Annotated in this window: 47 protein-coding genes (2 of these 47 cut by a window edge); 20 read left to right on the top strand and 27 right to left on the bottom strand. The window is 72.7% G+C overall.

Annotation, left to right across the window (positions count from 1 at the left end):
- The 3 genes in view from AQJ64_RS32290 to AQJ64_RS32280 are tightly spaced (at most 40 nt apart) and all read left to right on the top strand, a layout consistent with a single transcriptional unit that may run on beyond the window.
- On the top strand, positions 1–598 hold the 3' end of the coding sequence (locus AQJ64_RS32290; RefSeq protein ID WP_420876539.1) for a vWA domain-containing protein. Its footprint begins 3107 nt before the window's first position; only the last 598 of its 3705 coding nucleotides appear in the window; its start codon lies beyond the left edge, outside the window; the stop codon is at positions 596–598.
- On the top strand, positions 595–2394 hold the full coding sequence (locus AQJ64_RS32285) for a hypothetical protein (protein WP_055634964.1): 1800 nt from the start codon (positions 595–597) through the stop codon (positions 2392–2394). Before AQJ64_RS32290 ends, AQJ64_RS32285 begins: the two co-directional genes overlap by 4 nt.
- A gap of 40 nt (positions 2395–2434) precedes the next feature.
- A complete protein-coding gene (locus AQJ64_RS32280) occupies positions 2435–2977 on the top strand; it encodes a DinB family protein (protein WP_055634983.1) in 543 nt (180 codons plus the stop codon).
- Here AQJ64_RS32280 and AQJ64_RS32275 read toward each other — a convergent pair.
- Complete coding sequence (locus AQJ64_RS32275; protein WP_055634963.1) at positions 2937–4418, bottom strand: alpha-amylase family protein; 1482 nt, start codon at positions 4416–4418, stop codon at positions 2937–2939. The two genes, AQJ64_RS32280 and AQJ64_RS32275, sit on opposite strands and share 41 nt — an antisense overlap.
- Positions 4415–7111 (bottom strand): MGH1-like glycoside hydrolase domain-containing protein, encoded by a 2697-nt coding sequence (locus tag AQJ64_RS32270; protein WP_055634962.1) that lies wholly within the window; start codon positions 7109–7111, stop codon positions 4415–4417. Before AQJ64_RS32270 ends, AQJ64_RS32275 begins: the two co-directional genes overlap by 4 nt.
- A gap of 220 nt (positions 7112–7331) precedes the next feature.
- On the opposite strand from AQJ64_RS32270, the gene AQJ64_RS32265 reads away from it, so the two are divergent.
- The 4 genes from AQJ64_RS32265 to AQJ64_RS32250 all read left to right on the top strand — a co-directional run bounded on the left by AQJ64_RS32265 (position 7332) and on the right by AQJ64_RS32250 (position 11645).
- Entirely contained in the window at positions 7332–8720 is a 1389-nt protein-coding gene (locus AQJ64_RS32265; protein ID WP_055634961.1) for a hypothetical protein, read from the top strand.
- Between the two features lie 107 nt (positions 8721–8827).
- Positions 8828–10078, top strand: a complete 1251-nt coding sequence (locus AQJ64_RS32260) for an AAA family ATPase (protein WP_055634960.1) — start codon at positions 8828–8830, stop codon at positions 10076–10078.
- A gap of 14 nt (positions 10079–10092) precedes the next feature.
- Positions 10093–11358 carry a vWA domain-containing protein gene (locus AQJ64_RS32255; RefSeq protein ID WP_055634959.1) on the top strand — a complete coding sequence of 422 codons (1266 nt, stop codon included), beginning with the start codon at positions 10093–10095 and terminating at the stop codon, positions 11356–11358.
- 65 nt (positions 11359–11423) lie between these two features.
- Complete coding sequence (locus AQJ64_RS32250; protein ID WP_055634982.1) at positions 11424–11645, top strand: hypothetical protein; 222 nt, start codon at positions 11424–11426, stop codon at positions 11643–11645.
- A gap of 16 nt (positions 11646–11661) precedes the next feature.
- Here AQJ64_RS32250 and AQJ64_RS32245 read toward each other — a convergent pair whose 3' ends face one another.
- Together AQJ64_RS32245 and AQJ64_RS32240 are read right to left on the bottom strand one after the other, a co-directional pair.
- Entirely contained in the window at positions 11662–13299 is a 1638-nt protein-coding gene (locus tag AQJ64_RS32245; RefSeq protein ID WP_055634958.1) for a thiamine pyrophosphate-binding protein, read from the bottom strand.
- On the bottom strand, positions 13296–14081 hold the full coding sequence (locus AQJ64_RS32240; protein ID WP_055634957.1) for a cyclase family protein: 786 nt from the start codon (positions 14079–14081) through the stop codon (positions 13296–13298). The genes AQJ64_RS32245 and AQJ64_RS32240 overlap by 4 nt, the downstream gene beginning before the upstream one ends.
- Positions 14082–14483: 402 nt before the next feature.
- On the opposite strand from AQJ64_RS32240, the gene AQJ64_RS32235 reads away from it, so the two are divergent.
- On the top strand, positions 14484–16292 hold the full coding sequence (locus tag AQJ64_RS32235; protein ID WP_055636699.1) for a glycoside hydrolase family 15 protein: 1809 nt from the start codon (positions 14484–14486) through the stop codon (positions 16290–16292).
- Between the two features lie 54 nt (positions 16293–16346).
- On the opposite strand, the gene AQJ64_RS32230 is transcribed toward AQJ64_RS32235, so the two are convergent.
- From AQJ64_RS32230 to AQJ64_RS32210, 5 genes are all read right to left on the bottom strand, one after another.
- Entirely contained in the window at positions 16347–17510 is a 1164-nt protein-coding gene (locus AQJ64_RS32230; protein ID WP_059203220.1) for a substrate-binding domain-containing protein, read from the bottom strand.
- Positions 17511–17545: 35 nt separating this feature from the next.
- Complete coding sequence (locus tag AQJ64_RS32225; protein WP_059203219.1) at positions 17546–18583, bottom strand: ABC transporter permease; 1038 nt, start codon at positions 18581–18583, stop codon at positions 17546–17548.
- Positions 18580–20241 (bottom strand): sugar ABC transporter ATP-binding protein, encoded by a 1662-nt coding sequence (locus AQJ64_RS32220; RefSeq protein WP_059203218.1) that lies wholly within the window; start codon positions 20239–20241, stop codon positions 18580–18582. The genes AQJ64_RS32225 and AQJ64_RS32220 overlap by 4 nt, the downstream gene beginning before the upstream one ends.
- A 59-nt stretch (positions 20242–20300) precedes the next feature.
- Complete coding sequence (locus AQJ64_RS32215) at positions 20301–23285, bottom strand: SpoIIE family protein phosphatase (RefSeq protein WP_055638054.1); 2985 nt, start codon at positions 23283–23285, stop codon at positions 20301–20303.
- Positions 23286–23460: 175 nt separating this feature from the next.
- Positions 23461–24390, bottom strand: a complete 930-nt coding sequence (locus AQJ64_RS32210) for a cyclase family protein (protein ID WP_055638053.1) — start codon at positions 24388–24390, stop codon at positions 23461–23463.
- A 664-nt stretch (positions 24391–25054) separates the two neighbouring features.
- Between AQJ64_RS32210 and AQJ64_RS32205 the strand changes: the two genes are divergently transcribed.
- Positions 25055–27589, top strand: a complete 2535-nt coding sequence (locus AQJ64_RS32205) for a SpoIIE family protein phosphatase (protein WP_055638052.1) — start codon at positions 25055–25057, stop codon at positions 27587–27589.
- 623 nt (positions 27590–28212) lie between these two features.
- Here AQJ64_RS32205 and AQJ64_RS32200 read toward each other — a convergent pair.
- Positions 28213–28635, bottom strand: a complete 423-nt coding sequence (locus tag AQJ64_RS32200) for a secondary thiamine-phosphate synthase enzyme YjbQ (protein WP_055638051.1) — start codon at positions 28633–28635, stop codon at positions 28213–28215.
- A 65-nt stretch (positions 28636–28700) separates the two neighbouring features.
- Between AQJ64_RS32200 and AQJ64_RS32195 the strand changes: the two genes are divergently transcribed.
- Positions 28701–29798, top strand: coding sequence for an NAD(P)-binding domain-containing protein (locus AQJ64_RS32195; RefSeq protein WP_055638050.1), 1098 nt, complete (start codon positions 28701–28703; stop codon positions 29796–29798).
- Positions 29799–29810: 12 nt separating this feature from the next.
- On the opposite strand, the gene mltG is transcribed toward AQJ64_RS32195, so the two are convergent.
- Both mltG and AQJ64_RS32185 read right to left on the bottom strand, forming a co-directional pair.
- Positions 29811–30665, bottom strand: a complete 855-nt coding sequence (gene mltG, locus AQJ64_RS32190) for an endolytic transglycosylase MltG (protein ID WP_055638049.1) — start codon at positions 30663–30665, stop codon at positions 29811–29813.
- Positions 30666–30728: 63 nt separating this feature from the next.
- Positions 30729–32531, bottom strand: coding sequence for an ABC transporter ATP-binding protein (locus AQJ64_RS32185; RefSeq protein ID WP_055638048.1), 1803 nt, complete (start codon positions 32529–32531; stop codon positions 30729–30731).
- A 93-nt stretch (positions 32532–32624) separates the two neighbouring features.
- Here AQJ64_RS32185 and AQJ64_RS32180 point away from each other — a divergent pair, with 93 nt between their 5' ends.
- Positions 32625–33077 (top strand): MarR family winged helix-turn-helix transcriptional regulator, encoded by a 453-nt coding sequence (locus AQJ64_RS32180; RefSeq protein WP_055638047.1) that lies wholly within the window; start codon positions 32625–32627, stop codon positions 33075–33077.
- An 89-nt stretch (positions 33078–33166) separates the two neighbouring features.
- Here AQJ64_RS32180 and AQJ64_RS32175 read toward each other — a convergent pair whose 3' ends face one another.
- The 3 genes from AQJ64_RS32175 to AQJ64_RS32165 form a co-directional block, all read right to left on the bottom strand.
- The gene (locus AQJ64_RS32175) at positions 33167–34516 is read right to left on the bottom strand and encodes a cation:dicarboxylate symporter family transporter (protein ID WP_055638046.1); all 1350 of its coding nucleotides are present in this window, start codon (positions 34514–34516) and stop codon (positions 33167–33169) included.
- Positions 34517–34693: 177 nt separating this feature from the next.
- The gene (locus AQJ64_RS32170) at positions 34694–36289 is read right to left on the bottom strand and encodes a peptide-N4-asparagine amidase (protein WP_055638045.1); all 1596 of its coding nucleotides are present in this window, start codon (positions 36287–36289) and stop codon (positions 34694–34696) included.
- A 57-nt stretch (positions 36290–36346) separates the two neighbouring features.
- Positions 36347–37120 (bottom strand): L,D-transpeptidase family protein, encoded by a 774-nt coding sequence (locus AQJ64_RS32165; protein WP_055638044.1) that lies wholly within the window; start codon positions 37118–37120, stop codon positions 36347–36349.
- 273 nt (positions 37121–37393) lie between these two features.
- Between AQJ64_RS32165 and AQJ64_RS32160 the strand changes: the two genes are divergently transcribed.
- From AQJ64_RS32160 to AQJ64_RS32145, 4 genes are all read left to right on the top strand, one after another.
- Positions 37394–39229, top strand: a complete 1836-nt coding sequence (locus tag AQJ64_RS32160; protein ID WP_055635077.1) for an ABC transporter ATP-binding protein — start codon at positions 37394–37396, stop codon at positions 39227–39229.
- Positions 39226–41007, top strand: coding sequence for an ABC transporter ATP-binding protein (locus AQJ64_RS32155; RefSeq protein ID WP_055635076.1), 1782 nt, complete (start codon positions 39226–39228; stop codon positions 41005–41007). The genes AQJ64_RS32160 and AQJ64_RS32155 overlap by 4 nt, the downstream gene beginning before the upstream one ends.
- A gap of 336 nt (positions 41008–41343) precedes the next feature.
- Entirely contained in the window at positions 41344–41814 is a 471-nt protein-coding gene (locus AQJ64_RS32150; RefSeq protein ID WP_055635075.1) for a DUF5709 domain-containing protein, read from the top strand.
- 84 nt (positions 41815–41898) lie between these two features.
- A complete protein-coding gene (locus AQJ64_RS32145; protein ID WP_055635074.1) occupies positions 41899–42153 on the top strand; it encodes a type B 50S ribosomal protein L31 in 255 nt (84 codons plus the stop codon).
- 26 nt (positions 42154–42179) lie between these two features.
- Here the strand turns inward: AQJ64_RS32145 and AQJ64_RS32140 are convergent, their stop codons facing one another.
- Entirely contained in the window at positions 42180–42974 is a 795-nt protein-coding gene (locus AQJ64_RS32140) for a metal-dependent hydrolase (RefSeq protein ID WP_055635073.1), read from the bottom strand.
- A 145-nt stretch (positions 42975–43119) separates the two neighbouring features.
- Here AQJ64_RS32140 and AQJ64_RS32135 point away from each other — a divergent pair, with 145 nt between their 5' ends.
- Positions 43120–45633: a DEAD/DEAH box helicase gene (locus AQJ64_RS32135; RefSeq protein ID WP_055635072.1), complete on the top strand. Its 2514-nt coding sequence runs from the start codon at positions 43120–43122 to the stop codon at positions 45631–45633.
- Between the two features lie 31 nt (positions 45634–45664).
- Positions 45665–46531, top strand: coding sequence for an acyl-CoA thioesterase (locus tag AQJ64_RS32130; protein WP_055635071.1), 867 nt, complete (start codon positions 45665–45667; stop codon positions 46529–46531).
- A 10-nt stretch (positions 46532–46541) separates the two neighbouring features.
- Here the strand turns inward: AQJ64_RS32130 and AQJ64_RS32125 are convergent, their stop codons facing one another.
- Both AQJ64_RS32125 and AQJ64_RS32120 read right to left on the bottom strand, forming a co-directional pair.
- A complete protein-coding gene (locus AQJ64_RS32125; protein ID WP_055635070.1) occupies positions 46542–47411 on the bottom strand; it encodes a DUF6397 family protein in 870 nt (289 codons plus the stop codon).
- A gap of 129 nt (positions 47412–47540) precedes the next feature.
- Complete coding sequence (locus AQJ64_RS32120) at positions 47541–47954, bottom strand: roadblock/LC7 domain-containing protein (protein WP_055635069.1); 414 nt, start codon at positions 47952–47954, stop codon at positions 47541–47543.
- Positions 47955–48073: 119 nt separating this feature from the next.
- Here AQJ64_RS32120 and AQJ64_RS32115 point away from each other — a divergent pair, with 119 nt between their 5' ends.
- Complete coding sequence (locus tag AQJ64_RS32115; protein WP_055635068.1) at positions 48074–48502, top strand: PPOX class F420-dependent oxidoreductase; 429 nt, start codon at positions 48074–48076, stop codon at positions 48500–48502.
- Positions 48503–48513: 11 nt separating this feature from the next.
- Here AQJ64_RS32115 and AQJ64_RS32110 read toward each other — a convergent pair whose 3' ends face one another.
- The 5 genes from AQJ64_RS32110 to AQJ64_RS32090 form a co-directional block, all read right to left on the bottom strand.
- Complete coding sequence (locus AQJ64_RS32110) at positions 48514–49119, bottom strand: GTP-binding protein (protein ID WP_055635067.1); 606 nt, start codon at positions 49117–49119, stop codon at positions 48514–48516.
- A 220-nt stretch (positions 49120–49339) separates the two neighbouring features.
- A complete protein-coding gene (locus tag AQJ64_RS32105; RefSeq protein WP_055635066.1) occupies positions 49340–49750 on the bottom strand; it encodes a DUF742 domain-containing protein in 411 nt (136 codons plus the stop codon).
- A 22-nt stretch (positions 49751–49772) separates the two neighbouring features.
- A complete protein-coding gene (locus tag AQJ64_RS32100) occupies positions 49773–50210 on the bottom strand; it encodes a roadblock/LC7 domain-containing protein (protein WP_055635065.1) in 438 nt (145 codons plus the stop codon).
- The gene (locus AQJ64_RS32095) at positions 50207–52732 is read right to left on the bottom strand and encodes a nitrate- and nitrite sensing domain-containing protein (RefSeq protein WP_059203217.1); all 2526 of its coding nucleotides are present in this window, start codon (positions 52730–52732) and stop codon (positions 50207–50209) included. Before AQJ64_RS32095 ends, AQJ64_RS32100 begins: the two co-directional genes overlap by 4 nt.
- Before the next feature lie 71 nt (positions 52733–52803).
- The gene (locus AQJ64_RS32090; protein WP_055633634.1) at positions 52804–53598 is read right to left on the bottom strand and encodes an MHYT domain-containing protein; all 795 of its coding nucleotides are present in this window, start codon (positions 53596–53598) and stop codon (positions 52804–52806) included.
- A gap of 152 nt (positions 53599–53750) precedes the next feature.
- On the opposite strand from AQJ64_RS32090, the gene AQJ64_RS32085 reads away from it, so the two are divergent.
- The gene (locus AQJ64_RS32085; RefSeq protein WP_055633641.1) at positions 53751–54350 is read left to right on the top strand and encodes a class I SAM-dependent methyltransferase; all 600 of its coding nucleotides are present in this window, start codon (positions 53751–53753) and stop codon (positions 54348–54350) included.
- Positions 54351–54354: 4 nt separating this feature from the next.
- Here the strand turns inward: AQJ64_RS32085 and AQJ64_RS32080 are convergent, their stop codons facing one another.
- A complete protein-coding gene (locus AQJ64_RS32080) occupies positions 54355–55113 on the bottom strand; it encodes an alpha/beta fold hydrolase (RefSeq protein WP_055633635.1) in 759 nt (252 codons plus the stop codon).
- Positions 55114–55203: 90 nt separating this feature from the next.
- Here AQJ64_RS32080 and AQJ64_RS32075 point away from each other — a divergent pair, with 90 nt between their 5' ends.
- Positions 55204–55728 carry a PadR family transcriptional regulator gene (locus AQJ64_RS32075; RefSeq protein ID WP_055633636.1) on the top strand — a complete coding sequence of 175 codons (525 nt, stop codon included), beginning with the start codon at positions 55204–55206 and terminating at the stop codon, positions 55726–55728.
- On the opposite strand, the gene AQJ64_RS32070 is transcribed toward AQJ64_RS32075, so the two are convergent.
- The 3 genes from AQJ64_RS32070 to AQJ64_RS32060 form a co-directional block, all read right to left on the bottom strand.
- A complete protein-coding gene (locus tag AQJ64_RS32070) occupies positions 55714–56613 on the bottom strand; it encodes an oxygenase MpaB family protein (protein WP_055633637.1) in 900 nt (299 codons plus the stop codon). The genes AQJ64_RS32075 and AQJ64_RS32070 overlap by 15 nt on opposite strands.
- Before the next feature lie 68 nt (positions 56614–56681).
- The gene (locus AQJ64_RS32065) at positions 56682–57437 is read right to left on the bottom strand and encodes an alpha/beta fold hydrolase (protein WP_079062075.1); all 756 of its coding nucleotides are present in this window, start codon (positions 57435–57437) and stop codon (positions 56682–56684) included.
- Positions 57434–57511 carry the 3' portion of a citryl-CoA lyase gene (locus AQJ64_RS32060; protein WP_055633638.1) on the bottom strand. 738 nt of this gene lie beyond the right edge of the window, so 78 of the gene's 816 nt are visible here — the last part of the coding sequence; its start codon lies off the right edge, out of view — the gene reads right to left on this strand; it ends in the stop codon at positions 57434–57436. Before AQJ64_RS32060 ends, AQJ64_RS32065 begins: the two co-directional genes overlap by 4 nt.

The raw sequence follows: 57511 nt of genomic DNA, 5'->3' as shown, positions 1-57511 counted from the left end.
CACGCTGCGGGCCAACCTGGCGACCGCCCGGCGCGGCCCGGACGGCACGGTCCGGGTCATCCCCGAGCACCCGGTGTTCCGCACCCGGGCGCGCCGGGCCGCCGACTGGCGGCTGATCCTGGTCACGGACGTGTCGGGGTCCATGGAGGCCTCCACGGTGTGGGCCGCGCTCACGGCGTCGGTGCTGGCGGGGGTGCCGACCCTGTCCACGCACTTCCTGGCCTTCTCCACGCAGGTCATGGATCTCACCGGGCATGTCGAGGACCCGCTGTCGCTGCTGCTGGAGGTGAGCGTCGGCGGTGGCACGCACATCGCGGCGGGGCTGCGGCACGCGCGCGAGCTGGTGACCGTGCCCTCGCGCACCCTCGTCGTGGTGATCAGCGACTTCGAGGAGGGCTATCCGCTCGGCGGGCTGCTCGCCGAGGTCCGCGCCCTGGTCGGGGCCGGCTGTCATGTGCTGGGCTGCGCGAGCCTCGACGACACCGGCCGGCCGCGCTACTCCACGGGGGTGGCGGGTCAGCTCGTCTCGGCGGGCATGCCCGTGGCCGCCCTCAGTCCGCTCGAACTCGCCCGCTGGGTAGGGGAGAAGATCGCATGAGCACGAGTCCGCAGCTGCCCGCGGTCGCCCCGTCCGTGACCGCCGAACTCGTCGAGGCGCTGTCGCCCCGGCTGCGCAAGCGGCTGGACGCGGGCGTCGCCAAGCTGGCGGGGCGTCCCGTCGTCCGCGACGGCGACACCGTACGGATCGCGATCGACGACGACACCGACCTCGAACTGCACGCCCCCGGCTCCGTGGTGACCAGCGCGGACGCCGTCCGCTGCGGTTGTCTGCTCGCCCCGGACTGTCTGCACCGCGCGGCGGCGGCCTCGGCGGCGCCGGTCGCGGAGGACGTCCAGGCGGCTCCGGCGGGGGCGGCCGAGGACGCCCGGGCACAGTCGTCGGCGGGCCCGGCGGCGGCCGGGGAGGCCGCGCAACCGCCGTCGCCACCGGCGTCGGAGCCCCGGCCCGACAGCCCCTCCCCCGGGCAACTCGGCGCCGCCCGCGCCGTCTTCGAGGCGGCGGCCGCCGTGCTCGAGGCGGGTACCGACGGGGCCGGGGCCGTGCTCCAGGCGGAGCTGCTGCGGGCCGCGCACACCGCGCGGCTCGCCGGGCTTCCCCGGGCCGCCTCGGCGGCGGTCACGGTGGTGACCGGGGTGCGCGCGGCGCGCTCCGCGGACCCGGCCTACCGGCTGCCCGACCTGGTGGCGGCGCTGCGGACGGTTCTGGGCGTGGCGCACCGGTTGCCGGGGGCGGCCGGAGCCGAGCTGGTGGAGCTGCGCGGGACGGTACGGCAGCCGTACACGCCGGACGCTTCGCTGCGGCTGTACGGGCTGTTCTCGGAACCCGTGCTGACGGCGACCGGGTACGCGGGGGCGGTCACCTGGACGGCGGACGCGGAGGGCCGCCTGTACACCGTCTCCGACGTGGCGCCGGGCGGTGCCGGCCGGGCCATCGGCGCCGCCGACCGGACCGTGCGGATCGGCGACACGGCCCTGACCCATCGGGAGCTGTCGCGCGCGGGGCTGGCCGTGTCCGGCGCGACGGTGTCGCCGACCGGACGCCTCGGCGCCGGGGCGGGGGTACGGGCGGTCCGCGCGTCCGGCGTGGACTGGCGCGGGGAACCGCTGGACCGGCTGTGGGCGGTGCCCGTGGCCGAGCAGGTGCGCCGTGCCCTCGGTGACGGCCCGCATGACCTGCTCTTCCTCGACGTCACGCTCACCGGCACGGTCCGGGAGGCCACGGGTGACTGTCTGCTGGCGGACTGCGAGGGGCTGGCGCTCCGGCTGGCCGCGGCGCACGACGATCCGGCGCTCCCCCATCGGCAGAATCTCCGGCTGCTGGCGGCGGCCCGCGGCAGCCGGCTGCGCGTGATCGCCCGGCTGGCCCCGGGGCCGCTCCCCCGTGCCCTGCTGCTGGCCGCCGAGCACCCGTCCCAGCCGGGCGTGCGGGTCGATCTCGGTCTGGACCGCCTCCAGCGCGCCGACCTGCCGGCGTCGGCCGTGCCGCCCGCCGCCGTACCCGTGCCGGACGAGGCTCCGCTCCACCTCCTTCGGCGTCGGGTGCACCATGCGGTGTCCGGGGGCCGCCGGGTGCTGGCCTTCCCGGGCGGTGCGGCGGGCGATCCGGCCCGGTTGCGCCGTACCGGGTTCACCACCGGGGCGGCCGTGCTCGACGAGCTGCACACCACGGCGGCGGACCGCACCCGGGACGCGTTCGGCCGGCTCCTCCCGGCCGACACCCCCCGCTTCGCCCGGGCCTGGCTGGCGGCGGCCTGCTACACGGGAGAGGTGGAGCGCGACCTGTGCGCGACGGCGTGGGGTTTTAGGTCAGGATCTGACCTCGATGGCTCCTAACGTGGTACTCGACCGCGGAACCACACGGGAGAAGAGGACCATGACCGACTCCACCGCCACCCCCGCCCAGCCCGTCACCGGCGAGCGCGCCGACCTGCTGAAGGAGCTGGCCCAGGCGCGGCACTTCCTTCGTTTCACCACCCGCGAGCTCACCGACGAGCAGGCCGGGCAGCGGCCCACGGCCAGCGAACTCTGTCTGGGCGGGCTGATCAAGCACGTGACCTCGACCGAGCGCGGCTGGGCGGACTTCATCGTCGAGGGTCCGTCCGCGCTGGGCGACTTCGACGCGATGACCGAGGCGGACTTCGCCCGGCGGGCCGACGAGTTCCGGATGCTGCCGGGCGAGACGCTGGCGGGCGTGCTGAAGGAGTACGAGGAGGTGGCCCGCCGTACGGACGAGCTGGTCGTCTCCCTGCCCAGCCTGGACGCGGACCACCCGCTGCCGAAGGCGCCGTGGTTCGAGCCGGGCGCGCGCCGGTCCGCCCGTCGAGTCCTGATCCACATCATCGCCGAGACCGCCCAGCACGCCGGTCACGCCGACATCATCCGGGAGTCCCTGGACGGGGCGAAGAGCATGGGCTGACCTCGAAGAGGTGGGCCTGCCAGGGCTCCAGGGCGACGAAGAGGCCCGGGTCGGTCAGTTCGTCGCCTTCGCGGTCGTACGACTGCCCGGTGAGCAGGTCGGTCAGGCGGTGGGCGTGTCCGCGCATCCCGTCCCAGGACAGGGGGATCCTCGCCTGGGACGGGCGGTCGCAGTGGTTGACGACGACGAGGTGGCGGGCGTCCGGGGCCGTCCAGGTCCAGGCGAGCAGCCGGGTGTGGGTGTCGTTGTCGGGCCAGCCGGTCGGGGTGAGCTGGCGCCACTCGCCCCGGCGGACGCCGGCCGCGGCCGGGAGCAGTCGGCCGTAGAAGTCCCGTAGCGAGGCGTCGGCCGGTTCCTCCGGGGCGCGGCGCAGGAACACCGGGAGCCGGACCCCGCGGGCCTCGAACTGGCCCTCGTACCAGAGGGTGGCGCCGGGCAGGGTCGCGACGGTCACGGCCGCCGCGCGTTGCCGGTCGCCGGGCAGGGCGGTGGCGGCGCGGGGCTCGTCGTGGTTCTCCAGGAAGCGGACGAGGCCCCGCTGGTAGGTGAGGTCAGCGCCCAGATGGGCGCGCACGGCACCGACGTCCTCGTGGACGAGGCGGTCGTAGAGGCGTTTGTCGTAGCAGTGGTCGAAGCCCTGCTGCTGGAGGGACCATTCGAGGTCCCAGTAGGCCTCCGCGACAAGAAGGAGGTCGGGGTGGCGGGCGCGTACGCGCGGCAGGACGTACGACCAGAAGTCCTCGGCGGGCGCGGGTCCCGCCTTCTCCCCCCAGGTCTTGGCGAACACGTCGTTCGTCATCAGCATCGCCATGTCGCAGCGCACGCCGTCCGCCTGGTCCCCGACGGACACCAGGGTGTCGACCGTCGCATCGCGCAACTCCTCGCTGAACGCGTTGAGTTGGACGACGTCAGGCCAGGGCGGGAAGTACGGGTCGCGGCCCCGGGCGAAGACGCGGCCCGCCGCCTCCAGATATCCGCCGGGGTCACGGGCGAGGTCGTCGGCGGTGCCCCGGATCAGGCGTTCGGGGTGCGTGCTGAGCCAGGGGTGGTCGGGGGCCACATGGTTGGGGACGTGGTCGAGGATCAACCGCAGTCCCCGGGCGGCAAGTTGGGCGCGGGCGGCGGCCAGACCGCCGGGGCCCCCGAGGGACGGGTCGACGACGTAGTCGCGGACGCAGTACGGGGATCCGGCGATGTCCGCCTCGGTGAGGTCGGGCAGGGCCTCGCGGAACGACCTCAGCAGGTTCTCGTCGCGCAGCGCGATCCGCAGTCCGGCCGGGCTGCGTTCCCAGACGCCCATCAGCCAGACCGTGTCGACGCCGGGCCGGGCGACCTCGTCCCAGATCTCGCCGGGCACCTCGCCCAGCGTGACCCGGCGGCCGAGACGACGGCTCAGACCCTCCAGCCAGACAAGGGTGTTGATCTCGTGGATCACGGTCACGACAGGGGCTCCTCACGATCGCCCGGCGAGGGTTCGAGCGCCTCCCGGCCGCCCCGCTGCCAGTCGTCGGCGTCGAGGGTGTGGAACAGGGTGGCGAGCGCGGCGACGAGTCCGGTCCAGCCCGTCTGGTGGGAGGCGCCGAGGCCGGCGCCGTCGTCGCCGTGGAAGTACTCGTGGAACAGGATCAGGTCCTTCCAGTGCGGGTCCTTGGCGAACTTGGCCTGGGCGCCGTGCACGGGGCGCCGGCCGTCTGCGTCGCGCAGGAAGGTGGCGGTGAGCCGGTCGGAGATCTCGCGGGCGACCTCGTAGAGGTTCAGCCGCCGGCCGGATCCGGTCGGGCACTCCACGGTGAAGGCGGGGCCGTGGCAGACGTGCAGGTTCAGCAGGGCGCGGATGATCAGGACGTTGATCGGGAACCACACCGGGCCGCGCCAGTTGGAGTTGCCGCCGAACATGCCGGAGTCGGACTCGGCGGGCAGATAGCCGACGCCGTATGTCTGCCCGTGCACCTCGAAGGTGTAGGGGTGCTCGGCGTGGTGGCGGGAGAGGGAGCGGATGCCGTACGGGCCGAGGAACTCGTCCTCGTCGAGCATCCGGGCCAGGACGCGGCGCAGCCGGTCCTCGCCGAACAGCGCGAACAGGTAGCGGCCGTCGGTTCCGGCCCCGAGGTCGTGCCGCTCGACGACGGCCTCCACGGCCGGGTGCCGTCGGATGAACTCCTTGGCGCCTTCGACGAGTTCGGGGAAGGCGCGATCGGCCCGGCCGCCGATGACGCTGGTCGCCGCCAGCGGTATCAAGCCGACCAGGGACCGCACCTTCAACGGGGTGGCGCTGCCGTCGGGCAGGCGCAGGACGTCGTAGAAGAAGCCGTCCTCCTCGTCCCAGAGGCTGGCGTTGTCCCGGCCCATGCGGTTCATGGCGACGGCGATCCACGCGAAGTGCTCGAAGAGCATCTGCGCCTGTTCGACGTAGACCGGGTTGTCGACGGCGAGTTCGATGGCGATGTCGAGGAGGTTCTGGCAGTAGAGCGCCATCCAGGCGGTGCCGTCGGCCTGGTCGAGGTGGCCGCCGGTGGGCAGGGGCGCGCTGCGGTCGAAGACACCGATGTTGTCGAGGCCGAGGAAGCCGCCCTGGAAGACGTTGTTGCCGTCGGTGTCCTTGCGGTTGAGCCACCAGGTGAAGTTCTTCATCAGCTTCTGGAAGGCGTTCTCCAGGAAGGCGCGGTCGCCGCGGCCGGTGCGGTGCTTCTCCAGCTCGTAAACGAAGAGGACGGCCCAGGCGTGCACAGGCGGGTTGACGTCCCCGAAGTTCCATTCGTACGCCGGGATCTGGCCGTTGGGGTGCAGACAGAGGCGGCGCAGCAGCACTTCCAGCTGGTCCTTGGCGAAGGAGATGTCGACCATGGCGAGGGCGAGGGTGTGGAAGGCGAGGTCCCAGGCCGCGAACCACGGGTACTCCCAGGTGTCCGGCATCGACATGATCTCGTCGTTGACCATGTGGTACCAGCCGCTGTTGCGGATCCGGGGGTCGGCGGCGAGGGGATCGACACCGTGCTCGGCGAGCCAGCGCTCGACATCCAGGTGGTAGTACTGCTTGGACCACAGCATCCCGGCGAGCGCCTGGCGGACCATACGGCGTTCGTCGTCGCCCATGCCCTCGGGGGTCAGGGCATCGTAGAAGGCGTCGGCCTCGGTGCGGCGAAGGTCCATGACCTGGGTGAAGTCCGCCCAGGGAGCGGACAGTTCGGTGTCGGTCAGACGCAGGCGGATGGTGGTGCTCTCGCCGCCGGGGACGGTCAGGACGTGGTGGACGGCGGCCTTGGTGCCGGTGCGGGCCGGGTTGACGGCGGTGGTCTCGCCGTGGACGACGCGGCGGCCGATGCCGTCCTTGACGTACGGGGTGGTGTTCGGGCTGCCGAAGATCCGCTCGTTGTCGGTCTCGTTGTCGGTGAAGAGCGGTTCGCCGCCCTGGTGGTGGAGCCAGCGCGGGCCCAGTTCCCCGTGGTCGGCGCGGACGGCGCCGTCGGTGGCGCGCAGCGCGGGGACGGCGGTGCCGCCGGCCCAGGACCAGGTGTGCCGGAACCAGAGGGTCGGCAGCAGATGCAGGGGGGCCTCGTCGGGGCCCCGGTTGTGCGCGGTGATCTCGACGAGCAGATCCTCCGGGCCCGCCTTGGCGTACTCGACGACGACGTCGAAGTAGCGGTCCTCGTCGAAGACGCCGGTGTCGAGGAGCTCGTACTCGGCGTCGCGGCGGCCGCGTGCCCGGTTGGTGTCGACGAGGTCGGCGTAGGGGAAGGCGTTCTGCGGATACTTGTAGAGGTACTTCATGTACGAGTGGGTGGGCGTGTTGTCGAGGTGGAACCAGTACTCCTTGACGTCCTCGCCGTGGTTGCCCTCGGCGTTGGTCAGGCCGAACATCCGTTCCTTGAGGATGGGGTCGCGGCCGTTCCACAGGGCCAGGGCGAAGCACAGCCGCTGCTTGTCGTCGCTGACGCCCGCGATGCCGTCCTCGCCCCAGCGGTAGGCGCGGGAGCGGGCCTGGTCATGGGTGAAGTACGACCACGCGTCGCCGTCCGTGCTGTAGTCCTCGCGGACCGTCCCCCACTGCCGCTCGCTCAGGTACGGGCCCCAGCGCCGCCAGGGGGCCGCACCGGCGTCGGCCTCCGCGAGCCGCTGCCGCTCGGCGTCGGTCATCGTCCGTCCTCCTCACGAACCGGCACAGGTCTCCACAGTCGGGCGTATCGGACCGGTCCGCAATGACATGGAGCGCCCGGGGTGCGTGCCGTGCGCCGAACGGCTGACGCGGGCCGCGGAAAACCGTGTGACAGACAGCGGCGGGCATTCCTATGATCACCGCGATGACTACTCCTTCTGTTCGCAGATGGGGGGACCCGTCCGCGCAAGGTGAGTGCTGATGCTCACTCAGACCGCGAACGGGGATTCCCGGCTTTCCTTCTGGCGGCGCGTGCGCGAGTTCGCCGTCCCGCCCTCCATGATCGAGACGGCGACCGCCCGCCGGCTGACCGGTGACTGGGCGGGGGCCTGTGCCGCCGCGGGCATCGACGTCGACCTCTCCCTGCGTTCCGTGGCACGGGCCCATGGCCGTCCGCTGGCCGCCCGGGTCCGGGCGGACCTGCGCCGGCTGGCTCCCGACCTGCTGCGCTGGCACATGCCGAGGATCGCGCCGGACGGACTGCTCCGCCCGGCGCTGACCCTCTCGCTGGCCCGGTACGCCCCCGAGGGACCCGGCGGTGGGCGCCCGGTGCATCTCGTGGTGCGGACGGCACCCGCCTGGGCGGACGCCGGGCAGCGGATGAGCCTCGCCCTGTGGGACGGTTCCCGTCCGGGGGACCGTGCCTGGCACCATCCGCATCCCTGCCCCGACCGGCGCTTCCGGCTGGACCTGCACCGGCACCTGTGGGATGCGGAGCGGGCCGGTGAGCTGTTGGCTCGCGTGCTGGGCGAGGGACCGGAGCCCGGTGTGGACCCCGCGCTGGTACCGCCCGAGTTCGGCTGTGCCGTGGGCCGTTGGGCCGACGAGGCACGGCTGCTGCTCGCCGCCGAGGGACGGCCGGGCGGGACCGGCACGGTGCTCGTACGGCTCGGCGGGCGGCGTCGGCTGGCCCTGGAACCGGCTGCCCGCGGGGACGGCGACGGGCCGGCCGCGCTGCGGATCACCGCGGCGCCCACCGGCGGCGGGGTCTGCGCGCTGCCGGTCCTGCCCGACGCGGCCACCTGGACCCTCCCCGACCTGGAGCTGCTGCGCACCGGTGCGATCGACGCCGGGATGCTGCATCCCCTGGTCGCCGCAGCGCTCGTACCGGGCCGTTCACCGGGGTGTCCGCCGAGGAGCGACGATCCGGCGGGGCGGGCGCGGCTCGTGGAGTGCCGGGGCGCCCGGCATCGCATCGGGCTCGTCGACGGCGTGCTGGCCGCGCTCGACCACGACCCGGACGAGATCCGGCGGGAGGAGCTGCTGGCCGCGCTGACCGGCACGCCCCTGCCCTGTCTCCAGGCCATCGACCGGGCGCACCGGCACCCCGACTGTCTCGACGGCGTCCGCGAGCGCCTGGTCCACGGTGACATCGCCGGTGCGCTGGCCGTGGTGGAGGGCCTGCTGGGCCCCGCGGCGCTGCTGCGGGACGGCGCGTTGCGGGACGCCCTGGAGGAGGCCGCGCACCGGCGGATCACCTACGGGCTGTTCCGGGCGGGTCTCACGGGCCCCGGGCCCACCCGGGTCCGCCCGCAGGACCGGCGTCCCCGTCACCTGCGTTCACATCCGCGCCACACCACCGCTCGCTGACCGAAGACCTCCGCTGCCCTTCGCCGCCCCCGAGACACCCCTGTCGTCTCTCACTCGGCTCACCCCGATCTCACTCGGCTCACCCCGACCAAAAGGTGATCACACTCATGCCCCTCAGCACCCCCTTCGCCGTAGCCTCCGCCGACCCGGCCGACGGCTCCCGACTCGACGTGGCCGGAGACCTGCTGGCCCTGTTGCGCGCCGCCGGCACCGAACCGCGCCCCGACATCCAGCTGGAGGCCCTGACGCTCGCCGTGGCGGCCGATCTGCCCGTGCTGCTGTGGGGCGAGCCGGGGATCGGCAAGACCGCCGCCCTGACCCAGCTCGCCGCATCCCTGGACCTGCCGCTGACCACGGTCATCGCGAGCGTGCACGAACCCTCCGACTTCTCCGGGCTGCCCGTCGTCGGGGACGACCCCGCCGAGCAGGGCGTCCCGCTGGCCCCGCCGGACTGGGCGGTGCGGCTGGTGCGGGCCGGCCGGGGCCTGCTGTTCCTCGACGAGCTGTCCACCGCCCCGCCGGCCGTCCAGGCCGCACTGCTCCGTCTGGTGCTGGAGCGGCGGATCGGCGCCCTGCGACTGCCGCCCGGCGTGCGGATCGTGGCCGCCGCCAACCCCCGGTCCTCCGCGGCCGACGGCTGGGAGCTGAGCCCTCCGCTGGCCAACCGGTTCGTCCACCTCCCGTGGCAGCACGACCACGAGGTCGTCGTACGGGGCCTCGGCGGGACCTGGCCACGGGCCACCCTGCCCCGACTCGATCCGGAGAAGCTGCCGCAGGCCGTGGCGTACGCGCGCCGGGCGGTGTGCGCGTTCCTCACCGCGCGCCCGCCGCTGGTGCACCGGCTGCCCAGTGGCGAGACGCGCCGGGGCGGACCGTGGCCGTCGCCCCGGAGCTGGGAGATGACCCTGTGTCTGCTCGCCTTCGTGACGGCGGCCGGTTCCTCGCGGGACGTGCTCTCCCTGCTGGTCCGGGGCACGGTGGGGGACGGTCCGGGGCTGGAGCTGCTGGCGAGCCTGGACCGGCTGGACCTCCCGGACCCCGAGACGCTGCTCGCCGACCCGGCGGGCGCCGAACTGCCCGAGCGCGGGGATCTGCGGCAGGCCGTGCTCGACGGGGTGGTGGCCGCCGTCCGGGAACGCCCGGACAAGTCCCGCTGGGACGCGGCCTGGGCCCTGCTCGTGCGGGCGGTGGAGACGGGCGCGCCGGATCTGGTGGTGGTCCCCGCGACGAGCCTCGCCGCCCTGCGCTGCCAGGAGTGGCAGGTGCCGGCCTCGATCGAACAGCTCGCCGGGGTCGTCTCGCTGGCGCAGCGGGCGGACCGGGCGGCGGCGCGGGCGGCAGCCTCGGCGAAGGCATGAGGGAGGCGCGGCCGATGAAGGACGTGGACACAGACGTGGACACCTGTGCGGACACACCGACGCCCCTGGACCGCGACAAGCTCTTCACCGCCCGGCTGCACGCCGCACGGGCCCGTCCCTACCTGGCGACGGCGCTGTTCGCCCTGCACGTCGTCGAGTCCCGGCGGGTGCCGACGATGGGCGTCGACAAGCACTGGCGGTGCTATGTGTCGCCCGCGTTCGTGGCGCGGATGCCGGTGGAGGAGCTGGCGGCGGTCTGGGTGCACGAGGTGTCGCACCTGCTGCGCGACCACCACGGGCGCAGCGACCGGGTGGCCCGGGAACGCGGTCTGAGCGGCCCCGGGGACCGGCTGCGGATGAACATCGCGGCGGACTGCGAGATCAACGACGACGCCTACGGCGACGGCCTGGTCCGGCCCGCGGGCGCTGTCGGCCCGCAGTTCCTGGGGTTGCCCGAGGGCAAGCTGATGGAGGACTACCTGCGCTGCTTCACCCTGGGGGCCCGCACTCAGGACCTGGCCTGGCTGGACTGCGGCAGCGGCGCCGACGGGCTGGCGCGGGAGTGGGACCTCGGCCCCGACGGCGCGCACGGGCTGAGCGAGCAGGAACGCGACGCCGTCCGGTTCCGGGTGGCGCAGGGCATCAGGGGCCGTCCGGGGAACGCGCCCGAGCAGTGGCGGCGGTGGGCCGAGGAGGCGTTCCATCCGCCGCAGCCCTGGCGGGAGTTGCTGGGTGCGGCGGTCCGCTCGGCCGCATCGGGCGCGGGCGGGGGCGAGGACTACTCGTACGGGCGGCCGTCGCGGCGCTCGGCCGGGGTGCCCGGTGTCGTCCTGCCGAGCCTGCGGCGGCGGCCGCCCCAGGTGTCCGTGATCATCGACACCTCCGGGTCGGTCAGCGACGCCGAACTGGGCAGTGCGCTGCTGGAGGTCGCCGCGATCTGCCGTGCCGTGGGCGGGCGGCGGGACCTGGTCACCGTGCTGCCCTGCGACGCGGACGCCCCGTTCGCGCACTCGCTGTGCCGGGGCGAGGGGATTGCGCTGATGGGCGGCGGGGGTACGGATCTGCGCACGGGCTTCGCGAGGGCGCTGCGGACGCCGCCCCGGCCCGATGTCGTCGTGGTGCTGACGGACGGTCAGACGCCGTGGCCACGGGCGCGCCCGGCGTGCCGTACGGTCGTGGGTCTCTTCTCCCGGCCCGGGGGCGGTTCCTGGCGGGAGAACAACCCCGACCACGTGCCGGACACACCGCCCGACTGGGCGAGGGTGGTGGACATCGGATGAACAGCGACGGGCCGTTGACGCGGGAGGCTCACCGGTTCGCACCGGCCGCTTCTACAGTGCGGGGCATGGAGATCAGATGCTCGCAGTGCCAGGGGTTCGAGCTGGAGCCGGGGTTCGTCGAGGACTCCGGTGACCACTCCCGGGGCTACGCACGGTGGATTCCCGGGCCGCTCCAGCGCGGGATCTTCGGCGGGGCCAAGCGCCTCGGCCGGCCCCGCTTCCAGATAGACGCCTACCGCTGCCGTGCCTGCGGTCATCTGGAGTTGTTCGCTCCGCACCAGGTGTGACGCGGAGCACGAGCGCTCAGTGCCCGCGGAACGCCTCCTCCAGCCACCAGGCTCCCCGGTCCTTCACCACCTTCGCGTCGACCAGCAGTGGCGCGGACCGGGGCCCGGCCAGCCATTCCCGCACCGCCCCGAGATCCGCCGGGGTGCGCACGGTCACGGCCTCGAAGCCGTACCCCCGGGCCAGGGCGGCGAGGTCCGTCTCGGGGAACTCGACCGTTTGGAGGGGATGTCCGCCGGGCCCGAAGTGGTGCACCTCGGCTCCGTAGCCGTCGTCGTCGTACACGACGACCACCATCGGCAGCCCGAGCCTGCGGACCGTGTCGAGGTCGGCGGCGCCCATCAGGGCGCCGCCGTCGCCGAGCGCGGCCACCGGCAGCCGGTCCGGGCGGGCCAGGGCGGCGCCGATCGCGGTCGCGAGGCCCAGGCCGACCGACTGGAAGGCCTGGGTGAAGCAGACGCCGTTCTCGTCCGGCACCGACAGGTACGCCATCGGGTAGCCCATGAAGTTGCCGGAGTCCACGCCGATCACCCGCTCCGCCGGCAGGATGTCGTCGAGCGCGACGGTCAGGGTGCGCGGGTCGATGCGCCCGGCCCCGGAGGTGTCCTCGTACGGCACGTCCCGTCGGCGTCCCCGGGCGGCGAGGGCTTCGGCGATGTCGGGGGTGCGCAGGCCCTGCTGCTTCCCGTCGGCCGCCGCCCGTACCCGGCGTGCGGTGCGTGTGACGTCGCCGGTGACGCCGAGCCGCAGCTCCTGGTGCGCGCCGAGGGCCGTCGGGTCGTCGTCCACCTGGACGACGGCCGTGCCGGCGCCGACCAGGGTGCCGTGCCGCATCGTCCACATGTTCAGTGCGCAGCCCCAGCCGACGATCAGGTCGGCGGAGGCGATCAGTTCGGACGCGAGGGGGGAGGAGAAGCCCCCGGACACGCCGAGCGACCACGGGTTGCCGTGGAAGAGGCCGTGGGCGACGGCGGAGGTCGCCAGCAGGGCGCCGTGGCACTCGGCCAGGGCCTCCAGGGCGTCCCCGGCCCCGTCGGCGCGGGCGCCCCGGCCCGCCACGAAGACCGGCCGGCGGGCCGCCGCCAGCAGCCCCGCCAGCGCGTCCACGTCCGCCCGGGTGGGTTCGACCGGTTCCCGGGCCGGCGGCGGGACGGCCCGGGGCACCTCACCGGGCACCTCCAGGGCCTGGAGCGCGAGGGGGAGGTTGAGCAGCACGGTGCGCCGTTCGTGCAGGGCGTACCGAAGCGCCTCCAGGGCCTGCGCCACCGCCTCCTCGGCCGAGGAGATCCGCATCGGCACCGCGCCCACGGCACGCATCAGCGCGTCCTGGTCGATGTGGAAGTTGGAGCGCGGCTCGGTCACCTCGGCCGCCAGCACGAGCAGCGGGGTACGGCTCTTGGCGGCCTCGGTGATCCCCGTCAGGGCGTTCGTCAGTCCGGGCCCCTGATGGACGCTCAGCGCGGCCACGGTGGCGCCGACCCGGGTGTACGCGTCGGCCATCGTCGCCGCGCCGCCCTCGTGACGTGCGGCGACGAACCGCGCCCCGGCGGCCGTCATCGCGTTGGTGAGATGGAAGTTGCCCGATCCGACCACGCCGAAGACCTGGCCGATCCCGGCCGCGACCAGCGCCCGCCCCACGGCCTCGGCGACCTTCACGGCCGCTCCACCAGGGCCAGCACCCTCGCGGGCGCCCCGGACCCGGTGACGATGGGCAGCGGCCCGGCGAGGACCACGCTCCCGGTGGGCGGCAGCGCGGCGAGGTTGCGCAACTGGGTCAGTCCGTACTTGTCGCTGCCCATGAGGTAGGAGTGGCAGGGGAAGGCCGGGTCGAAGGAATGCCCGCGCCCGGCGTCGGTGCCCACGGTCTCCACGCCGAGGCCGATCACCGGTGACTCCTGTGCGACCCAGCGGGCGCAGTCCGGGGACAGTCCAGGGGTGTGCGGGCCGTCCTCGTCGGCGTTGAGGAACGCCTCCTGGGAGTCCGCGCGGGCGTCCCAGCCGGTGCGCAGCAGCAGCCAGCCGCCCTCGGGCAGCGGCCCGTGCACGGCCTCCCAGGCCTTCACGTGCTCGACCTCCACCAGGAAGTCGGGGTCCTCGGCCGCCTCGGCGGTGAAGTCCAGGACGGCGGCCGGGGCGAGAAGCCGGCCCGCGGGCACGGAGGCCACGTCGGCGAGGTCCTGGCCGGTCACCCAGTGGTTCGGGGCGTCGAAGTGAGTGCCGGTGTGCTCGCCGCTGCGGAAGTTGTTCCAGTACCAGGCCGGTCCCCGGTCGTCGTACCTGCTGATCTCCTCCAGCTCGAACACCGCGGTCTGGCCGAACGCGGGCGGCAGCCGGATCACCGGGGTGGCGGACGACAGCGGCGCGGTCAGGTCGACGACATCGATCGACCCGCCGCGCAGCCCTGCCACCAGTGCGGCGAGGACGGACGGCTGGGACATGGTGCCTCCTGGGGAACGCGGAACCACCGCGGCACTCGCGGCTCAACTCACAGCATGGCACCCTGATGTGACGCCCATTCAGAGAGCGACACGCGGGGGACGTCCTGTTCGCCGGGGGGACGGCCGCGGGCGCGGCGGCGGTGTGCGTGGTGGGGGTGTGCGCGGTGGGGGTGTGCGCGGTGGGGGTGCTGAGGTTGACCGGCCGCTCCTGCGAGGACAGCGGCGAGGACACGGCCGGGCCGACGACCACGGCAAGCACATGATCGGGGAAGTGGTCCTGCGGGGCGACGGCACCGTCCGCGGATCCTGCCCTGACGACTGGGACGGGCTGCCGAGGACGTGACGGCCGATCCCGCCTAGGCTGGAACCCTCGCCAGCGCGGGTCGGGCCAGGGAGGCTGTCATGACCGATGCCGACCGCTATCTGCCGATCGCCGAGCACGGGCTGATCGGCGATCTGCGCAGCGTGGCCCTGGTGGGGACGGACGGCACGATCGACTGGTACTGCTGTCCCGCCTTCGACTCGCCGAGCGTCTTCGGCTCGATCCTGGACGCCGGGCGCGGCGGCTCGTTCGAGCTGGCGGCGGCGGTGCCCGCCCGCACGAAGCAGTTCTACTTCCCCGACACCAACGTCCTGATCACCCGCTTCTTCACCGGGGACGGGGTGGGCGAGGTGCAGGACTTCATGCCGGTGACCGGCGGGTCCGCCGAGGCCGAGCGGCACCGGCTGATCCGGCGGGTGGTGTGCGTGCGCGGCGCGCTGCCGTTCCGTACCCGGGTGGCGCCCCGGTTCGACTACGGCGCCAGTGCGCACACCGTGCGCCTGGTCGAGGGCCTGGCGCTCTTCGAGTCCGAGAAGCTGGCCCTCTCCCTCACCTCGACGGTGCCCCTGGAGTGCGACGGGCCGGACGTGCGGGCGGACTTCAAGCTGTCCGAGGGCGAGTCGGCGGTGTTCGCCCTCGACCAGGTCGGCGGCGAGCTGAACCCGCGGCGGTGCGCGCGCACGGAGGCCGAGGAGCAGTTCGCGGCGACGGTGACGTACTGGCGGCGCTGGCTGTCCGCCTCCCGGTACCGGGGACGCTGGCGGGAGATGGTGCACCGCTCCGCGCTCACGCTGAAGCTGCTCACCTACGCGCCCACGGGGGCGATCGTCGCCGCGCCGACCACGAGCCTGCCCGAGCAGCTGGGCGGCGAGCGCAACTGGGACTACCGCTACGTCTGGGTGCGCGACGCCGCGTTCTGCGTGTACGCCCTGCTGCGGCTGGGGTTCTCGGACGAGGCCGGGGCGTTCATGGAGTTCGTGACCCGGCACATCACCCCGGGCGACGGCAAGCCCTCCGGGCCGCTGCAGATCATGTACGGCATCGACGGACGCACGGATCTGTCCGAGACCGAACTCACGCATCTGGAGGGCCATCAGGGCTCGGCCCCGGTGCGGGTCGGCAACGCCGCCGCGGACCAGCTCCAGCTCGACATCTACGGCGCGCTGATCGACTCGGTCTATCTGTACGACAAGTGGGCGCGGCCGGTCTCCAGCGACCAGTGGGACGATGTGTGCGCCCTGGTCGACTGGGTGTGCGCCCACTGGGACCAGCCGGACGAGGGCGTCTGGGAGACCCGGGGCGGCCGCAAGAACTTCCTGTACTCGCGGCTGATGTGCTGGGTGGCGATCGAGCGGGCGATCCGGATGGCGAACCGGCGCGGGCTGCCCGCCGACCTGCCCCGCTGGCAGGAGTGCCGCGACGCGATCTACCGGCGCATCCACACCCGCGGCTGGTCGGAGGCGAGGCAGGCGTTCGTGCAGCACGAGGACGGGGACGTGCTGGACGCGGCGGTGCTGATGATGCCGCTGACCAAGTTCATCGCGCCGACCGACCCCAAGTGGCTGTCGACGCTGGACGCGCTCACCGAGGACCTGGTCTCCGACTCCCTGGTGTACCGCTACGACCCGCGGGCCAGCCCCGACGGGCTGCGCGGTGACGAGGGCACGTTCTCCATCTGCTCGTTCTGGTACGTCGAGGCGCTGGTGCACGCCGGGCGGGTGGACGAGGCACGGCTGGCGTTCGAGAAGATGCTGACGTACGCCAACCATCTGGGCCTGTTCGCCGAGGAGATCAGCCAGACGGGTGAGCAGCAGGGGAACTTCCCGCAGGCGTTCACCCATCTGGCGCTGATCAGCGCGGCCTTCAACCTGGACCGGGCGCTCGGCTGACGTACGGGCGTCGCAGGGGCGCCGTAGGGGCGCTGCAGGGCGCCGTGCGGTCCGTCATCTGCCCCAGATGGTCCGGTACGCCTGCCGGTAGCCGGCCGGGTCCCAGCTCGTCGTACCGGCGCTGTTGTCGGCCGTGGAGATGTGCACGGGGGCCGTGTAGCCGCTGGCGGGTGTCCCGGAGAACGCGCGGTTGAACTCGTCGATGATCTGCCAGCCCTGCAGGGACAGCGGTTCGGGCACGGTGGCGGCCTGGTACTGCCGGCTGTTGATGCGCTGGAAGGCGGAGGGGTCGCCGTCGCCCGCGCCGATGTTGTACGGCGGCCCGGAGCCGTTCTTCCCGGCCGCGCGGAAGGCGGGGGCCGCGTCGGCGAAGTACAGGTCGTTGATGGCGACGGAGTGGGTCCACCGGGCGCCGAAGCGGGCGAGGAGGGAGGAGATCTCGCGGGGGGTGCGGCTACCGGCGTCCGGGATCGGGATGTTGGGGTAGGCGAGGAGCTTCACGCCCGGACAGGTGGCGAGTTCCTTCTTGATCAGCTCGGACTTGTTCTTGGCGAAGGGGATCGAGGCGTCGGTGATCAGGACGACCCCGGCGCGGCCCTGGGAGTGGGCGATGACCCAGCGGGCGCTGATCTCGGCCACCTCCTCGACGCGGGTGGTGACATTGGTGAACAGCTCGGGCCGGCGGCTGGGGCCGGGGGCCGCGAGGGCGTGCCAGCCGACGAGCGGGATGCCGGCCCGGTTGGCCTGTGCCACCTGTCCCGAGGTCGCGTTGGGGTCGAAGCCGCCGATGACGATGCCGGAGGGTTTGAGGGCCACGGCCTCGCTCATCGCCGTCTGGAGGCCGGCGGGGGTGCCGCCGCCGTCGATGACCCGGACGTTCCAGCCGATGACCCGCGCGGCCTCCCGTACGCCTTTCGCGACACCCGCGACTCCGGGGTTGGTCATGGTCTGGGCGACGTAGACGAGGGTCTTGCGGGGCACGGCTCCCGGTCCGGTGGTCGGCCCGTCCCAGGGGACGTCGGTCTGCTCGGCCCGCAGGACCGACGCCTGGGCCGTGGCGTGGACGGCGGGGCAGCCGTTGGGGCCGGTGGGGGTCTCCCCCGCGGTGTCCGAGGAGCCTCGCCGGCAGCCGGCGAGGACGGTGACCGCCGCCAGCAGGGCACAGGCGCCGGCCCGGGCGGTACGGGCGCCGGGGGTGGCTCTGCGGTTGCCGTGCACGAGGGCTCCTCGTGAGGGGAGGGACGGGCGGGGAATCACAGGGGGGACGCCGGACCGGGCGGTGCGTCGCGGGCCGCGTGGACACCGCCGCTCAGCCGGCGGCGGGCTGCGTATCCGGCGAGGCCGACGGCGATGAGCAGGGTGCCGCCGTAGAACAGCGGGACGGTCCAGAAGTCGGCGCCGAGCTGTCCGATGCCGGTGAGACCGACGGCGAGGACGGTGACGGCGACCAGGGTGCCGAGGGCGTTGGGCCGGCCGGGCCTGATCGCGGTGGCGCCGAGGAGCGCGCCCGCGAAGGCGGGCAGCAGGTAGTCCAGGCCGACGCTGGGGTTGCCGATCTGCTGCTGGGCCGCGAGCAGCACCCCGGCGATGCCGACGATCAGGCCCGACGCGGTGAAGGCGTGGACGGTGTACCTGCGGGTGGGGATGCCGAGGAGGTCGGCCGCGCGCGGGTTGGAGCCGACGACGTACAGGTACCGGCCGAGGGGCAGCCGTTCCAGGACCAGCCAGAGGACGGCGGTGAGGGCGAGGACGTAGAAGGCGGGGACCGGGAGGCCGAGGAACGTGGAGTCGTAGAGGTCGGTGAAGGCGGGCGGAAGGCCCTCGGGGCCGGGGACGATCCGGCCGCCGTCGGTGACCCAGCCGGTCACGGCGTAGAGCATGCTGCCGGTGCCGAGGGTGGCGATGAAGGAGTCGATCCGCCCGTATTCGACGATCACCCCGTTGAGGACGCCCACGGCGGCCCCTCCGGCGATCACCGCGAGCGCGGCGAGCGGCCAGGGCCAGCCCTCGTTGACGATCAGCTCCATCACCATGACGTGGGCGAGGCCGAGGGCGTAGCCGAGGGAGAGGTCGAACGCGCCGGTCACGATGGGGACCGTGGCGGCGAGGGCGAGGATCGCCGGGATCGCCTGGGTGGACAGGATCGAGTCGAGGGTGTCGAGGGTGGGGAAGGTGCGGGGCAGGGCCAGGGAGAAGACCAGGACGAGCAGGACGGTGAGGGCGAGCAGTCCGTAGGCGCCGACGAGGTGCCCGCCCGGTCGGCGGGGCCGGGGCGGGGTGGGGGCCGTCATGGGCTCGTTCCCGTCCGGGGCGGGGGCACGGCACAGGCGGCGCGGGTCAGCTCGGCGACCGTGAGGGCCGCGCCGCTCAGCTCGGCCGTCACGGCGCCCCGGACGAGGACCAGGGCGCGGCGGCACACGCTCACGACCTCGTCGAAGTCGGTGGAGACCAGCAGGACCGCGAGGCCCGCGGCCAGCGCCTCGTCGAGCAGGTGGTGGACGGCGGCCTTGGCGCCGATGTCGACGCTCGCGGTCGGCTCCTCCAGGATCAGCAGCCGCAGGTCCGCCCGCAGCCAGCGGCCGATCATGACTTTCTGCTGGTTGCCGCCGGACAGGGTGGCGAGGGGGGCTTCGGTGTCGTGGGGGTGCACCGCGAACCGGTCGACGAGGGCGGCCGCCTCGGCGCGTTCCCGGCGGGGGCCGATCCAGCGGGGGGCGCGGCGGCCTCCCGCGGCGGGGTTGGCGAAGAGGTTCTCGCGCACGGTCAGCTCGGCGAGACAGCCCTCGCGCAGCCGGTCGCCGGGCACGAAGCCGACGCCTTGCCGCACGGCGTCGGCGACCGTACGGGGGCGGTACGGCCGTCCGCCAAGCCGGGCCTCCCCGGCCAGCAGGGGGTGGGCCCCGGCGAGGGCCCGGCCGAGGTCGAGGTGCCCGGCGCCGGAGAGGCCGACCAGAGCGACGGCCTCCCCCGCCCGGAGCTCCAGGCCGACCGGGCCCGCGCCGGTGGTCCGCACGGCGTCGAGGGTCAGGACGGCGGGGCGGGCGGGACGGGCGGGGCCGGGGGCAGCGCCGGCAGCCGGGCCGGGAGCCGGGGGCGGCGCCTCCTCGGAGCCGGGAGCCTGGTCGGCCGGCCGGTCGACGGGCCGGTCGGCGGGCCGGTCGGCGGGCCGGTCGGCGGGCCGTTGTGCCGGGTCCGGGCCGACGATGTCGTGCACCAGGCGGGCCGGGCCGTGGTCCGCCAGGAGGCCGTGGCTGACGAGGCGGCCGTCGCGCAGGACGGCGAAGGTGTCGGCGACCTCGTAGACCTCGTCCAGGCGGTGGCTGACGTAGAGGAGGGCGTGACCGCGGTCGCGCAGGTCGTGCAGGACGCGGAACAGCCGGGCGCAGTCCGGGGCGGGCAGGCGGGCGGTCGGCTCGTCCAGGACGATGAGCCGGGCTCGGGCCGCGAGGGCCCGGGCGATGGCGACCAGGGACCGTTCGGCGGGCGCGAGCCGGGCGACCGGGGTGTCGGGGTCGAGGTGGACGGCGACGGTGCGCAGGGCGTCGGCGCACTGCTCGCGGGTGCGCCGCCAGGAGACCAGTCCGGCGCGGCGTGCGTATCCGGTGCTCAGGGCGATGTTCTCGGCGACCGTCATCCACTCCACGAGGGCGAGGTCCTGGTGGATGAAGGACATACGGCGGGCGGCGGCGTGGCTGCCGAGCGGGTGTCCGTCCACCGTGATCCGTCCCGTGTCGGCGTGGTGGACGCCGGCGAGGACCTTGATGAGGGTGGACTTCCCGGCTCCGTTGGGCCCGAGGAGGGCGAGGACGCTGCCCGCGTGGACGTCGAGGTCGACATCGGCCAGCGCGAGGGTCCCGCCGAACCGTTTGCCGAGCCCGCGGATGCGGACCAGGGGCTCCGACGCGAGGGGCGCGGCCGCCTGGGCGGACGGGTCGGAAGCGTCGCACATGAGCCGATCCTATCCGGACCATTCATGCCATTTCGGATATTTGACTCGCACCGTGCGCCTCAGCCGCCGTCGAGCCCGCACTCGGCCCAGATGACCTTGCCCTCCGGGAGATAGCGCGTGCCCCAGGTCCGGGACAGCTGGGCGACGAGGAAGAGGCCGCGTCCGCCCTCGTCGGTGCTGGCCGCCCGGCGCAGATGCGGCGCCGTGTTGCTGGAGTCGGAGACCTCGCAGATCAGGGAACGGTCGTGCAGCAGCCGTACCCGCACCGGTCCGGTGCCGTGCCGGATGGCGTTGGTGACCAGCTCGCTGAGGATCAGCTCGGCGGCGAAGGCGGCCTCGTCGAGTCCCCAGTCGGCCAGCTGTCTCATGGCCGAGGCGCGGACCTCGCCGACGCGGGCGGGATCGGCGGGCAGTTCCCAGGTGGCGATCCGGTCGGGGTCCAGGGCGTGGGTGCGGGCGACCAGCAGGGCGATGTCGTCGCACGGGTGGGCGGGGGCCACCGCGTCCAGGATCGCCTGACAGGTGTCCTCGGGAGTGCGCTCCGGATGGTGGGCCAGGGCCCCGCGCAGCTGGTCGAGGACCAGGTCGACGTCACGGTGCCGGTCCTCGATGAGCCCGTCGGTGTAGAGGACCAGCTGGCTGTCCTCGGGCAGGTCGATCTCCACGGCGTCGAAGGGCAGTCCGCCGAGGCCGAGCGGGGGCCCGGCGGGCAGGTCCGGGTAGGTCACGCTGCCGTCGGGGCGGACCAGCGCGGGCGGCGGGTGTCCGGCGCGGGCCATCACACAGCGCTGCGAGGTCGGGTCGTAGACGATGTACAGACAGGTCGCACCGATGATGCCGACCCCCTCGCCCTCCCCCTCGGGGTCCTCGCGGTCGAGGCGGCCCACGAGGTTGTCGAGGTGGACGAGGACCTCGTCGGGCGGGAAGTCGAGTTCGGCGAAGCTGCGGGCGGCGGTGCGCAGCCGGCCCATGGTGGCGGCGGAGAGCATGCCGTGGCCGACGACGTCACCGACCAGGAGGCCGATGCGTGCGCCGGAGAGTGGGATGACGTCGTACCAGTCCCCGCCCACGTCGGCCTCGGCGGGCAGATAGCGGTGGGCGACCTCGACGGTCTCCTGGTCGGGCAGCCCGTGCGGGAGCAGTCTGCGCTGGAGGGCCAGGACCATGGCGCGCTCGTGGGTGTAGCGCCGCGCGTTGTCGATGGACAGGGCGGCGCGGGTGGCGAGTTCCTGGGCCAGCGAGCGGTCGTCGTCGCCGAAGGGGGCGGGCTCCTGGGCGCGGTAGAAGCTGACGACGCCCAGCACCACGCCGCGTGCCACCAGGGGGACGGCGACGAGGGAGTGCACATGGGTGAGCAGCGTCCCGGTGTGCTCGGGGTCCTGCGCGAGCCAGCCCGCGGCGCTCGCCAGGTCCGGTTCCAGCACCGCCTGTCCGCCGGTCAGCGCGCGCCGCTGGGGCGCGGTCGGGCCGAAGTCGGTCCGCTTGCCGACGGGGGTGAAGGGCAGATCGTCACGGAGGCCGTGGATCACCGTCCGGCGCAGGTCGCCGACGGGGTCGGCGGACTCCTCGCCGCGCAGGACGGCATCGGGCAGGTCGACGGTGACGTAGTCGGCCAGCCGGGGGACGGCTGTCTCGGCGAGTTCCCCGGCGGTGCGGCGGACGTCCAGGGTGGTGCCGATACGGGCGCTGGCCTCGGAGAGCAGCTCCAGCCTGCGGCGCGCCGCCAAGGCGTAGGCGCCCACCTGCGGCTCCCCCAGCAGGACGAGCCCTCGGGCCGAGGGCGGCGGCTCGGGGGAACCGTTGGCGGCGGCACCGATGCCGTCGACGGCGAACCCCGCGGCTGCTGCGCCACCGGCGGCGGCACCCTCGACCCCGACGCGGGCAGCCGCGGCACCCCCGACCGCTGCGACGTCGACCGCGGCACCCTCGACCCCGGCGCCGTCGACCCCGTCTCCGTCCCCGTCCGGTGGGTGCCCCGCCGGTGGCGTGACGGAGAGTCGTGCGAGCCGCGAGACGGCGGCGACGACGGCCGGCTCGACGGGGAATCCGACGGGGAGTCCCGGCAGCCGCTCGTCCCGGGCCGGTACGACGAGCGGCTCCCCGGAGGCGAACCGCTCCCCGGGCGAGGAGCCGGGCAGCACGGCCTCGATGGCGACGCCCTCCACACCCGAGGCACTTCTCATCGGGCGGCTCACCAGGGTCACCCGGCGGCCGTCCGGCAGCGGCACGTCCACGGCGGCCCGCTGGGCGCGGGAGATCAGCTCGGTGGCCTTCTCCATGAGCAGTGCCCGGTCACCGGGACGCAGCCGCAGGGCCGGCGCGTCCCCCTCGGGGGCGTCGGCCGTACCGGCTTCGGCTCCGGAGGCCAGGTACGCCCGCAACAGGGCACGTTCGCGTGCGGAGCTCTGTCCCAGCAGCCGGCGCTCCATGGCGCGGGCCGCCTTGCGGATCACGCCTTGGAGCGCCGGGCTCTCGAACGCGCGCGGGTAACCGAAGCACAGGACGCCCTCGATGCCGCCGCTGAGCGGATCGCGCACGGGGAGTGCGACACAGGCGTTCGCCTGGGAGCGCTCGGCGAAGTGCTCGGCGCCGTAGACGCGGATGAGCCGGCGTTCGGCGAGGGCGAGACCGATGCCGTTGGTGCCGGCGACCCGCTCGGCGAACACGAAGCCCGGGACGCGCTGGATCGCCGGAAGGCTGTGGACCATGGACGCCTCGCCGAAGCGGCGCAGCAGCACCGTCCCGTTCGCGTCGGCGACGGAGATATTGATCTTGCTGCCGGAGAACAGGGACTCCAGCCGGTCGAGCACCGGCACGGCCGCGCGGACGATACGGCCGTCCGCCTCGAAGTCGTCCCGGAAGGGGAGGTCGGACTGGTCCGGCGAGAGCCCCAGGCTCCGGCAGCGCTGCCAGGAGTCCAGGATCGACAGCCGTACGCCCCGCTCGACCGACTCGCCCTGCAGAAACCGCTCACGGAAGCGCGCGGGACCTGTGCCGTCCGTCGCACGCCCGATCGCAGCCTGTTCTCCTCCGGATCGAAACACGCCTCGCCTCACTCGCGCCCGCGTCCACTCGCCCTGTGACCCGTTCACCCTTCCGCAAAGGATCCGACATTGACGAGCATACGGACATACAGGGCGCGAGTCATGAGTCGCCCGCCCCCTCGGAGCGACGGCCACCAGGGCCCCTCACGTGCGGTGACGGCCGCGTGGCCGGCCGTCACAGGACCGCGACCGGGGTGACGGGGGAGCCGGTTCCACCGGGGATGTTCAGCGGCGCCACGACGAGCAGGAACGCGTACCGGCCCACCGCGGCCGTCGCGGCCGACAGGGCCTCCAGGTCGAGGTTGTCCAGCAGCGGTACCCCCATCGCGGTGACGGCCAGGACATGCACGGGCGAGTGCACGTCCGCGACCGGCGAGGGCCGTACATCGCTGTCGCCGTCCCCTCCGAGCAGGGCGACACCCCGCTCGGCCAGCAGCGGTACGGCGTCCACGTGGAAGCCGGCGCTCAGCGCGCCGGAGTCCCAGGGGCCGCGTTCCGTACGGCGGCGGACGTGCCCCGTGCGCAGCAGCACCGCGTCGCCCTCGCCGATGGTCACCCCGAGCGCCCGTTCCGCGGCGAGGACGTCCCGGGCGTGCACCGCCTCCCCCGGTTCCAGCCACGGGACCTCGAGCACGGCGGGCAGATCGAGCAGCACGCCCCTGGTCACCAGGGGCCCCAGCTCCGACACCGCGCCGAAGCGGGCGCCGCCGGCGTCGACGACCTCGCGTGCCGTACGGCCGTCGTAGAGCCGGCCCCGGTAGGCGATGTGGGAGAGCGCGTCGAGGTGGGTGACGCCCCTGCCGTGGTAGTCGACGGCGATGAAGTCCTTGTGTGCTGCGGGTTCGGGGCTCTCGACATCGCCGAGGTCGGTCATGTGGTGCAGGGCCGGCTTGGGGTTGTCGGGGTCGGGCCGGGTGTTCCAGGGGAGGGCCATCGGGACGACGGTCCCGGACCGCGCCTCGGCCAGGGCCCGCCGCACCTGGTCCGCGGTCACCCGGTTCCAGGCCCCGCGGTCGGCCCGCTCCCAGTCACCCCAGGTGCGCACCGCCCCGAAGAGCACGTCGAACTCCGCACGGGAGACGGCCGGCCCGGATGTCGGGGACATGACTCCAGCTTGGCACCCAGGGGGCGGCCGCGCAGGGCGGTCCGGGTCCGGGCGGGGCACGGGGTTCGCGTCCGGTGCGCGGTGGCGTCCGGTGCGCGGCTGGCCGAGGAAGGACAGACGGACCTTGCGCTCGGGGTTGTCCTTGTTGGTGTCCACCAAACTCCGCGAAGACAACCCGCAGCACAGCCGGGGCGCCTCCCATGATCGGACGGCGGCCCACGCCGGCGGCAACACCCTGGCCGTCACCGATGCCGACGATTGAGGCCACCGCAGATCGGCTTGAACCGCATTCCCGCCGCGCTTCACGCCCTCCCCGTGATCACAAAAAAGTGATCTTCACTCGTAGAAGGGTAGATCGGAAACGCGCGAGACGTACGGCGGGAAGGCTTTCGATGTCCTGGAAGAGGCGTTCGCCGGGACCCCGCTGCGAGACTTGCACCCGGTGCGAGGTAGGAATCGATGCCCAACGCCGCCTGCATCGTGCGAGCCGTGGCGAGCTGCTTCTCCGGCAGGTCGATCCCCACCGCATAGGCCCTGCTCTGGCCGGCCAAGCGGAAACGTGGCCACTTGCCGCTCGGTCCGTGGGTGCTGGACGGCCTTCCCGGCCCGGCGCCTACCCACGAGGAGCCCTAAACCATCCTAAAATGGAACAAATTATCCATCGATGATCGAGGGCAACGTGTCGACCAACAGGGTGGCGTCGAACTTGCAGCCGTTCGGCGCCGCAAGTGTCGGCGAAGCGCCCGAGCGCGACGACGCGCTGGTCAGTGCCGTCGTCGGTGCCGTGGAGCTGACCGGAGCGCATACCGGAAGCGTGTTTCTGCTCTCCGGCGACCACCGCTCGCTCGTAGTGGCCGCGTCGTGCGGGACGCCGCCCTCCCTGCTCAGCGGGTGGCGTCGGATCCCGGTGAACAGCCGTCTGCCGGTGGCGGAGGCGTACCGCTGCGGGCGCATGGTCCACCTGGCCGGCGCGGAGGAGACGATGCGGCGATTCCCCCAGCTCTCGGTCGCCCTGCCCTACCCGTTCGGCTCTGCGTCGGTCCCCGTACGGGCGGGCGAGCGGACCTTCGGCACCATGGCCGTGGTGTGGACGGCCAAGCCGGACGGGACAGGGCTGTCGAGGGCGCAGCGCCGGCGGCTGCGCTCCGCCGCCGACCGGCTGGGCACCACCCTCGCCGGACTGCGGGCCCGCGGCGCGTTCGGCGAGTATGACGAGCGGACACTCCCGGTAGTGGTCCCGCTGCCATCCACTCCGGTGATCCGGGTGGGCCTGTTCGACTGGAACCTCGACACCGGAGCCCTCACGGCCGACGACGAGCTGTGCGCGATCTTCGGAATGCCGCCCCGCGAGTTCGACGGACGGGCAGCCACCCTGGCGACCATGATCGAGCCCGCGGATCTGCCCGGCTTCCGGTCCGCCGCCCGTGCCGCGGTCCAGGAACGCCACGTACTGGCACACTGCCTGCGCATCCGGGACGGCCGCGGAGGCCACCACACCGTCGAGCTGTGGGGCCGGATGCCCGAGAGCCCTGACTGCCTGGAAGCCTCGGCCCATCTGGTCGGCGCCGTACTCGACTCCGGGAGCCGCATGGCCGCCGTGGCGGCGATCGAGCGGCTCGCGGACGGCTTCTTCGCGCTCTCGCCCGACGGACGCCTCGCCTACGCCAACCACAGCCTGGAGAATCTGCTGCGGGTCCGCTTGGACGAACTGCTCGGCCGACGCCCCTGGGACGTCCTGCCCTGGCTGGCCGATCCCGTGTACGAGGACCGCTACCGGGCCGCCCTGGTCTCCCAGCACCCGGTCTCCTTCCTGGTTCGCCGCCCACCGGACACATGGCTGGTCTTTTCCCTCCACCCAGGCGCTCAGGGCATGACGGGGTGGGCAGCACCGGTGCGACAGCCCGTCCCGGCCGAGACCGGACCCGGGGCAATCCTCACGGAAGGGGGGCCGCCCGCCTCCTGGTCGCCTCCGCCCGCGGCCCCGCGCGTGGGTTCCCTCTACCGGGTGCTCACGCTGGGCAGCGCGCTCACCGAGGCGGTCACCGCGCACGAGGTGTTCGAGGCCGTCGCCGAGCAGCTGCTGCCCGCTTTCGGCGGCCAGAAGCTGGCGATCGCCGTGGTGGAGGAGCGGCGCCTGCGCCTGCTCGATCAGCGCGGCTACTCGAAGCGCTTTCTCGCCCGGTTCGAAGGCACTCCGCTGCATGCCCGGCTGCCCGTGACGGACGCGCTGACCTCCGGGGCCCCGCTGTTCGTCGAGTCCCGTGAGGAGCTTCTCGAGACCTACCCCTGGATCAGGGTCAGTCCATCCAACTCCTGGGCGTTCCTGCCCTTGATCGCCTCGAACCGCCCGGTCGGCGTCTGCCTGCTCGGCTTCGACGACGTCCACCGATTTCCCGACGAGGAGCGCGGAGTCCTCACCGCGCTGGGCGGCCTCATCGCCCAGGCCCTGGAACGTGCCAGGCTCTACGACGCCGAGTTCGCCCTCGCCCGCGGCCTGCAGAACGCGCTGCTGCCGCACCGGCTGCCCACACTGCCGGGCCTTGGTGTCACTGGGCGCTATCTTCCGGCCACCAGAGGGATGGACATCGGCGGCGACTGGTACGACGTCATCCCCACCGGCGACGAGGTCGCGCTGATCGTCGGGGACGTCGAGGGCCACAACGTCGCCGCCGCGGCGGCCATGGGCCAGCTACGCAGCGCGGTACGGGCCTTCGCCACCGCCGGCCACCGGCCGAGCGACGTCGTCGCCAACACCAACCGGCTCCACATGGACCTCGACCCAGCGCTACTCGCAAGCTGCTGCTACGCCCGCCTCCATCCTCGCTCGGGGGTCGTGCGCATCGTCCGTGCCGGCCACCTCCCGCCCTTGCTGCGCCTGCCCGACGGGCAGGCCGAAATCCTGGATGTGCCCGGCGGCCCTCTGCTCGGCATCGACGCAGCGGCACACTTTCCGGAGTCGGAGTTGCGCCTCGTACCCGGGTCGGTCCTGGCTCTGTACACGGACGGACTGATCGAGAGGCGTGACTCGGACATCGGTTCCGACGTCGACCGACTCCGCGCATCACTGGCCCGCATGGGCGGAGGCCGCCTGGAGGATCTGGCCGACGCGCTGCTGCGGGATGCCTGCCGGTCCGCCGACAGGGCGGACGACATCGCCCTCCTGCTCACCGAGCGCGCCGGCTCCGGCCCGTCGCAGTGAGGCAGCAGGCTCTCCGACGCCGCTGTCACCTGCCCCAGATCTTCCGGTACGCCCCCTGGTAACCCGACGGGTCCCAGGTCCTGGAACTGTCCCTGTCGGCGGCCGTAGTGATGTGGCAGGGGACTACATGTCCGCTGGCCGAACGGCCGGAGAAGGCTCGGTTGAACTCGTCAACGGTCTGCCGACCCTGCAGGGACAGCGGCTCGCGCACGGTGACCGCCTGGTGCTGCCCGCTGTACGCCGCCGAGGGCCAGGACGGCCGGGCCCTCGGCCGGGGGCCGTGGTGGGGCCGTGGTCAGCCAGTTCCTCGCCACTGATGTCGTGCACCATGCGGACAAGGGGTGGTCCGTCGGCAAGCCTTGGCGGACAAGGCTGACGAGGTGGCGCCACCAGGAGATCAGTCCGGCGCGGCGCGGATACCGGGTGCTCAGGGCGATGTTCTCGGCGACCGACAGCAGCAACACCGCCCCACATCTGCGCCGAGCCCGCTCGCGCCGCTCCGGCGCGCCCGGGCTGTGGCCGTACCCGCCACCGCGCTGGCGGCCGGCGCCCGTGGACTTGGGCACACCGAGGCCAGACTCGTTTGGCGCGGCCGGACTTGAGACCTACAGTCGCCACCCTCGTCACGCAAGGAACGACAACCGCACCTGCCGACGAGGATTGTCCTTGTTCGTATCGACCAGGCACACCGACTGCCAGGTGCCCAGCTCCAGCCTCCCGGCCACGACCGGCAGGGTCGCGTGGGGCGGGACGAAGGCCGGGAGGACGTGGTCGCGGCCGTGCCCGGGGCTGCCGTGGCGGTGCTGCCAGCGGTCGTCGGCGGGGAGGAGGGTGTGCAGGGCGGCGAGGAGGTCGTCGTCGCTGCCGGCACCCGTCTCGATCACCGCGATTCCGGCGGTGGCGTGCGGGACGAAGATGTTCAGCAGGCCGTCACGGTCGCCGGCGGCCTCCCGCAGGAAGGCCTCGCAGTCCTGGGTGAGATCGACGACCCGCTCCCGGGTGCCGGAGGCGATGTGCAGTACTCGGGTGGTGAACGCGTCTGACATGCCACCATCCTGGCCCACGGACCGGTCCGGGGAAGATCCGCCCGGCCCGCACTGTTGGTGGAGGCGTGAACGACATACGTGAGGTCGACGTCGTGGTGATCGGCGCAGGCCAGGCCGGACTGGCCGGCGCGTATCACCTGCGGCGCACCGGGTTCGAGCCGGAGCGCGACTTCGTGGTGCTGGACCACGCGCCCGGTCCGGGCGGCGCCTGGCAGTTCCGGTGGCCCTCACTGACGTACGGCAAGGTGCACGGGATGCACGCGCTGCCGGGCATGGAGCTGACGGGGGCCGATCCGGCGCGGGCGTCGTCGGAGGTGATCTCCGCGTACTTCGCCGCCTACGAGCGGACCTTCGACCTGCGGGTACGGCGTCCGGTGGACGTACGGGCCGTGCGCGAGGGGTCCGGTGGACGGCTGCTCGTCGAGACCTCCGACGGCACCTGGTCGACGCGGGCGCTGATCAACGCGACCGGCACCTGGGACCGGCCGTTCTGGCCGCGCTATCCGGGGCAGGAGACCTTCCGCGGGCGGCAGGTGCACACGGCTCGGTACCCGGGACCCGAGGCGTTCGCCGGGCAGCGGGTGGTCGTGGTGGGCGGCGGGGCGTCCGGTACACAGCATCTGCTGGAGATCGCCCCGTACGCCGCCGCCACGACCTGGGTGACCCGGCGTCCGCCGGTGTTCCGCGAAGGACCGTTCGACGAGGGGGCGGGCCGTGCGGCGGTCGCGCTGGTGGAGGAGCGGGTGCGGCAGGGGCTGCCGCCGAAGAGCGTGGTCTCGGTGACGGGGCTGCCGTTGAACGACGCGATCCGGCAGGGGCTGGCGGACGGGGTCCTGGACCGGCTCCCGATGTTCGACCGGATCACCCCGCAGGGCGTGGAGTGGGACGACGGCCGCCGTGTGGACGCCGACGTCATCCTCTGGGCGACGGGCTTCCGGGCCGCCATCGACCATCTCGCGCCGCTGCGGCTGCGTGGTCCGGGCGGCGGGATCCGGCTGGAGGGCACCCGCGTGGCCGCCGATCCGCGGATCCATCTGGTCGGCTACGGGCCTTCGGCCAGCACCATCGGCGCCAACCGGGCGGGCCGGGCGGCCGTACGGGACATCCGACGGCTGCTGGCCGAGGGGGCCGGGGAGCCCGAGCCGGAGTCGGCCGCCGCCTGACGTCCCCTCGTGTCAGCCGGCCGCCTTGGCCGACGCGCTCTGCCGGTTCCGGTTGAACTCGGCCACATTGCGCACGTGCTCCTGGTAGTTCGCGGTGAAACGGGTGTCGCCGGGCTTGACCGTGACGAAGTACAGCCAGTCGCCCGGCGTCGGGCTGAGGGCGGCGTGCATCGCCTCCTCGCCGGGGTTGTCGATCGGCGTCGGCGGCAGCCCCATGCGCTGGTAGGAGTTGTAGGGGCTCTCGATCCGGGTGTCGCTCTCCGTGGTCCGCACCGTGGACCGGTTCAGCGCGTAGTTGATGGTGGAGTCCATCTGCAACGGCATGCCGCGCTCCAGCCGGTTGAAGACGACCCGGGCCACCTTCCCCATGTCCGCCTTGGTGGCGGCCTCCGCCTGCACCAGGCTGGCGATGGTGACGGCCTGGTAGACGTTCATCGCGTTGCGCTGGGCGCCCGCGGTGACCGGTGCCCCGTTGAACCGCTTGTTCGCCGTGTCGACCATGTAGGCCAGCAGCGCCTGGGGCGTCGTCCTCCCATCCAGCGGATACGTCGCCGGGAAGAGGTAGCCCTCCGGGTTGCCGTCGGCGTCGGCCGGCAGCTTCAGGCCGGCCCGGGGCAGCGTCTTCCTGGTCGTGCCGGCGGGCAGGGCGAGGGCCTTGTCGACGGCCTCGTAGACCTGACTCGCGCGCCAGCCCTCCGGGATGACCAGGGCGGTGGGTTTCTTCGGCGCCTCCGGCGCCTTGTGCTCCGTGCTCAGCAGCGGCACCGCCACGGCGGTACCGGCCACGACGGCTCCGGTCGCGATGAGGGCGAGACGGCCCCGGCGCGTCAGTCGAATCGTGCTCCGTGGCGGAGTGTTCATCTGCATGCGGGCACGGTAACGCTCATATCGTCATAAACCCGGCATAACCTGTCATAGGCTTGACTGTTGTCATCTTGTCGGCTCCAGGCTGGCGTCCCGCCGCACGAGGGCCGCGTACCGCCCGTCCCGCTCCAGCAGCTCCTCGTGCGTCCCCCGTTCGGCCAGCCGGCCCGCGTCGAGGACCACGATCTGGTCGGCACCGCGGATGGTGGACAGCCGGTGGGCGATGGTGAGCGTGGTGCGGTTGGCGGAGAGCGCGTCGATGGCCTCCTGCACGGCGCGCTCGGTGCGGGTGTCCAGGGCGCTCGTCGCCTCGTCGAGGATCAGCACCGGCGGATCGCGCAGGATGGTGCGGGCGATCGCCAGGCGCTGCTTCTCACCGCCGGAGAAACGGTGCCCGCGCTCGCCGACGACCGTGTCGTACCCGTCGGGCAGGGCGGCGATGTGGTCGTGGATCTGCGCCGCGCGCGCGGCCGCGTACAGCTCCTCGTCGGTGGCGTCGGGCTTGGCGAAGCGCAGGTTGTCGGCGACCGTCGCGTGGAAGAGGTACGTCTCCTGCGAGACGACGCCGACCGCGCGGGCGAGGGTGTCGAAGTCGAGGTCGCGGACGTCGACGCCGTCGAGGGTGACCCGGCCGCCGGTCACGTCGTACAGCCGCGGCACCAGGTAGCCCAGCGTGGACTTGCCGGCACCGGTCGGACCGACGACGGCGAGGCTTCCGCCCGCGGGGACGGTGACGTCGATGCCGTCGAGCACGGGCCCGCCCTGGTCGTCGTAGGCGAACGCGACCTTCTCGAAGCGGACTTCGCCCTTGACCTGGTCGAGGTGGACCGGGTCGGTGCGCTCGGTGATGTCGATCGGCAGGTCGAGGTACTCGAAGATGCGCTGGAAGAGCGCGAGGGAGGTCTGGATCTGCACGCCGGTGGCGAGCAGGCTGACGGCGGGGCGGAACAGGCCCTGCTGGAGCGAGACGAAGGCGACGATCGTGCCGAGGGAGACGTCGGGGCCGCCGAACTGGAGGGCCACTCCGGCCGTCCAGTAGATGACCGCCGGCATCGCGGCCATGACGATGGTGATCACGGCCATGCGCCAGCGGCCGGCCATGTTGGACTTCACTTCCAGGTCCACCAGTTGCTCGGACTCGTCGGCGAAGGACCGGGTGAGCGAGTCGGCGCGGCCCATGGTGCGGCCGAGCAGGATGCCGCTGACCGACAGCGACTCGGTGACGGTGGCGGCCATGGCGGCCATCTGCTTCTGGCGCTGGGTGGTGATCTTCTTGCGTTCGTTTCCGACGCGGCGGCTGATCCAGACGAAGACCGGCAGCAGGAGCAGGGAGACGACGGTCAGCCGCCAGTCGAGGGCGATCATCGCGATGATCGTGGCGACCACGCTGGTGAAGTTGGAGACCAGGGAGGTGGCCGTGGAGGTGACGGTGGCCTGCATGCCGCCGATGTCGTTGGCGATGCGGGACTGCACTTCGCCGGTACGCGTACGCGTGAAGAACGCCAGGGACATGCGCTGGAGCCGGCCGAAGACGGCGGTGCGCAGGTCGTGCATGACGCGCTGGCCGACGGTGGTGGAGATCAGTGTCTGCAGGACGCCGAAGACGCTGCTGAGCACCGCGCTGAGGATCATGCCGAGGGCGAGGAGGCTGAGCAGCCCGGTACGGCCCTCGGGGATGGCGACGTCGAGGGTCTCCTTCAGCAGGAAGGGTGTGGCGACGGAGACCAGCGACGAGGCGCCGACGAGGACGCCCACGACGGCGAGCCGGCCGCGGTAGGGACGGAAGAGGCCGACGATGCGGCGGACCTGCCGGGGCTGGGCCTCGGCGTCGGTGGACGGGATCCAGGACTCTGGTTTGTCGGGGTGCATGGGCTCCTACGGGAGGTGAGCAGGTGGGTCGAGCTGACCATAGCTCATTGTTACCTATACTCACAATGAACGGCATCCTGATATTGTTCCCGTATGACCACCCCCGATTCCGACAGCGTGCTCGCCGAGCAACTGCTGCGGTTCACCCGCCGCGTGCACCGGATCCAGAAGCGGCACATCGAGCAGTGCGGCCTCGGCGTGACCCCGGCCCAGTCCCGGCTGCTGCGCACCCTGGCGTGCTACGGCTCGCCGCCGCGCATGGCCGATCTCGCCGAGCGCCTGGAGGTGGTCCCGCGCGCGGTGACGACGCTGGTCGACGGACTGGAGGCGGGCGGCAAGGTGCGGCGGGTGCCGGACCCCACGAACCGCCGGGTGATCCGGATCGAGCTCACCGACGACGGCCGGGAGGCGCTGCGCAAGCTGCGCGGGGCGCGGCGGTCGGCGGCCGGGGAGATTCTGGCTCCGCTGTCGGGGGAGCAGCGGGAGGTGCTGGGAGGGTTGCTGGACACGCTGGTGGACGGGGTGCCGGACAGGCGCTGCGGGTAGGGGGCGCCACGGTCGACGGGCGACCGCGGGTGCGTGGGGGTTGATCGCCACGCACCACCCGCAGCCGCCCGCCAACCGGCACAACCGAGCTACTGGGCGACCGGCGCCGACGCCTCCTTCTCCGCCGCCGTCCCCTCAGCCTCCACCACGACCTCGCCGTCCAGCACCTTCTTCGCCCGGCCCAGATCCAGCGCCCCCTCCCAGCGGGACACCGCGAAGACCGCGACGCAGTTGCCGAGGAGGTTGGTGACGACCCGCATCGAGTCCATGATCCGGTCGACCCCGAGCAGCAGGGCGACGGCGCCGGCCGGGATGGCGCCCAGCGAGGACGCCGTCGCGGACAGGGCGAGGAAGGCCGAACCGGGGATGCCCGCCATGCCCTTGCTGGTCAGCATCAGCACCAGGACCACGGTGATCTGCTGCCCGAGGCTCAGATCGACGTCCACGGCCTGGGCGATGAACAGCGTGCCGATGGACAGGTACAGCGAGGCGCCGTCGAGGTTGAAGGAGTAGCCGGTGGGCAGCACGAGACCCACGGCGTCGTCGCGGGCGCCCGCCTTGCGCAGCTTCTGCATCACCCGCGGCATGACGGCCTCGGTGGAGGCGGTGCCGAGCGCGAGCAGCATCTCCTCACGGATGTAGCGCAGGAACTTCCAGAGGCTGAGCCCGGTCACCAGGCGCAGGGCCACGGCCAGCAGCGCGATGAAGAACGCCGCCGCCGCGTAACACAGGATGATCAGCTTGGCGTAGGTCTCGATGACACCGAGCCCGTAGTTCCCGATCAGGACGGCCATCGCGCCGAACACCGCGATCGGTGCCAGTCGCATGACGAAGCCGACGATCGCGAAGATGATCTCCTGGGCCTGTTCGATCGCGGGCAGCACCTGCGGCACCTTCGTGTGCCCGAGGTGCAGCAGCGCGGCGCCCACCAGACACGCCAGGATGAGCACCTGGAGCAGGGAGTTCTCGGCGAAGGCACCGATGAAACTGGTGGGCAGCGCGTTCACGACGAACTCGGTCGTCGAGGGCAGTGAGCCGCCGCCCGTCTTGGCGTCGACCGCCGAGGTGTCCAGGGTGGACGGGTCGACGTTCATGCCCGAGCCGGGCTGGACGACGTTGGCGGCGAGCAGCCCGATGATCAGGGCGAGCGTGCTGGCGACCTCGAACCAGATCAGGGCCTTGAGCCCGATCCGGCCGAACGCCTTGAGGTCACCGGCCTTGGCGATGCCGACGACGACCACGCAGAACACCAGCGGCGAGATGATCGTCTTGATGAGCCGGGTGAAACCGTCGCCGAGCGGCTGGAGGTCCGTGGCCACGCCGGGCCACAGCTTTCCGACGACGATGCCGAGCACGAGCGCGCAGGCGACCTGCGCGAAGAGTGAGGTACGCAGTATGCGTGCGACGCGTCGCGGCAGCGACGGGACGGACGGCGGCACGGGCACTCCTTGTGGGGGACGACGGCACCACGGAAGCCCCTGGGGACAAGAGACTTCTGCGATGCGGAAAGTGGCTTCCGTTGCGATCACTGTGAAGGTGCCGTTGATCGCGCACAAGACCTCCGTGTTTCGGCCGTGTAAATCCCGCCACGCGTGACGCGTCGCACACCCGTCGACTCAGCAGCCGCCGCGATCCTCCGTCAACACCCCCTGGACCGTGATGAGTCGGCGGTCGCGGCAACCGTCCGAGCCGCGGAGCCGGTAGTGCTCACTCGTCGTGCCGACCGCGTGCCGCTGGTCGCGGGGCACTCCGACGGTGTACGTGGCGTCGCCGGTGTAGGTGTCGTCGAGCCGCGACCAGGCCGCGCGCCGGCCGTTCCGGGTCGTCACCGCGTCGGCCCGGTCGCCGAGCGTCAGCACGGTCCGCAGCCGGTCGTCCGCGCCGAGGGTGGTGGTGCCGTCCATCGTGTAGGCGCGGTGGGTCCGGGTGGTGACGGTCCGTCCGCGGTCGGCGACCGTGACCTTCTCGTCGTCCGTCCAGGTCGCGTCGAGGCCGTCCACGGTCTCGCCGTCGGTCCAGCGGTGCGCGGAGGTGTTGGCCAGGGTGCGGCTGACGGTGGTGCGCACCCGGCCGTGCGAGGTGTCGAGGTACCCGGCGACGGTCAGCCGGTGCCCTCCCTCGGTGTCGAGGCGGTGTTCCGTGCCGGGCGTGTAGACGGTGGAGCCGGTCAGGTCACCGGCATCGCCGCTGAGCAGCTTCCCGGGGACGACCGCCCTGCCGTGGTCGCGCCAGACCAGCACGTTGACCGGCGTGCTCCAGCCGCCCTGCCCCGCGGGCACGCCGACGACCGACACCTCGAGGCGGTGCGGGCGCCCGTCGTTGAGGATTCCGGCGAAGGGGGTCAGGTCGTATGCGATGGGCTTGATGTCGAAGGCACGGGGGCCCGGGATCACGTACCAGAGGAAGGGGTTGGACCAGCCGCCGGTCCACACGGTGGGGAACGGGGTGGCGATTCCGGCCAGTTGCCCGTCGACCCTGACCTGCACCTCGCGGTACGGGCCGTCGTCCGCCCGGCAGGAGTACGGCGCCTGCGCGGGCACCGTCAGATACCAGTACTCCTCGCAGCCTCCGCCGGAGCCGGTCGCGTACACCTCCGCGACGACGCGTTCGCTGTTGCGGGGGGTGGTGAGGGTCGCGCCGTCGGTCAGGGTGAGGACGCGGTCGGGGGTCGCGGCCGGTTCCTTCCCGGCGTAGAAGGTCAGCGTGACCTTGACGTCGAGCACGCCCGTGTAGGTGTCGTCGACGACGTTCCCGATGAGCATCTCGACGTCCTGGGTCCGGCGGAAGGTGTCGCTGTACCGGGTGACGTCCTTCTCCACGGACCATTCGATGCCGTCGGGAGAGGGCTCGGGAGTCGACGTACGGAAGATCTCGACCCCGCCGACATGCAGATAGCCGAGCCGGTCGAACTGCCGCCCCTTGACCTTGCCGTCGAGGCGCAGCACCACCTTGCTCCAGCGGTCACCGCAGCCGTCCGGCGGGGCGTAGGTGCCTCGGTACGGGGTGAAGTCCCGGAACTGCGCCTCGGCGACGGTGACTCGGCAGGACCTGCCCGAAGGCTTGTCGACGGGGGGCGCCGCGGTCACGGGGTCGTGCCAGTCGGTGCCGAACTCGGCGGGGACGTCGGCCGATCGGGCCGGAGCCGCCCCGAGGAGGGTGCTCACCAGGAGGGTCGCCCCGGTGAGCATGGACATGATTAACCGTCTCTTCATGGCCGGTGTTCTACGGGGATTCGGCCCGCGCCCGCAATGACGCCTCCCCCGCCGGACCTACGCCTTCAGCGCGTCCCTGTCCCCCATCACCACCACGGGGTCCCGCTCCGGGTCGAGCGCGAGCAGCAGGTACTCCATCGCCTCCTTGGACAGACTGACGCAGGCGGACGTGCCGTCGCCGTGGTCCAGGTGCAGCCAGATCCCGCCGCCCTTCTCCTCCCCCAGGGGCTGCTCCCCGTCGTCGGGCGGTGTGCCCGGGACCCGGTTGTAGTCGATGGCGATGACGTAGTCGAAGTCGTGCCAGTGCGACTCGTCCCACCAGCGCGGTGCCGCGTAGTCCTCCGACCGTGTGTACGGCAGCCTGGTCCCGGGATCGGCCAGGACGCCGCCCGCGGCGGTGAGCGTGAAGACGCCGACGGGGCTGCGGTTGTCCCCCAGGCGGTGGTCGGGGGTCCACCCCTTCCTGCCGTTGTGCGCGGGCCAGCTGCGCACGCGCTCCCAGACCGGGCCCCGTTTGCCATACAGCACGGCGACGGCCTCCGCGGAGTCCGCTCCGTCGCCGTAGACCGCCAGAACCTGGCGAGAAGTGGCCGGAATACGTCGGTGCAGCCGATCGCCGATGTCCGGGATGCGCGTGGGAGCGGGCGCACTCGACGCCGGGGCGCTCGACTCGGCGGCACTCGACGGGGCGGCACTGCCCTCGGGTCCCGCCACCGCCCTGCTGCCGCCACCCCGCCCCGTGTCCGTGCCGCCGCACGCGGACAGGGCCGCGAGAAGGAGAACTCCGGCCACCGTCGCGGCCGCCCGGGACCGCACACCGCCATGTCGCATCCGCCCATGCTTGCATCACTTTCCCGGCATATCTGTCAGATTCCGGACACCGGGGCCGTGTCGGCGAGCAGCCGGAAGCCTGCGTCCGCGACGGAAAACCAGTTGATTCCGACCACGCTCCGACGCGAACCTTTCACGGTTTGTTGCCGCACCTCGCGGGTTCTTCCCATGCCTGCCCTCACCTTCGTCTCCCCCACCCCCGCCCCGCCCCCGCCCCGCCCCCGCCCCACCCCGCCTCTCCCTCCCTCCCCTGACACGAGCCACTGGGACGTCATGCAGATCCAAGACCTTCCGTATCCCGACCCGGGTGTGCCGGACGCGCGCTCGGGACCTCGCTTCCTGTGGTGGCTCGGCCGCAACCAACTGGGCGGCCAGCTCAAGTCCCTGGCCTGGGGACTGCTGCACTTCGTCGCCGTCTCGGCGCAGCCGTTCTGCGTCGGGTTCGCCATCGAGGCCGTGGTCGACCGCTCCGGCAGCCGCCTCGCCCTGGCCGGCGGGCTGATGGCCCTGTTCGGCGCGGCCACCGCGATCGGCGACACCTTCCTGCACCGCACCGCCGTCACCAACTGGATCACCGCCGCCGCCCGCGTCCAGCAACTCCTCGCCCGCCAGGCCGCCCAGCTGGGATCGGCGCTGACCCGGCGGGTCGCGGCCGGCGAGGTCGTGGCCGTGTCCACCGGTGACGTCGAGAAGATCGGCTGGTTCGTCGAGGCCGTCTCCCGCTTCACCGCCGCGGCCCTGACCGTCGTGCTGGTCTGTGTCGGCCTGGTCGTGTACCAGCCGGCCCTCGGCATCGTGGTGGCCGTCGGCCTGCCCGTCCTCGCGATCGCGGTGCTGCCGCTGCTGCCGCGCGCGACGCGCCGGGCCGACGAGCAGCGCGAGAAGGCGGGACGCGCCACCGAACTGGCCTCGGACACCGTGGCCGGTCTACGGGTGCTGCGCGGCATCGGCGGCGAGGAACTCTTCCTCGACCGCTACCGCCGCGCCTCCCAGGAAGTCCGGCACGCGGCCGTGCGCAGCGCCCGCATGTGGGCCCTGATCACCGCCATCCAGGTGCTGCTGCCCGGCCTGCTGATGATCGCGGTCGTCTGCTACGGCGTCCGTCTCGTCCACGAGGGCCGCATCTCCGTCGGTGAACTGGTCGCGGTCTACAGCTCCGTCATGGTCCTGACGTATCCCCTCCGGCACTTCGAGGAGATCGCGATGGCCTACTCCTTCTCGCGTCCCTCGGCCAAGCGCGCCGCCCGCGTGCTGTCGCTGGAGCGGGTCACGGACATCGGCGGATCGCGCGCGGGGGACATGCCCTCGGGCGACCTGTATGACCCGGCGACCGGACTGCTCGCCCCGGCCGGCCGCTTCACCGCGGTGGTGTGCGGCGACCCGGACGCGGCCGGACTGCTCGCGGAACGGCTGGGCGGCCACCCTCCGGAGGACGGGCCGTCGGTGCTGCTCGGCGGCGTCCCGCTGGACGAACTCCCGCTGGAGACCGCGCGCACGGCCGTCCTCGTCCAGGACAAGGACCCGGTGCTGCTGTCCGGTTCACTGCGCGAACTGCTCGACGTGCCCGCCTCCGGTGATGTGGACCCGCGGGACGCGCTGGCCGCCGCCCAGTGCGGGGACGTCCTGGAGGCCCTGGTGCAGGGCTCCCTCGACGCCGACGACCCGATGGACGCCCGGATCACCGAACGCGGCCGCTCCCTCTCCGGCGGCCAGCGGCAGCGGCTCGCCCTGGCCCGGTCGCTGCTCACCGACCCGGAGGTGCTCGTCCTCGACGAGCCCACCTCGGCCGTCGACTCGCACACCGAGGCCCGGATCGCCGAAGGGGTGCGTGGGCTGCGGACCGGTCGCACGACCGTGGTGTTCACCTCCTCCCCGCTGCTGCTCGACCGGGCCGACCGGGTCGCCCTGGTCCACGAGGGCGAGGTCGTCGCCGTCGGTGAGCACCGCGCACTGCTGCACACCGAACCCCGGTACCGGGCCGTGGTCACCCGCGAGACCGACGAGGAGACGGCCTCCGGCGACGCCCCGACCCGGCATGACGGGGCCGAAGTGGACGGAACCGAGCTGGACGAACTGAACGAACTGGAAGAGATCGAGGAGACCGCATGATCGGCGTGCCGCCACCCGCGTTCGACCCGGCGGCACCGACGACGGCGAACACGCTGCCCGTCGGCGCCCCGGCGACCGTCCGTGCCTACGTGGCCGAACTCCTGCGCCGGCACCGCCGCGCCTTCCTGCTCCTGCTGCTCGTCAACACCGTCGCCACCGTCGCCTCGATGGTGGGCCCCTGGCTCCTCGGCGACGTCGTGGAACGGCTCTCCGACGGGGCCCGGGAGCTCCATCTGGGGATCGTCGCCACGCTGTTCGTGTCCGCCCTCGTCGTCCAGGCCGCGTTCGTCCGCCAGGTGCGGCTGCGCGGCGCCATGCTCGGCGAGCGGATGCTGGCCGATCTGCGCGAGGACTTCCTCGTACGGTCGGTCCGGCTGCCGCCGGGCGTACTGGAGCGGGCCGGTACCGGCGATCTGCTGTCCCGCATCACCACGGACATCGACCGGCTCGGCAACGCCATGCGCGAGGCCGTGCCCCAGCTGACCATCGGCGTGCTGTGGGCCGCCCTGCTGCTCGGCGGACTCGTCGTCATGGCACCGCCCCTCGCACCCGCCGTGCTGATCGCGGTGCCGCTGCTGGTGGTGGGCTGCCGCTGGTACTTCAAGCGGGCGCCGTCCGGCTACCGCTCGGAGGCCGCCGGGTACGCCGCCGTGGCCGCCGCGCTCGCCGAGACCGTGGACGCCGGCCGCACCGTCGAGGCCCACCGGCTCGGTGACCGCCGGATCGAGCTGTCGAAGCTGCGGATCCGGCAGTGGACCGCCTGGGAGCGCTACACCATGTGGCTGCGCTCGGTGCTGTTCCCGGTCATCAACCTGGTGCACGTCACCGTGCTGGGCTCGGTCCTCATGCTCGGCGGGGTGTTCGTCCTGCACGGCTGGATCGGAGTGGGCCAGCTGACGACCGGCGCACTGCTGGCACAGATGCTCGTCGACCCGGTCAACCTCATCCTGCGCTGGTACGACGAGCTGCAGGTCGCGCAGGTGTCGCTGGCCCGCCTCGTCGGGGTGCGGGACATCGAACCGGACGCCGGCGAGACCGGGCTGGCGCCGGACGGGCGGGACGTCCTCGCCGAGGGGGTCCACTTCGGCTACCGCGAGGGCGTCGACGTGCTGCGCAAGGTGTCCCTGGAGGTCGCCCCCGGCACCCGGCTGGCTCTCGTCGGTCCGTCGGGCGCGGGCAAGTCCACGCTGGGCCGGCTCCTCGCCGGCATCTACGCGCCGCGCGACGGCCGGATCACCCTCGGCGGGGCCGAGCTGTCCCGGATGACCGCCGAACGCGTCCGCTCCCACGTGGCACTCGTCAACCAGGAGCACCACGTCTTCGTCGGCTCCCTGCGGGACAACCTGCGGCTGGCCAGGACCGGTGCCGAGGACGACGAGCTGTGGGCGGCGCTGGGCTCGGTCGACGCGGACGGCTGGGCACGGGCCCTGGACCAGGGGCTGGACACCGAGGTCGGCTCGGGCGGCGTCGCGCTCACCCCGGCCCAGGCCCAGCAGATCGCCCTGGCCCGGCTGGTGCTGGCCGATCCCCACACCCTGGTCCTGGACGAGGCGACCTCGCTGCTGGACCCGCGTGCCGCCCGCCACCTGGAGCGGTCCCTCGCCCGCGTCCTGGACGGCCGCACGGTCGTCGCCATCGCCCACCGCCTCCACACCGCCCACGACGCCGACCTCATCGCCGTCGTCGAGAACGGCCGCATCAGCGAACTGGGCAGCCACACGGAGCTGGTCGGCGCGGACGGGGCCTACGCGGCACTGTGGCGCTCCTGGCACGGGTGAGACGGGCCCCGGGAGGTCGGCGCTGCGGCACGGTGGTCGTACCTGCGGGCCGCGGCGCAGCCCGAGGCCCGTCGCCCGGTGCGGCCCGGGGGTCGGGGGCCCGGCGATCGTCGCACGTGTGGTACCCCGTGCTCCGGCCCCGGCGGCACCGTCTCCGTTTCGACTTCGCTCTGGCGTTGCGCGGTGCCGAAGCGGGATGGAACGCTGGATACCGGCACCCGCGTGGGAATCGGCCCGGATCCATCCCGTGCATGCCGGGCCAGGCCGGTGCCCCGTGCGGCGGTGCCCCACCGCCGACCGCGGTGAGAACGGGCCGGTCACCCCCTGGAGGTACCCGTGAACAGCGTCGACGGATGGGGGGACGACGTCTACCAGCCCGACGCCTCCGACATCCAGGAGGACTCGGGACTGCTCGACGCGGAGGACACACTCGTGGACGACGGAGTCTCGGACCCCCTCGACCGCGGCTGGTCCCCGCCCGAGCGGCCCTGGGCGGTGGAGCACAACGGGGTGACGGCCGCCGAGCGCCGGCAGGGCGAGACCCTGGACCAGCGGCTCGCCGAAGAGCTGCCCGACCTCCCCGTGCCCGACGGGGACGGCCTCGGCGACTGCGACGGCACCGACGGGGAACTCCTCGACAACGAGGTCGGCGCGGCCCGGTCGGGCCGGCTCGTCGCACCGGACGAAGGCGCCCACGAGGACGAGGAGAGCGCCATGGTCGCCAGCGACGTCGGTATCGACGGCGCGGCCGCGTCCGCGGAGGAGGCGGCCATGCACATCGTCGACGAGGACAGCCTGTCCGGCTGACCCGCCGCCCCCTGTTCCAGGGCCTGCACCACACCAGGACGAGTCCGAGGACGACGAGGACGAGGACGAGGACGAGGAGCATCCATGCAGCAGGACAAGCAGCCCGACTACCACCAGGTCGTCTTCCGCGACCGCACCGCCGGCTACGCCTTCCTCACCCGGTCCACCGCCTCCAGCGACCAGACCATCGAGTGGGACGACGGCGAGACGTACCCCGTGGTGGACGTGGAGATCTCCTCGGAGAGCCACCCCTTCTACACGGGCAAGGCCCGCACGGTGGACACGGAAGGCCGTGTCGCCCGCTTCGAGCGCCGCTACGGCGAGGGCGGAACCGGCTGAGCCGTCGCCCCCGCCCGCGGCCTGCCTCAGATGACGTTGAGCGCGGCCGCGGCGCCGACTCCCCCGAGCAGCATGAACACCGGCATCAGCACCTTCAGCTCGACCCAGCTGCCCGCCCGGAACCGCATCGCCTTCGGCGGACCCAACGGGTACCAGCGCTTGCGCCCGATCGGGATGGGCCACAGGACCGGGCAGCCGGAGACGGTCAGCGCGTCGCCGATGTCGTGCACCAGGGCGCCCAGCAGGATCGGCAGCCCCAGCCACAGGTACTCCTGGCCGGGGTCCGTGAACAGCCAGTCCGCGCCGTTGCCGGGCTTGTCCAGGACACCGGCGAGGATCCACGCGCTGGTCGCGGCCAGCAGCCACACCAGCACATCGCTGCTGGAGCCCCGCGCCGCCCGCCACAGCAGGCCCTCGATCGCCAGCACCATGTGCACGAAGAGGATCGCCAGCACCGCCCACCGGCCACCGGCGATCGCCAGCGCCGAGGCGCCCGCACCGATCATGACCGCCCACAGCCAGGTGTGGGTGAGGGTGCGGTGCCCGCCGGAGCGGCGCGGGTCGCCCTGCATCCTCGTGGCTTTGTAGACGGCGTACGAGAGTTTGTCGACGATCTCGCACAGCCACCGGGAGACCGGGCCGAAGGAGCGGGAGATGGTGGCGGCCTTGTGGTCGAGGTCCGGTGCGAGCGCCGCACCGGCGCAGATCAGCGCACCGGAGAGGAGGACCGGCCAGGGCATGGTGTGCCCCGCCGCGGCGGCGGCCGCGCCGACGCCTAGCCAGGCGGCGGCGCCCGACAGTGAGTGTGCTGGTCCCATCATGGCCGTTGCCCGCCCTATTCCTCGTGTGCCGCTGTCCAGTTGACCGGGTGCGATGACGCGCCGTCGGCGACACAGCGTAGCGGCCGTGATCTTCGGACCGGCAGCCGATTCCCCCATCGGGCTCGCGGGCAGGCAAGATGGGGTCGTGACCCTCATCGATCAGTTGCCGCCGACCGCAGATCCCGACGCCCTGTACGAAGCCTTCGAGTCCTGGGCCCAGGAGCGCGGTCTGACGCTCTACCCCCACCAGGAGGAGGCGCTGATCGAGGTGGTCTCCGGGGCGAACGTGATCGTGTCGACGCCGACCGGCTCCGGCAAGAGCATGATCGCCGCGGCAGCGCACTTCGCGGCACTGGCCCGGGACGAGGTCACCTTCTACACCGCGCCGATCAAGGCACTGGTGTCGGAGAAGTTCTTCGAGCTGTGCAAGATCTTCGGCACGGAGAACGTGGGCATGCTGACCGGCGACGCGTCGGTCAACTCCGACGCCCCGGTCATCTGCTGCACCGCCGAGGTGCTCGCCTCGATCGCCCTGCGCGACGGCAAGCACGCGGACGTGGGCCAGGTGGTGATGGACGAGTTCCATTTCTACGCCGAGGGCGACCGCGGCTGGGCCTGGCAGATCCCCATCCTGGAGCTGCCGCAGGCGCAGTTCGTCCTCATGTCGGCGACCCTCGGCGACGTGTCCTTCTTCGAGAAGGACCTCGCCCGCCGCACCGGCCGCCCCACCGCGGTGGTCCGCTCGGCGACCCGGCCGGTGCCGCTGTCGTACGAATACCGCTACACCCCGCTGACGGAGACGCTGACCGACCTGCTGGAGACGAGGCAGGCGCCCGTCTACATCGTGCACTTCACCCAGGCGCAGGCGGTGGAACGGGCGCAGGCGCTGATGAGCATCAACATGTGCTCGAAGGAGGAGAAGGAACAGATCGCCGATCTGATCGGCAATTTCCGCTTCACCACCAAGTTCGGACAGAACCTCTCCCGTTACGTACGGCACGGCATCGGCGTCCACCACGCCGGCATGCTGCCCAAGTACCGGCGGCTGGTGGAGAAGCTCGCCCAGGCCGGTCTGCTGAAGGTCATCTGCGGCACGGACACGCTCGGCGTCGGTGTCAACGTGCCGATCCGTACCGTGCTGTTCACGGCGCTGACCAAGTACGACGGCAACCGGGTGCGCACCCTGCGGGCGCGTGAGTTCCACCAGATCGCCGGCCGGGCCGGGCGGGCCGGCTTCGACACGGCGGGCTTCGTGGTGGCGCAGGCGCCCGAGCACGTCATCGAGAACGAGAAGGCGCTCGCCAAGGCGGGCGACGACCCGAAGAAGCGCCGCAAGGTGGTCCGCAAGAAGGCGCCGGAGGGCTTCGTCGGCTGGACGGAGAACACGTTCGACAAGCTGATCGAGTCGGAGCCGGAGCCGCTGACGTCCCGGTTCCGGGTGACGCACACGATGCTGCTGTCGGTGATCGCCCGGCCGGGCAACGCCTTCGAGGCGATGCGTCATCTGCTGGAGGACAACCACGAGCCGCGGCGCCAGCAGCTGCGGCACATCCGGCGCGCGATCGCGATCTACCGTTCGCTGCTGGACGGCGGGATCGTCGAGAAGCTCGACGAGCCGGACGCCACCGGCCGGATCGTCCGCCTGACCGTGGACCTCCAGCAGGACTTCGCGCTGAACCAGCCGCTGTCCACCTTCGCGTTGGCCGCGTTCGAACTGCTCGACCCCGAGTCGCCGTCGTACGCCCTGGACATGGTCTCCGTCGTGGAGTCCACCCTGGACGACCCCCGGCAGATCCTGGCCGCCCAGCAGAACAAGGCGCGCGGCGAGGCCGTGGCCGCGATGAAGGCGGACGGTGTCGAGTACGAGGAGCGCATGGCGCGGCTCCAGGACATCACGTACCCGAAGCCCCTCGAGGAACTGCTGTTCCACGCCTACAACACGTACCGCAAGAGCCACCCGTGGGTCGGCGACCACCCGCTGTCGCCCAAGTCCGTCATCCGTGACATGTACGAGCGGGCCCAGTCCTTCACGGAGCTGGTGTCCCACTACGAGCTGGCCCGCACCGAGGGCATCGTGCTGCGCTACCTGGCGAGCGCCTACAAGGCCCTCGACCACACCGTCCCCGACGACCTCAAGTCGGAGGACCTTCAGGATCTGATCGAGTGGCTGGGCGAGATGGTGCGCCAGGTCGACTCCAGTCTGCTGGACGAGTGGGAGCAGCTCGCCAACCCGGAGGAGATGACCGCGGAGGAGGCCCAGGAGAAGGCCGACGAGGTCAAGCCGGTCACCGCCAACGCGCGGGCCTTCCGGGTCCTCGTGCGCAACGCCCTGTTCCGGCGGGTCGAGCTGGCGGCTCTCGACCATGTCGAGGAGCTGGGCGAGATGGACGCCGAGTCCGGCTGGGACGCCGATGCGTGGGGCGAGGCGATGGACAAGTACTGGGACGAGTACGACGACCTGGGCACCGGCCCGGACGCGCGCGGTCCCAAGCTGCTGGTGATCCAGGAGGAGCCGCAGAACGCTCTGTGGCGGGTCCGCCAGATCTTCGACGACCCGAACGACGACCACGACTGGGGCATCAGCGCGGAGATCGACCTCACGGCCTCCGACGCGGAGGGCCGGGCGGTCGTCCGTGTCACGGACGTGGGCCAACTGTGAGAACAGCGCGAGGCACAGGAGAAGCGCACCGATGACGAACCCCGCCGAGAGGCTCGTCGACCTGCTCGACCTGGAGCAGATCGAGGTCAACATCTTCCGCGGCCGCAGTCCGCAGGAGTCCCTGCAGCGGGTCTTCGGCGGACAGGTGGCCGGCCAGGCGCTGGTCGCGGCCGGCCGGACCACCGACGGCGACCGGCCCGTGCACTCGCTGCACGCGTACTTCCTGCGCCCGGGACGGCCGGGTGTGCCGATCGTGTACCAGGTCGAGCGGGTGCGGGACGGGCGGTCGTTCACCACGCGCCGGGTCACCGCCGTGCAGCAGGGCCGCACGATCTTCAATCTCACCGCCTCCTTTCACAAGCCTGAGGAAGGTCCCTTCGAGCACCAGCTGCCGCCGGCCCGTGAGGTACCGGACCCGGAGTCCCTGCCGACGGTCACGGAGGAGATCCGGCAGCATCTGGGCTCGCTGCCCGATCAGTTGGAGCGGATGGCGCGCCGTCAGCCCTTCGACATCCGGTACGCGGACCGGCTGCGCTGGAGTGCCGAGGACGTCAAGGACGCCGAGCCGCGCAGCGCGGTGTGGATGCGCGCGGTGGGGCCGCTGGGCGACGATCCGCTGGTGCACACCTGCGCGCTGACGTACGCCAGCGACATGACGCTCCTGGACGCCGTCCGCCTGCCGGTGGAACCCCTGTGGGGGCAGCGGAACTTCGACATGGCGTCGCTGGACCACGCGATGTGGTTCCACCGGCCGTTCCGCGCGGACGAGTGGTTCCTGTACGACCAGGAGTCACCGATCGCCACCGGCGGGCGCGGCCTGGCCCGCGGGCGGATCTACGACCTTCAGGGGCGCCTGCTGGTGTCGGTCGTCCAGGAAGGACTGTTCCGGAAGCTGTAGCGCCTGCGTGTCAGGAGCTTCTGCGGCGCAGGAGGCTCAGCAGGCCGCGCGGCGCGCACCGGGGGCGCGGTGGCGTCCGTGGTTCCTCCGCCGGGAGTGAAGGTGCCGGGCGCGGCGCGGGCCGGTGTGCGCGGGCTTCGTCCAGGGTGCGGTCCAGGTCGGCCCGGAGCCAGGCGATCTCGTCCGGGTCGCCTGCCGTGACGATCTTCTCGACGAGGTGCGCGGCCGGGCTGCCCGGGGCGCCGTGGGCGGGTGGTCCGGGCCGGAACCGGTCCAGGTGGGTGCGCTCGTAGGGATCTTCCACGATCTCCGCGATCTGGAGGGGGTCGAGGAACGCGGCCAGGGCTCCGGCCCGTTGCCAGGGGTCGTCGCACTGCCGGAGCAGGAAGCCCAGGTGACGCCCTCGCCAGTTGCGGGCCCTGAGATCGCGGCCGGCCGCCAGGTGAGCCCGCATCGACTCGGGCGTCCGGCCCTTGAGCAGAAATGCGTTGTGCTTGTCGGCGGTGAACTGCTCCAGCTCCTCGGCCAGATACAGCCAGACGACGGCCCGATAGCGGTTCAGGTAGAACTTCACCGGCACGACGAGTCCCAGCCGGGCGAGGCGGGTGAACCGGGAGGCCGGTACCTGCATGAGGGCGGCCGCCTCGCCCGTGCCGACGACCCGCACGTGCCGGCGCAGTTCCTCCGTGGCACCGAGCAGCCGGCCGAGCTCGCTGCGGGGCACCGCGCGGCGGCCCCTTCCGCCTTCGTCGGGGACGGTCCTGATACGCCCCAGGTGCACAGCGAGGTCGAACTCACTCCGTTTCAGGCCGAGTTCCCGAGCCGCGCGGCTCGGGGCGCATGACGGGGCCTGCTGTGGAACGGCGGTGCTTGCGGACATGTTCGGTCTCCCCCGTGGAGTACGACGGCCCCCGCACGGTCCGCGGTGGCCTCGGAAAAACCGTAGCCGGAAGCGCGGATCTCGTGGCGGGCCTGTGGATAACTCCACGGGAGCCGAGAAAAGTGCAGGTCAGAGCTCTTCCAGTGGGGCCCGGTCGGGCTGCCGGGCGTCCACGGTGAGGTGCTCGCCGACCCGGCTGACGAGCAGCGTCATCTCGTAGGCGATCTGGCCCATGTCGGCCTGCGCACCGCTGAGCACGCACAGACAGCTGCCGGAGCCGGCCGCGGTGACGAAGAGCAGCGCCTCATCGAACTCGATCATGGTCTGGCGTACCTGGCCCGCGCCGAAGTGGCGTCCGGATCCCTTGGCCAGGCTGTGCAGACCGGACGAGACCGCGGCGAGGTGCTCGGCGTCCTCGCGGCGCAGTCCGGTGCTCGCGCCCGCCACCAGTCCGTCGTTGGACAGGACCAGCGCATGGCGGACGTGGTCGACGCGCTCGGTCAGGTCGTCCAGCAGCCAGCCCAGCCCCTGGTTCTGCGCCATGTCTCCGTCTCCCCGCGTGTCGTTCCCCGTGAGATTCCCCCGTGTCTCCTCCGCCTCGCCGGAGGAAACGCCCGCCAGCCTTCCCCAGGAACGGGCGCCGGAGCAAGGAGGATTGCGGCATGGCGCAGAAGATGACCGACGACGAATGGCGGGCGTTCGTCTCGTACGGCACCCGCACCGGGAAACTGTCCACGGTCCGGGCCGACGGCAGTCCGCACGTGGCACCGGTGTGGTTCCTGCTCGACGGGGACGAGGTGGTGTTCAACACCGGCAAGGAGACGGTGAAGGGGCGGAACCTGGCGCGGGACGGCCGGATCGCCCTGTGCGTGGACGACGACCGGCCCCCGTTCGACTTCGTGGTGCTCCAGGGCCGGGCCCGGCTCTCGGAGGATCTCGCTGAGGTCCGGTACTGGGCGGCTCGCATCGGGGCCCGGTACATGGGCGAGGAGCGTGCCGAGGAGTTCGGTGCCCGCAACGGTGTACCCGGCGAACTGCTGGTGCGGGTCGCGATCGACAAGGTGCTGGCGCGGAGGTCCATCGCCGGCTGACGGCTGCCCCCTCAGCTCACCGAGTCGAGCAGCCGGGCGGTGTGCATCCGTCCGGCGTACTCGACGAGCCGGATCAGCACCTCCTTCCCCGAGGCGCGGTCCCGTGCGTCGCACAGCACGACGGGGGTTCCGCCGTCGAGGTCGAGGGCGCGCGAGACGTCCTGGGCGCCGTAGGTCCGGGCGCCCGTGAAGCAGTTGACGGCGACGACGAAGGGGATGTGCCGGTGCTCGAAGTAGTCGACGGCGGGGAAACAGTCCTCGAGGCGCCGGGTGTCGGCCAGGACGACAGCGCCCAGCGCTCCTTGTGACAACTCGTCCCACAGGAACCAGAAGCGGTCCTGGCCGGGGGTGCCGAACAGGTACAGGGAGAGGCCGGAGCGGATGGTGATCCGGCCGAAGTCCATGGCGACGGTCGTGGTGACCTTCTGGTCCACTCCGTCGGTGTCGTCCACCCACTGGCCCGCTTCGCTCAGCAGTTCCTCGGTGCGCAGCGGTTTGATCTCGCTGACCGCGCCCACCAGGGTGGTCTTGCCGACGCCGAACCCGCCGGCGACCAGAATCTTCAACGCCAGGGGGGCCGTCTCGCCACCTGTGGCATCGGAGTGCTCGGAGACCATGGATCACTTCTCTCGGGAGAGGACGGCTGCGGTGCAGGTGTGCGAAGTCAGCATCATGACAACTGGGGCCCCTTTCCGAGGGGTTCGACCGTAATCTGCACCATCTGACCGTCCTCTGCGCGTTCGCGGTCCGAAGGTGTGCGTGAGCCGGTGCCAGGCGGGTCCGTTCTGCGCCCGGGTCGGCTCGGGTGTGCGCCCACAGGTGCGGCGGCCGCCCGGTCTACAGGGCCCGCAGCCCCTCGATGACCTCGCGGAGGATGCGTTCGTCGGGCAGGTGCGCGGGCGGGACCGGCCGGCTGACGGTGACGCGGCCGAGTTCCAGGAGGTCGCCGAGAAGGACCCGGACCACCCCCACGGGCAGGTCCGCGCCCGCCGCGAGTTCGGCGACCGACTGCGTCTCCGTGCGGCACAGGTCGATGAGCGCCCGATGCTCGGGCCCGAGTGCCGGGCCGTCCGCGTCGGGCGCGCCCGGGTCCAGGGTGACCAGGGCGATCAGATCGAAACGCACCCCGGTGGGGCCCGGCTTGGTGCGGCCGCCTGTCATGGCGTACGGGCGCACCAAGGGTCCGGCCTCGTTGTCGTACCACTGGCTGCCCGGCTCGCGCGGGACGCCGGTCATGTCCTCGGTCATGTCGGCCGGTCGCTCTCTCGTCTCATCCGGCGGCGGGCGGCCGTGCGCCGAGGCGCGGGCCGGTGAAGAGGTGTTCGCCGACCCGTTTGACCAGCCGCGCCATCTCGTAGGCGACCAGGCCGATGTCGGCGGTGACGGCGGTGAGAAGCGCGAGGCAGGAGCCGTCTCCCGCGGCGGCCACGAACAGGAAGCCGTCGTCCATCTCCACCATGGTCTGCCGGACGCCACCGGCGCCGAAGTGGCGGCCGGCGCCTTTGGCGAGGCTGTGGAAGCCGGAGGCGACGGCCGCGAGGTGTTCGGCGTCCTCGCGGCGGAGGTCGGTGGAGGCGCCGACGGCGAGGCCGTCGTTGGACAGCACCACGGCGTGCCGTACCTCGCTGACGCGCATCACCAAGTCGTCCAGCAGCCAGTCGAGTTCGCCGGACCGCTGGGCCGGCCTCGTGCTCGGGTCCTGGATCATGCGGGGTCTCCTTCGCTGCTGTCGCTGCCCCGTGCGGGATGCGGGGCGGCGCCCCGGCCGGGTTGCCTGCCGCCGCCGCGTGCCCAGCCGGCCCGGTAGGCGGCCATCCGGTCCCTTACGAGTTCGGGGGTGCGCCCGTCGTCGCGCGGGCGGGTCTCCCGAGGCGGTTCCTCGGGGAGCGACCTGCGCAGTTGGGGGGCGAGGTGCGCCTGCCGGACCCGGCGCGGGAGGTCGTCCGATCCGTCGGCGTCGTCCGGGGGGCGATGCAGACGCAAGGCGGTGACTCCGGGGGGCGGGGGGTCGGCGGCGGCCGGTTCGGCGGCGGCGCGGACCGGGGCGGCCAGGGCCGGCCGGTCGGCGGGCGCGGGGACGGCTTCCGGTGCGGGCGTCGGCCGGTCGGGGGCGGGCACGCGCGCGTACGCGCGGGCCGTGGACTGCTCGGCCTCCACCGCCTCCAGGGCGGAACGTTCCGGCTTCCCGCCGTGCAGCAGCGCCGTCGGCAGGAGGACGACCGCGGTGGTGCCGCCGTAGGGCGAGGTCCGCAGATGCACCTTGACGCCGTGGCGCGCGGAGAGCCTGCTGACGACGAACAGACCGAGGCGGTCGCTGTCGAACAGGTCGAGCGCCTCGGACTGCGCGATGCGCCGGTTGGCCTCCGCGAGGGTCTCCTTGCCCATGCCGAGCCCGCGGTCCTCCACCTCGACGGCGTAGCCGTTGCCGACGGGCTCGCCCGTGACGCGCACGCGCGTGTGCGGCGGTGAGAACTGGGCGGCGTTCTCGACGAGTTCGGCGAGCAGATGGGTGAGGTCCGCGACGGCGGCGCCGACGACGGAGGTCTCGGGAAGCTGCCGTACCTCCACGCGCGCGTAGTCCTCGACCTCGGAGACCGCGGCGCGGACCACGTTGGTCAGGGAGACCGGCAGGCGCCAGGCCCGGCCGGGGGCCGCTCCGGAGAGGATGATCAGGCTCTCGGCGTGGCGCCGCATGCGGGTGGTGAGGTGGTCGAGCCGGAAGAGGTCGCTCAGCTCGTCGGGGTCGTCGGAGCGGCGCTCCATGCTGTCGAGGAGGCTCAGCTGGCGGTGGACGAGGACCTGGCTGCGGCGGGCGAGGTTGACGAACACCCCGGAGATGCCGCTGGCGAGTTCGGCGCGCTCCACCGCCGCCCGCAGCGCGGCCCGGTGCACCGTGGTCAGGGCCTCGGCGACCTGGCCGGTCTCGTCCTCGGCGGCCGGCCCGGGCGGCGCCTCGGCGCGGATGTCGATCTCGTCCCCGGCGCGGAGTCTGCGCATGGCCTCGGGGAGTTTGCGCCGGGCGATCTCCAGGGCGCTGTTGCGCAGGCTGACGAGTTCCACGACGAGTCCGCGTCCGATGCGTACGGAGATCACGAGCGACGCGACGACGGCGGCGAGCCCGAAGAGGACCGCGGCGCCCGCGGGGGTGAGTGCTCCGCGGGTGAACGGGTCGGCGCGGTCCGCGACGTCGCGTCCGGCGGCCGACTCGATTCCGCGCAGGTCGTCCCGCACCCGCGCGTGGGCCTTGTCCCAGGTGGCCCCCGGAGCGGCCGAAAGCGCTTTCGCGCCCGATCCGCCCGCGAGCACGTGGTCCTCGGTGGCGGCCAGGGCCGCATAGGCGCTGCCCGCGGCGAGGCGCTGCCAGGCGGTGCGTTCAGGTCCGCGCAGGTCGGCGACGGCCGACGCGGCCAAGGTACGACGGGTGGCGACGGCGCCGGTGAACAGCCGCAGTCGCTCGCCGTCCAGGCGGCCTGCCAGGCGGGCGCTCGCGAGGACGGCGTCCTCCTGGGCCAGCGCCTCGCCCGCGCGGGAGAACTCGAGCAGCACGCGCGCGTCGGAGCCGAGTTCGGCGTCCTGGATGCCGGAGAGCGCCCCGTCGACCTGGAAGGCCGCCGAAAGGGTGGTGGTGTACCGGTCGTAGGCCTCCCGCCAGTCGGCACCGCCGTCGAGCACGGCGGTCCGCAGCGCGCTCAGGCCCTCGGCTCCGGAGACGAAGGTCTCGAGCCGCTGGGCGACTCCGGCCGGCAGGTCCTGGCCGTCGGCCACGGTGCTGTGGTCGCCCAGGCGGAGCCGGGCCACGGCCGCGTCCGTGCGCTCCGCGAGCCTCCTGAGGTCGTCGTCCCGCCCGGCGGCGGGTTCGGTCGCGTACCGGACGGCGGCCGCCCGCTCGTTCTGCAGGGCGGCCACCGCCGCCGCGACGGGCGTACGGACCTGGGAGTCCACCCGCTGCAACTGGCGCAGCCGGGAGATGTCCTGGGCGGTGCTGACGGTGGCGTACGCCCACAGGGCCAGCAGGGAGACGACCGGCACCATCAGCAGGCAGACGATCTTGGCCCGTACGGTGCGCGGCCGCAGGTGCCGACGTCCCGCGCGCGGGGGCGCCGCGCCGGCCGGCGTGCCCGGCTGTTCGTCCGGGCCCTCGTCGGCGGGCGGCCCGGCGTGGGCGCGCCGCCCGCGCACCGGGGGCGGCGCCTCGGCGCCGGCGGTGGGGGTCCTACGGGGTGTACGCATGGCCTCCTCGCTCGGAAGAAGTTCGGGGGGCGTGCCGTCCGGAACGGCTCGGGGCGTGCGGTCCGGAACGGTCACACGGTCCGGGCCGGCCCGTGTACGGCACCGCTCTCCACCGGCTGCTGGGCAGAGGCGGATGCCTCGCGCTCCCCCGTGGTGGGCGACAGCGCGACGAAGGCCGAGGTCAGGAAGAGATAGGACCCGAGGCCGACGGCGAGGGGGAAGATGAACTGCATCGCCGTGGCCCCGGGCAGCACCGCACCGGACGGTGTGACGTGCACCCTCACCGCGAACATGCCGGTGTAGTGCATGCTGCTGACCGCCGCGCCCATCACCAGCGAGGCGACGGTGACCGCGATCGGCGACTTGATGTTGAGCGCCGCCCACAGGGCCGCGGTCGCGGCGACGACGGCGATCAGGACGGAGACCGCGACGCGCGTCGGATCGTAGGAGACGTCGCCGTGCAGTCGGACCGCGGCCATGCCCAGGTAGTGCATGCTCGCCACGCCGACACCGGTGGTGAGCCCGCCGATCAGCAGCGCGCGCGTGCGGTCACGGCCGTAGCCGACGGCGAAGACACCGGCGCAGACGACGACCATGGCGACGAGGAGGCTGAGCACGGTCAGCGGAACGTCGTAGCGGATGTCGGTGCCGCTGACGGCGAAGCCGAGCATGGCCACGAAGTGCATGGTCCAGATGCCGGTGCCGATCGCGGAGGCGGCGGTGATCAGCCAGTTGCGGCGTGAGCGCCCGGTGGCACCGAGGGCGCGCACGGTGCAGCGCAGCCCGAGGGCGGCGCCTATGCAGGCCATCACGTACGACAGTACGGGGGTCAGCCAGCCGAAGGCGGCGTGGTCCAGGTGTCCCATGGCCAGGGGACGCTAGTGGGGGCACGGGTGCACGAAGGGGGCGCATTTCGAAAGGTGTCGGAATATGACGCGTAAGTGCGCCGGACCGATCGCCGCATGCTCGAACGTGTGCACAGCGATGTCCTCCATGACGGTGAGGGATCATGCGGACCATGAGCGACGACCACACACATGTCCAGGAGTTCTTCACCGCGCGGGCGGCGGACTGGGACACCCGCTTCCCCGACGACGGTCCCGTCTACGCGGCAGCCGTCGCCGAGCTCGGACTGCGGGAGGGGAGCCGCGTGCTGGACGCGGGCTGCGGCACCGGGCGGGCCCTGACGCCGCTGCGCGCGGCCGTGGGGCCCTCGGGAGTGGTCGTCGGGGCGGATCTGACCCCGGCCATGCTCCAGGCCGCCGTACGGGCCGGACGCGACCGCGCGGGGCGGCTGCTGCTCGCCGACGTCGCCGCGCTCCCGCTGCGGGACGAGTCGCTCGACGCGGTGTTCGCGGCGGGGCTCGTCGCCCATCTCCCCCAGCCGGCGGAGAACCTGCGCGAGCTGGCCCGGGTGGTGCGTCCCGGCGGCGCCCTGGCGCTGTTCCATCCGATCGGACGGGCCGCCCTCGCCGCCCGCCAGGGGCGGCAGATCACACCGGAGGACCTGCGCGCGGAGCCGAACCTGCGTCCCCTGCTGGCCGGTTCCGGCTGGCGCATGACCTCGTACGTCGACGAGGACACCCGTTTCCTGGCCCTGGCCGTCCGGGAGGGCTGACGGCTCACGCGGGCGCGGCGACCGCCCTGACGAACGCGTCCGCGTCGTCGAACATGACGTTGTGCCCGGCACCCGGCACCGTCACGACGCGGACGCCCGCCTTCTCCAGGGCGTCCGCCCCGTCGAGCACACCGCTGCGTTCGCCCTGGAGGTAGACGCGGTCGACGGTGTGGAGCCCGGCCAGGATCTCGCGCATGACCGGCTCGGAGCCGCGCCGGAGCGCGACGGCGCTGCGGTACAGGGCGCGCGGATCGGCGAGGCGCATCGTCGCGGCCCACAGGGGATCCACCCGGTTGAGCACGCGCGCGTAGCCGTGGTCGAGGAACTCCTCCTCGGTGAAGGAGGCGATGGCGGCGCTGCCCGCGGTGAGCGGCGGGAAGGCGTCCAGGTTGGCCTCCGTCAGGACGAGCCGTGCGACCAGGTCGGGCCGGCGGTGCGCCAGGACGATGGCCACCGAGCCGCCCATGCTGTGGGCGACGATTTCCGCACCGCTCAGCCGTGCCGCGTCCAGTGCGGCCGCCAGGGCGTCGGCGTGGTCTGCGAGCGTGTACCCGAAGTCCTCGGGCCGGTCGCTGATGCCGTGCCCGGGAAGATCGACGAACAGGCTGCGCCGACCGGCGAGTTCGGGCCGGGCCGCCACGTGCGCGTGGTAGACCGCCGAGACCGACCCCAGTCCGTGCACGTACACGCGCGCGGGTTCGGCCCCCGCCGTCTCCGTCCACCGGACCCGGCTTCCCCTGGCGTCGAACACGGCCTGCCGCATCTCGTCCCCCTCGGCGCACCCGGCTGTCACGTCCGAGGAGACAATACATCGGTACCGATGTATTACGTCAACGAGCCATAGGATGCGAGCATGCTGGAGCTCGCCATCCTCGGCTTCCTGTACGACACCCCGCTGCACGGCTACGAGCTGCGCAAACGCCTCACGGCGCTGACGGGACACGTGCGCCCGGTGGCGGAGAGCACGCTGTACCCGGCGATCAAGCGCCTGGAGAGGTCGGGCTTCCTGACGCGCGCCACCGAGCCGGGGGCCGTGGCCGCCCCTCGGCACGTCCTGAGCCTCACCGACGAGGGCCGCAGCGAACTGCGCAGGCGACTGGCCGAGCCCGGCGAGCGCGACATCACCGACGCGAACCGCTGGTTCACGGTCCTCACGTTCCTGCGGCACCTGGACGCCCCCGTGGGGCAGGCCACCGTGCTCCGTCGCCGCCTGGACTTCCTCCAGGAGCCGACGAGCTTCTTCTACGACGGTGACCGGCCCCTGCGCGCCGAGGAACTCGACGACCCGTTCCGGCGCGGTGTGCTGACCGTCGCACGGGCCACGTCCCGGGCCGAGATCACCTGGCTGCGCGAGACCCTGGACTCACTGGGCGGCTGATTCGCCTCCGGAATGCCGTACCGGGCAGCCGCGCAGGCCGGGTACCGGGCGGGTGCCCAGATCGTCCAGGCGGTAGCCGTTCGGATAGCCCTTGATCTCCCGGTTCTGCCGCGCGTAGTGGGGTCCGCGGCGGGGCGGGAGCAGTCGCACCGCGCGTCCACGCGCGCGTACGGCCCCGCGCACCAGTGTGCGGACGGTCGGGCCCGGTGGGCTGTAGCGGAAGGCCGACAGGAGCGGCTCGTCGAGCAGGGCGAGGGTGGCGGTGCGCAGGACGGGGGCGAGCGGCCGCGGATACCAGGAGGCCATCAGGTCGAGCGTGGCGTCCGAGACCCGGCGCGCCTGCTCGTCCCAGGCGAAGTGGGCTTTCTCGTAGGCGTCGAGACAGTCCTCGAACTCCTCGTAGGTCTCGGGGATGCCCCGGATGCCCATGAGGCGGCCGAGTGTGCCGTAGTGGACGGTGGAGGCCACGATCTCGTGGCGGGACATCCGCCGCCATCCGTAGGCGTCGGTCCACCGTTTCGGCATGACGACGAAGGTGCAGAGCACGTACCGCAGGTCGTCGTTGCCGATGTCGTAACTGCGGTGCATCTGGTTGATGCGGCGCACGGCCGTCCGGCCCCGCTCGCTGTCGAAGCCGTGCTCGACGACGGCGTCGAGGAGCAGGGACGTGTCGTCGTAGCGCTTCTGGGAGCGGTCGGTGAGCTCCGCCGTCTCGGCCAGCAGCCGGCCGATGCTGGGCACCGCGTAGGTGCGGTAGAGGGCGAGTTCGAGGGCCCGGGTGAAGTCCCAGGGGAACTCGTACGCGGCGGTGAGCCGGTAGATCTCGTAGGCGTCCCGGTACGGGTCCATGCGCCGAATCTGTCCGAGCCGCTCGAATCGCTTCACCGGGTTCCCTTTCCGCCGCCGTGACTCTAACTCCAGACGGGGGAGAACCACCGGAGAACTGCCTGATCTCACTGCGCCGGATCCGTTCCGACCGGCTCTCCGTCAGGAGGGGCGCAGGGACGGTCTCCGCCTTGGCAGAAACCCGCCTGTGCTACCAAGAACTGGGCCAGAAGGTCGGGTGCCGAGTAGAACGGCGAGTGGTCGCAGTCGAGTTCGAGGCGTGCGGTGGCGCGCGCGGCGCAGGCGCGCTGTGCGTCCGGCCGGACCGCCCGGTCGCCGGTGCACACGACGTAGGCGCTGGGGACGGTCAGCCACGCCGGGTCGTCGAGGGGGGTGTCAGGCACCCGGCTGCGCATGGGCCGCCAGAGAACCGCCGCGCGTTCGGCGTGCTGTGCGGGCGTGGCGGAGTAGAGCGCCTCGCGGGCACGCGGCAGCAGGGTGACCGTGCCGTCGGAAGCCGTCCGCAGCGCCTGGTGGAAGGCTGGGTCGTTCCATCGACGCGTCAACTGGGCGGGTGACTCGCCGGGGAGCGGCATCCGCGCGGCGATGTAGGCCAGGCGTGCCGCCGCGTGACCGCCGGCCGAGACCGGCAGACCGGCGTAGCTGTGGGCGACGAGCAGCACGGGGCCGTGCGGTGCCCTGTACCGGACGGCGTCGCGTACCGCCTCGGTGTCGTCGGTGAAGGACGTGAGCGGGAGTTCGATGGCATGGCTGCGCAGGCCTGCCATGTGCAGCCGCTCTGTTACTTCTTGCCAGCACCAGGAGCCGTGGTGGGCGCCGTGGACGAGCAGGACGAAGGGCTCGCGCTCCGGTGACCGGCTCACGGCAGGCTTCGGGGGTGCGGGTCGGGTGCGACGGGCTGGTTGTTCAGGTCGACGGAGAGGAAGATGTCGTTCGC

Origin of the sequence: Streptomyces griseoruber, assembly GCF_001514205.1 — a bacterium.
Lineage (GTDB): Bacteria > Actinomycetota > Actinomycetes > Streptomycetales > Streptomycetaceae > Streptomyces > Streptomyces griseoruber.
This window is presented reverse-complemented; position numbering and strand designations above follow the sequence as displayed.

Coding starts and splice junctions, on each gene's coding strand:
- AQJ64_RS32285 (WP_055634964.1), top strand. CDS start 595: ATGAGCACGAGTCCGCAGCTGCCCGCGGTCGCCCCGTCCGTGACCGCC.
- AQJ64_RS32280 (WP_055634983.1), top strand. CDS start 2,435: ATGACCGACTCCACCGCCACCCCCGCCCAGCCCGTCACCGGCGAGCGC.
- AQJ64_RS32270 (WP_055634962.1), bottom strand. CDS start 7,111: ATGACCGACGCCGAGCGGCAGCGGCTCGCGGAGGCCGACGCCGGTGCG.
- AQJ64_RS32265 (WP_055634961.1), top strand. CDS start 7,332: ATGCTCACTCAGACCGCGAACGGGGATTCCCGGCTTTCCTTCTGGCGG.
- AQJ64_RS32260 (WP_055634960.1), top strand. CDS start 8,828: ATGCCCCTCAGCACCCCCTTCGCCGTAGCCTCCGCCGACCCGGCCGAC.
- AQJ64_RS32255 (WP_055634959.1), top strand. CDS start 10,093: ATGAAGGACGTGGACACAGACGTGGACACCTGTGCGGACACACCGACG.
- AQJ64_RS32250 (WP_055634982.1), top strand. CDS start 11,424: ATGGAGATCAGATGCTCGCAGTGCCAGGGGTTCGAGCTGGAGCCGGGG.
- AQJ64_RS32240 (WP_055634957.1), bottom strand. CDS start 14,081: ATGTCCCAGCCGTCCGTCCTCGCCGCACTGGTGGCAGGGCTGCGCGGC.
- AQJ64_RS32235 (WP_055636699.1), top strand. CDS start 14,484: ATGACCGATGCCGACCGCTATCTGCCGATCGCCGAGCACGGGCTGATC.
- AQJ64_RS32225 (WP_059203219.1), bottom strand. CDS start 18,583: ATGACGGCCCCCACCCCGCCCCGGCCCCGCCGACCGGGCGGGCACCTC.
- AQJ64_RS32220 (WP_059203218.1), bottom strand. CDS start 20,241: ATGTGCGACGCTTCCGACCCGTCCGCCCAGGCGGCCGCGCCCCTCGCG.
- AQJ64_RS32210 (WP_055638053.1), bottom strand. CDS start 24,390: ATGTCCCCGACATCCGGGCCGGCCGTCTCCCGTGCGGAGTTCGACGTG.
- AQJ64_RS32205 (WP_055638052.1), top strand. CDS start 25,055: ATGATCGAGGGCAACGTGTCGACCAACAGGGTGGCGTCGAACTTGCAG.
- AQJ64_RS32200 (WP_055638051.1), bottom strand. CDS start 28,635: ATGTCAGACGCGTTCACCACCCGAGTACTGCACATCGCCTCCGGCACC.
- mltG (WP_055638049.1), bottom strand. CDS start 30,665: ATGCAGATGAACACTCCGCCACGGAGCACGATTCGACTGACGCGCCGG.
- AQJ64_RS32185 (WP_055638048.1), bottom strand. CDS start 32,531: ATGCACCCCGACAAACCAGAGTCCTGGATCCCGTCCACCGACGCCGAG.
- AQJ64_RS32180 (WP_055638047.1), top strand. CDS start 32,625: ATGACCACCCCCGATTCCGACAGCGTGCTCGCCGAGCAACTGCTGCGG.
- AQJ64_RS32170 (WP_055638045.1), bottom strand. CDS start 36,289: ATGAAGAGACGGTTAATCATGTCCATGCTCACCGGGGCGACCCTCCTG.
- AQJ64_RS32165 (WP_055638044.1), bottom strand. CDS start 37,120: ATGCGACATGGCGGTGTGCGGTCCCGGGCGGCCGCGACGGTGGCCGGA.
- AQJ64_RS32160 (WP_055635077.1), top strand. CDS start 37,394: ATGCAGATCCAAGACCTTCCGTATCCCGACCCGGGTGTGCCGGACGCG.
- AQJ64_RS32155 (WP_055635076.1), top strand. CDS start 39,226: ATGATCGGCGTGCCGCCACCCGCGTTCGACCCGGCGGCACCGACGACG.
- AQJ64_RS32145 (WP_055635074.1), top strand. CDS start 41,899: ATGCAGCAGGACAAGCAGCCCGACTACCACCAGGTCGTCTTCCGCGAC.
- AQJ64_RS32140 (WP_055635073.1), bottom strand. CDS start 42,974: ATGATGGGACCAGCACACTCACTGTCGGGCGCCGCCGCCTGGCTAGGC.
- AQJ64_RS32130 (WP_055635071.1), top strand. CDS start 45,665: ATGACGAACCCCGCCGAGAGGCTCGTCGACCTGCTCGACCTGGAGCAG.
- AQJ64_RS32125 (WP_055635070.1), bottom strand. CDS start 47,411: ATGTCCGCAAGCACCGCCGTTCCACAGCAGGCCCCGTCATGCGCCCCG.
- AQJ64_RS32120 (WP_055635069.1), bottom strand. CDS start 47,954: ATGGCGCAGAACCAGGGGCTGGGCTGGCTGCTGGACGACCTGACCGAG.
- AQJ64_RS32115 (WP_055635068.1), top strand. CDS start 48,074: ATGGCGCAGAAGATGACCGACGACGAATGGCGGGCGTTCGTCTCGTAC.
- AQJ64_RS32110 (WP_055635067.1), bottom strand. CDS start 49,119: ATGGTCTCCGAGCACTCCGATGCCACAGGTGGCGAGACGGCCCCCCTG.
- AQJ64_RS32105 (WP_055635066.1), bottom strand. CDS start 49,750: ATGACCGAGGACATGACCGGCGTCCCGCGCGAGCCGGGCAGCCAGTGG.
- AQJ64_RS32100 (WP_055635065.1), bottom strand. CDS start 50,210: ATGATCCAGGACCCGAGCACGAGGCCGGCCCAGCGGTCCGGCGAACTC.
- AQJ64_RS32095 (WP_059203217.1), bottom strand. CDS start 52,732: ATGCGTACACCCCGTAGGACCCCCACCGCCGGCGCCGAGGCGCCGCCC.
- AQJ64_RS32090 (WP_055633634.1), bottom strand. CDS start 53,598: ATGGGACACCTGGACCACGCCGCCTTCGGCTGGCTGACCCCCGTACTG.
- AQJ64_RS32085 (WP_055633641.1), top strand. CDS start 53,751: ATGAGCGACGACCACACACATGTCCAGGAGTTCTTCACCGCGCGGGCG.
- AQJ64_RS32080 (WP_055633635.1), bottom strand. CDS start 55,113: ATGCGGCAGGCCGTGTTCGACGCCAGGGGAAGCCGGGTCCGGTGGACG.
- AQJ64_RS32075 (WP_055633636.1), top strand. CDS start 55,204: ATGCTGGAGCTCGCCATCCTCGGCTTCCTGTACGACACCCCGCTGCAC.